This window comes from Micromonospora sp. MH99, assembly GCF_021442385.1.
In the GTDB taxonomy this organism is placed as follows: Bacteria; Actinomycetota; Actinomycetes; order Mycobacteriales; family Micromonosporaceae; genus Micromonospora.
On the sequence record NZ_MUZA01000050.1, the window covers coordinates 1 to 49,495 of the forward strand.

The window sequence follows — 49,495 nt, forward strand, 5'->3', positions numbered from 1 at the left end:
GCCGGCGCTGCCGGGGTCTCGGCCGGCGCTGCCGGTGGGGCTTCGGCCGGCGCGGCGGCGACCGTCGTCGTGGCGGGCTCGGGCTCGCGCCCAACGGTGCGTACGCGGGCGCCGGCATGGGAGGCCGGAGCGGCGGTGCCGCCGGGAGCGCCGACGGCCCTGGCCCGGGAAGCGGTGGGAGTGTGGTGGCTCACTGTCTCGTCGGGGCCGGCCGCCTCCGGGTGCGGCGCGGACAGGGCGCGGGACTCGGCAGGCGTCACAGTCGGCGGAGTCTACCCGAGCGGCGAAAAGGCACTAAAGCCCCGGTGACGTCCATTGTGGTGGGTGCGGGACCGGCCAGCGGCGGCGTCGCGTCGGACATCTCGTACTATGGCGCTTTCCCACAACGACGGCGAGGCGATCGGGGGCGGATCAGGTGACTCCGGGCCGCCGGCACGGCAGGGCGCTCAGCGTCCTGCTGACCGCGCTGTTGACCGCCACCGCGTGCGGTCCCGTCGCGGAGCGCACGCCCCGCGACCTGCGGGTGGGGTACGACAGCCTCGACGGCACGCTTGCCGTGTGGCCGCCCCGCGGCGACCTGGCCGGTGACGCGGCGGCGACGGCGGCGGTCACCAGGGCCGTCCGCGACTGGCGCTCACCGGCCGACGACCGGGCGCACCTGCCCTCGTCCGGCATCCTCTTCTCGGGCCGGGTCGACGGGGCGCCGGTGGCCCTGGTCGCGGCCGACGTGCCCGGCGAGAGCGCGTCCTGGCTGCTGCAACTCGCCGGCGACGGTGGCCGGTACGCGATCGCCCGCGCCACCGAGTACACCGACCCCGGCTACCTGGTCTACTCCGACGTGCTGCCGGTGCAGACGGCCGGTGGTCGGCGCTATCTGGTCTCCGCCCGCGTGCAGCAACTGCTCGGCCCGCAGGGCCGGGCGCTGACCGTCGCCGACGGCCTCAGCGCCCCGGTGGACGTGCCGGCCTGCACGGCGGTGGGCGTGACGGCGACCCTGCGGGCCACCGAGTCGCTGCCCCGTGGGCGGGCCGCCGACCGGCTGCTGGACCTGGGCACCGGCACGACCGACCCGCGCTATCCGCTGGTCCGTGACGAGTCCGGCGCGGGCCGGCGGGCGCTCACCGGCCTGGACACCTGCGTGCTGGCCGGCGAGCGGGGTCCGTTCGGCAGCATCCCGCGCCGGATCGGCGACCGGGACGCGCCGAAGTCGGTGCCGACGTCCTGGCCGATGGCGAAGCTCTCGGTCCGCTCACTCGGCGAGGTGGCTCTGGGCGGTGGCGAGCCGGCCGAGTTGCAGCAGCTCAGCTGGGACACCGACGCCGGCATGATGACCGCTGTCGTCTACCGGCCGGCGGACGGGAGCGCGCCGGTGGTCTCGCCGGCCGACCGGGCCACGCCGTTGCAGACGTACCAGCTGCCGGTGCCCGGCCAGCCCCTGGTGGTGCTCAGCTGGCGGGCCACCCGGGACAGCTCCCTCTCGGTGCCGCCGGGCACCCCGCTGCTGGTGGAGCGTCCCGGCCTGGTGGTCGTCCCCGAGCCGGACAGCACCCAGACCTACAGCCTGGCCAACACCGACAAGACCCACTACCGCTCGGTAAGCCCCCGCCCGCGCTAACCCCCACACCCCCCACCCGGTCGATCATGAACTGGTGGTGGGCGTTGAATACTTATTCGCCCCTTTTGCGAGGGACCACAACTCCATGATCGACCGGGCAGGGGTATGGCGGGGAACGCCGGCGGCGGGCGCCCCGTAGGGGTGCCCGCCGCCGGGTCGAGCTGGACAGTCGAGCTAGTTCTGGGCTGCCGTGTCGCTGGGGGTCAGCCGGTCCGGGCTGGCGTCCAGGCCGGAGATCCAGCCGGTGACGTTCCGGGCGACGTCCTGGGCGGTCAGGCCGAGGTCGGCGAGGATCTGCGCACGGGTGCCGTGCGGGTGCCAGTCGGCCGGTACGCCCAGGTCCTTGAGCGGCACCCGGACGTCGGCGTCGCGCATGGCCTGGCCGAGGGCGTCGCCGACACCGCCGACGCGGACGCCGTCCTCGACGCTGACCACGAGGCGGTGCCGGGCGGCCAGCTCGACCAGCTCGGCCGGCACCGGGCGGACCCAGCGGGGGTCGACGACGGTGACCCCGTAGCCGTGCTCGGCGACCCGGGCCGCGACCTCCATGCCCAGCTGACCGAAGGAGCCGACGGCGACGAGCAGCACGTCGGTACGCGCCGACTCGGCCAGCACGTCGACCGGGCCGACCCGGCGCACGGCCGGCAGGTCGGCGGCGACAGTGCCGGTGGGGAACCGCACGACTGTCGGGCCGTCGTCGACGGCCAGCGCCTCGCGCAGCTCCTCCCGCAGCGTGGCGGCGTCCCGGGGAGCGGCGATCCGCAGGCCGGGCACCACGCCGAAGACCGACATGTCCCAGATGCCGTAGTGGCTGGGGCCGTCCGGGCCGGTGATGCCCGCGCGGTCCAGCACGAAGGTCACCGGCAGCTTGTGCATCGCCACGTCCAGCAGGACCTGGTCGAAGGCGCGGTTGAGGAAGGTGGCGTAGACCGCGACCACCGGGTGCAGCCCACCCAGCGCCAGACCGGCCGCCGAGGTGGCGGCGTGCTGCTCGGCGATGCCCACGTCGTACACCCGCTCGGGGTACTTGCGGGCCAGCTTGGCGATGCCGGTCGGCTCGGCCATGGCGGCGGTGATGCCCACCACGTCCGGGCGCTCGTCGGCGATGGCCAGCAGCTCGTCGGCGAAGACGTGGGTCCACTTCACCGAGGGGGCGGCCAGCAGCGTGCCGGTCTCCACGTCGAAGGCGCTGCTCGGGCCGTGCAGGCAGTCGGCCTCGTCCTCCTCGGCGGGGCGGTAGCCGTAGCCCTTGCGGGTGACCGCGTGCACGATCACCGGGCCGCCGAAGTTCTTCGCCGCGCGCAGCGCCGACTCGACGGCCGCCACGTCGTGCCCGTCCACCGGGCCGACGTACTTGATGCCGAGGTCCTCGAACATGGCCTGCGGGGCGACCGCGTCCTTGATGCCCTTCTTGACCGCGTGCAGCACCTCGTACATCGGCTTGCCGACCAGCGGGGTGGAGCCCAGGGCGTCCTTGACCGTGTCGAGGACCTTCTCGTAGCCGGGGTTGAGCCGCAACGAGGAGAGGTGGTCGGCCAGGCCGCCGATGGTCGGCGAGTAGGACCGCCCGTTGTCGTTGACCACGATGACCAGGGAGTTGCCGGCGGTGGCGATGTTGTTCAGCGCCTCCCAGCACATGCCGCCGGTCAGCGCGCCGTCACCGACCACTGCCACGACGCTGCGCGCCTCACCCCGCAGGGCGTACGCCTTGGCCAGGCCGTCGGCGTAGGAGAGCGCGGTGGAGGCGTGCGAGTTCTCGATGAGGTCGTGCTCGCTCTCGGCCTGGCTGGGGTAGCCGGAGAGGCCACCGCGCTGGCGGAGCTTGTCGAAGCCGGCCTGGCGCCCGGTGATGATCTTGTGAACGTACGCCTGGTGGCCGGTGTCGAACAGGAGCCGGTCCCGGGGGGAGTCGAAGACGCGGTGCATGGCCAGCGTCAGCTCGACCACACCGAGGTTGGGCCCGACGTGCCCGCCGGTGCGGGAGACCTTGGCGATCAGGAAGTCGCGGATCTCCGCGGCGAGCACATCCAGCTCCTCGCCCGACATCCGCTTGACGTCCTGCGGACCGCGGACCGTCCCCAGCAACCGGCCGTGGTTGGCCGTGTCCTCTTCAACACTCATGACCGGAGAGTCTATCGGCCGTCCGACACTCCGCAGCCTGGCCCGAGCCGTACGCACCGCGGTGGGCCGCTGAGCGCCTGGTCAGGGCCGGTCCACATCAGGAGCGTCGACCGGCAGCAGGAGGCCCACCAGCTCGACGTGCTGGGTCATCGGGAACAGGTCGAAGCCGCGCAGCGCGGCCAGCCGCCAGCCCAGCTCGGCGAAGGTGCGCACGTCCCGGGCGAAGGCGGCCGGGTCGCACGCCACGTACGCGACGGCCCGCGGACCGGCGGCGACGATGTCGCGCACCACCGGGGCGCCCGCGCCGGAGCGCGGCGGGTCGAGCACCACCACGTCGACCGGGCCGGTGATCCGTCGGCGGGCCAGCGCGGTCTCCACCCGGGCGGCGACCACCTCGACCCGGGGCAGGTCGGCCAGGTTCACCCGGGCCGCGTCCACCCCGGTCGGGCTCGACTCGACAAGGGTGACCCGCGCGTCGCCGACCCGGCCGGCGAGGGCCGCCGCGAACAGCCCGGCCCCGCCGTAGAGGTCCCAGGCCACCTCGCCCGGACGCGGGTCGAGCAGCTCCAGCACGGCAGTGGACAGGGTGTCCGCCGCGGCCGGGTGCACCTGCCAGAAGGCGGACGCGGGCAGCGCCCAGTCCCGCCCGGCGGCCACCTCGCGGACCTCGGTCGGCCCGCTCACCGGCGTGGCCACCCCGTCGCGGACCTCGGCGACGCTCACGTCCCCGCCGGTGCTGGCGACGGTCTCCACCGCCTCGGCCGCCGGCCAGCGCGTGCCGGTCGGGGTGAGCACGGGCAGCTGCTGGATTGCCGGGTGGGCGATCCGGCAGCGATCGATCGGCACGACCTCGTGCGAGCGGTGCTTGAGCAGGCCGGCGCGGTCCGCGGCGTCGACCGCGTAGCGGACCCGCGATCGCCAGCCCAGCGACCCGCCCGGCAGCGCCTCGACCTGGACGCCCAGCCGGTCCAGCTCGGCGTCGGCGAGCCCGCCGAGGCGGACCAGCTGCTCGCGCACGACCGCGGTCTTCCAGGCCAGCTGCGCGTCCGGGGCGACGTGTTGCAGATCGCAGCCGCCGCAGGCGCCCGGCCTCGCGTACGGGCAGGGCGGCTCCACCCGGTCCGGTGAGGGGTCCAGCACGGTCACCGCGTCGGCCCGGACGAACCCCCGGTGCACCTCGGTGACCTCGGCGATCACCCGCTCACCGGGCAGCGCGTGCCGGACGAACACCACCTGCCCGTCCACCCGGGCCACGCAGTGCCCGCCGGGGGCTACCGCGTCGACTGTCAGCTCGACCCGCTCCGCCTCCGCCAGGCCCCGTTCGGTAGCGGCCGTCACGGATGGCGTGGTCCGCTCAGTCACGGCCGTTCCCGACCGTCTCGCTGTCCACCGGGCCGGACTCGTCCGGCGGCGGCGCGGTGACCGCTGGTGGCACGGTGCCCCGCGGCCCGCGCGCGGGCGTACGGGAGAGCGTGGCGTCCAACCGGTCCAGGTTCTTGCTGGCGGTCGAGGCGAGCTGCCACGGGACGCTGACCACCATCACCCCCGGTTCGAAGAGCAGTCGACCCTTGAGGCGCAGCGCGCTCTGGTTGTGCAACAGGTTCTCCCACCAGCGCCCCACCACGTACTCGGGGATGAAGACGGTGACGACGTCGCGCGGTGACGAACGACGGGTCGAGGCGACGAAGTCCAGGATCGGCCGGGTGATCTCCCGGTACGGTGAGTCGACAACTGTGAGCGGGATCGCCATCTCCCGCCGCTCCCAGTCGGCCTGCAGGTCGCGGGTGTCCTTCTCGTCCACGTTGACGGTCACCGCGGTCAGCGTGTCCGGCCGGGTGGCCCGGGCGTACGCGATGGCCCGCAGCGTCGGCTGGTGCAGCTTGCTGACCAGCACGATCGCGTGGTTCCGGGCAGGCAGCACGGCCCGGCCCTCGTCCGGCGGGGTCAGCTCGGTGGCGACCCGGTCGTAGTGCCGGCGGATGGCCAGCATCAGCGCGTAGATCACCGCCATCGCCGCGATCGCGATCCAGGCGCCGAGCAGGAACTTGGTGATCAGGACGATCACCAGCACCGTGCCGGTCAGACCCATGCCGAAGGTGTTGATGGCCCGGGAGCGGTGCATCCGCTTGCGCGCCTCCGGGTCCCGCTCGGTGCGCAGGCGCCGGTTCCAGTGTCGGATCATGCCGGCCTGGGAGACGGTGAACGAGACGAAGACGCCGACGATGTAGAGCTGGATGAGGCGGGTCACCTCGGCCTGGAACCCGACGATCAGCACGATCGCGAAGAGGGCGAGCGAGGTGATGCCGTTGGAGAAGGCCAACCGGTCGCCCCGGGTGTGGAACTGGCGGGGCAGGTAGCGGTCCTGGGCGAGGATCGAGCCGAGCACCGGGAAACCGTTGAACGCGGTGTTCGCGGCCAGGAAGAGGATGAGCGCGGTCATCCCGGCCACCACGTAGAGCAGGAACGAGCCGGAGCCGAAGACCGTCTCGCCGAGCTGGGTGGTCACCGTCTTCTGCACGTACCCGTCGGGGCCCGAGACGATCTGCAGGGCCGGGTCCTCGACGAACTGCAGGTGGGTCAGCCGGGCCAGCCAGATGATCCCGACGAGCAGGCTCACCGCGATCGCGCCCAGCAGCAGCAGCGTGGTGGCGGCGTTGCGGCTCTTGGGCGCCTTGAACGCGGGCACGCCGTTGGAGATCGCCTCCACGCCGGTGAGCGCGGCGGCGCCCGAGCTGAACGTCCGCAGCAGCAGGAAGACCAGCGCGAACCCGGTCACACTGTGCTCGGCCTGGATGACCAGGTCGGCGCTGGGCGCACGGAGGTCGTCACCCAGGACGAAGACGCGGAACAGGCCGGTGAGCAGCATTCCGCCCATCACGATCACGAAGCCGTACGTGGGGATGGCGAACGCGGTGCCCGACTCGCGCAGTCCGCGCAGGTTGACGGCGGTCAGCAGGACCACCGCGAGCACCGCGATCATGACCTTGTGGGTGGCCACGAAGGGCACCACCGAGCCGAGGTTCGCCACGCCGGAGGAGACCGACACGGCCACGGTGAGCACGTAGTCGACAAGCAGGGCGCTGGCCACGCCGACCCCGAACTTCGGTCCGAGGTTGACCGTGGCCACCTCGTAGTCGCCGCCGCCGGAGGGGTAGGCGTGCACGTTCTGCCGGTAGCTGGCCACCACCGTGAGCATCACCACGACCACCGCGAGGGCGATCCACGGGGAGAACAGGAACGCCGACGCCCCGGCGATGGACAGGGTCAGCAGGATCTCGTCAGGCGCGTACGCAACGCTGGACAGCGCGTCGGAGGCGAACACGGGCAGCGCGATGCGCTTCGGCAGGAGGGTGTGCTGCAGTCGGTCGGACCGGAACGGTCGACCGAGGAGCAGTCGCTTCAACAGCGAGGTGGGTCTGGCCACGAACGCCAAGGGTACGACCACCACGGTCCGAACGCGGGGGTGGGCGATCACGGGGGGCAGACAGGACGCGGTACGGTCGGTCCCGCTGTCGAGAAGGACGTGGCAGGCTCGGACTCGGAGCCACCGGCGGCGAAAGGGCCAGCGGCAGCGGTACGCACCTTGGGAGGGACAGCGTGCACGTCGTGATCATGGGATGTGGCCGGGTCGGGTCGACCCTCGCCCACAGCCTGGAGTCCCGGGGACACTCGGTGGCGGTGATCGACCAGGACGCCGACGCCTTCCGCCGGCTCGGCCCCGACTTCGCCGGAATCACGGTGACCGGGGCGGGCTTCGACGGCGAGGTGCTGCGCCAGGCCGGCATCGAGCGCGCGGACGCCTTCGCGGCCGTCTCCAGCGGCGACAACTCCAACATCATCTCGGCGCGGTTGGCCCGGGAGACGTTCGGCGTGTCCCGGGTCGCGGCCCGGATCTACGACCAGCGCCGGGCCCAGGTCTACGAGCGGCTGGGCATTCCCACCGTGGCGACGGTGCGCTGGACGGCCGACCGGATGCTGCGGCACCTCGTGCCCGAGGGCAACGTGGAGATCTTCCGCGACCCGACGAGCACCGTGTCGATCGTCGAGGTCCCGGTGCACAAGGAGTGGATCGGCCGACCGGTGCGCGCCCTGGAGGAGGCATCCGGCGCGCGGGTGGCCTACCTGATCCGCTTCGGCATCGGCACGCTGCCCACCGCGTCCACAGTCGTCCAGGAGGGCGACCAGGTGTTCATGCTGGTCAGCGACGACATCGTGGCGACTGTCACGTCGGTGGCGGCGACCCCGCCGGAAGGGGGGCACTGAGCCATGCGGATTGCCATCGCGGGCGCCGGCAACGTGGGTCGCTCGATCGCTCAGGAGCTGATCGAGAACGGCCACCAGGTGATGCTCATCGAACGGCAGCCGAAGATGCTCCGGCCGGACCGGGTTCCGGCCGCCGAGTGGGTGCTCGCCGACGCGTGCGAGGTGGCCAGCCTGGAGGAGGCCAACGTCGCCGGCTGCGACGTGGTGGTCGCGGCGACCGGCGACGACAAGACCAACCTGGTGCTGTCGCTGCTGGCCAAGACCGAGTTCGCGGTGCCCCGGGTGGTGGCCCGGGTCAACCGGGCGGAGAACGAGTGGCTCTTCACCGAGCAGTGGGGCGTCGACGTCGCGGTGAGCAAGCCGCGGGTGATGGCCGCCCTGGTCGAGGAGGCAGTCACCGTCGGCGACCTGGTCCGGTTGATGACCTTCCGGCAGGGCGAGGCCAACCTCGTCGAGATCACCCTCCCGCCGACCGCGCCCTACGTCGGTCAGCCCCTGCACGCGGTGCCGCTGCCCCGCGACTCCGCCCTGGTGGCGATCCTGCGCGGCAAGCGGGTCCTGGTGCCCAGCCCGGACGACCCCATCGAGGCCGGCGACGAGCTGATCTTCGTCTGCACCGCCGAGGTGGAGGACGACGTCCGCGCGGTCATCCTCGGTCCGGACAGCGTCGAGCGGACCCGCGGCTCCCACTGAGCCGCGGGGCGCGGGCGGCGCTGTCGCTCAGGCGCCCGGCAGCGGGGTGGGTTGCGGCTCCCGGGTGACCCGGCGCACCGTCCAGACGGTGATGAGCAGCAGCAGCGCGTACGGCGGGTAGCCCAGCGCCAGCCGGGCCACGCCTAGCGCCGTGTCCTGGTGGGCCAGGTAGAGCCCGGCCTGCACGCCCACCTTGGCGAGCCACACCACGCCCCAGAGCACGGTCAGCCGGGTGAAGACGCGCACCAGCTTCGGGTCGGCCCGCCACTCGGAGCGGCCCTTGGCGACCAGCACCGACCAGATCCACCCGACGAGGGGCTGGCGGATGGCCGCCGAGATCAGCAGGGCGATGCCGTAGCCGATGCCGTAGAGGATGCCGGGAAGGTAGAAATCCCGCTCGTCGCCGGTGCGCCAGGCGATGGCGGCGCCGATACCGACCCCGAACAGCCCGTTGACCGCGTGCCGGATCGGCCGGCGCTGAGCCAGCCGCAACCCGGCGATCAGCAGCGCGACGGCCACCGAGGCGATCACGGCGGGCCGCAGGTCGCCGATGATGTTGGCGAGCACGAAGACGACCACCGGGATGCTGGACTCGACAAGCCCCCGCCAGCCGCCGAGCTGGTCGGCCATCTGCTCGGCGATCGTGGGCAGCGGCTCGTCGTCCTGCGGAGGATCGGTCTCCGGCTGTGCTGCCCGGTGCTGTCCCGTCGTCATGCCCGGCCTTCCGTCCGCGGTGCCGTCACTTCGGCGAGTCCAGCTCGTAGTACGGGTTGTAGATGACCTTGCGGTCGTCGCGCATCGCCACCCGGCCGCGCGCGGTCAGGTGCCGCCCCGGCTCGATCCCGGAGATGTGCCGCCGCCCCAGCCAGACCAGGGTGACGACGTCGCTGCCGTCGTACAGGTCGGCCTCGAGGGTGGGCAGGTTGGTGCGCGGCGTGTAGACCACTGTGCGCAGCCGACCGGCCACCGAGACCACCTGGCCCCGGGAGCACTGCTGGGCCAGGACACCGCCGCACTCGGCGCTCTCCTGCCGCAGCTCCTGCGCGTCGATCTCGGCCTCGCTGGCGGTGAACCGTTGCAGGATGCGCCGCAGCGACACCCGGCCCTCGTCGGTCGTCATGACCTCCGCGTCACCCTCTCCACGCTCACCGGCTCAGGCCGGCACCGGCCCAGTTCCGGCGACGCCGGAACCGTCCCGCCAGCGTACGCCGACGGGGCCGGTTCCGGCGGGCCGGTGCGCGCCCGGTCAGACCTGGCGGGGCTCGGCGGCGGCGGAGGTGTCCCCGCCCTCGGCGTCGGCCTGGTCGGCGATCTCGCGGGGCAGGCGCAGCGGCAGCGGCTCACGGACCGGCTTTGCCTCCTGCCCACGGTCGACCACCAGGCCGTCCAGGCACTCGGCGAGCGGCCCGGCGCTGGCCGGGTCGGTGGCCACCGGGCCCTGGAAGACGCCCCGGACCATCCAGCGCGGCCCGTCGACGCCGACGAACCGCAGGTTCGTCGGGCCGTCCGGGGTGCGCACCTGGGCGTGCAGCTCCGGGCCGTACTCGCCCTCGACCTCCTGGGCGGCGGCGCCGTCGCGCAGCAGCGACTGCCGGATCTCCTCGCGCACCTCGTCCCAGATCCCCTCGGACCGGGGGGCGGCGAAGACGCCGAGCTGCAGCGCGTTGTCCCCGTGCACCAGCACGACCTGCTGGATCACGCCCTGCGGGTCGGCCTGCACCCGCACCTCCACCTCGGCCACCGCCGGGATGTGCAGGCTGCCGAGGTCGAGGCGCTGCACCTCGTCGTCGACCTCGGAGATGTCGTACGGCCCGCGCACGAGCGCCGGCGCGGACGCCCCGGTGCCCTCGTCGAGGACCTCGGTGGTCCGCTCGTCGCGGGTGTGCCGCCCGGCATCGGCCCGCTTTCGGGAGAAGATCACTGCGCCCACCCTCCGCTGTTCACAATCACCCTGCCACCTCTTCCGTCTGCCCGTGGCCCGGCTCGGCCCGCCGCTGGTCGGCCCACTCCTGGCCGGCCGGTGACGGCACCAGCTGAGCGTGCCCGCCGGTCGAGCCGTGCCCGCCGGACCCGCGCGAGGACCCGGGCAGCTCGGCCACCGGCTCGAACCGCGCCCGGGCGACCCGCTGGATCACGAGCTGGGCGATCCGGTCGCCACGGGAGATCTTCGCGGGCGTGTCCCGATCATGATTGATCAGGTTGACCATGATCTCACCCCGGTAGCCGGCGTCGACCGTACCGGGCGCGTTGAGCACCGTCACGCCGAGCCTGGCCGCCAGGCCGGACCGCGGATGGACCAGGCCCACGTACCCGTCCGGCAGGGCGACGGCCACGCCGGTGGGCACCAGGGCCCGACCGCCGGGCGGCAGCTCCACGTCCGCGGCGGCCACCAGGTCGGCCCCGGCGTCGCCGGGATGGGCGTACGTGGGCAGCGGCAGCTCGGCATCGAGCAGCCGTACGGGCACGGGTACGACGTCGGTCACGGGTCCCCTCTTCGTCCGGTTGTCTCCGGTGACCCTGCCATCCTGCCGGTTGGCCGGCCCGCCGTGCGCCGTACCCTCGCAGGAGTGAGCATGTCGCCCTCTCCGTCCGCCGATCGGCCGCCGGCGCCGGCCCGTCCGGCGTACGCCGAACGGCTGGACCTGCCCTGGTGGCTGTGGTTGACCGGGCTGGTGGCCGCCGCGCTGCTGGCCGTCGAGATCTGGATGGGCGCCGGCGGCGTCCGCGCCTGGCTGCCGTTCGCCGTGCTGTTGCCGCTCACCGCCGCCGGGCTGTGGTGGGTGGGCCGGATCCGCGTCGCGGTCGTCGACGCCGAGCTGCGGGTGGACGACGCCCGCCTGCCGGTGCGCTTCGTGGCCGACGTGATCCCGTTGGACGTCGCCGGTCGCCGTGAGGTGCTCGGTGTGGGCGCGGACCCTCTCGCCTTCGTGGTGCAGCGGCCCTGGATCGGCGGCGCCGTGCAGGTGGTGCTCGACGACCCGGCCGACCCGACCCCCTTCTGGGTGGTGAGCACGAGGCGTCCGGTCGAGCTGGCCGAGGCGGTGCTGGCCGCGCGGGACGCCGGCCGGCCCGTCGACCGTACGGCCGGCGAGCCGGGCTGACCGACGCCGGCGACCCCGCTCAGGTGCCCGTCGGCGGGCCGGGCAGGGCCGGCGGCGGCGCCGGCCGGGCGATGCCGCGGCGGCGCAGGTCCACCTGGAGCTGGTCGGCCATCTGCCGGGTGGCCCGGCGGTTGAGGAAGCTGGCCACCGCCGCGCCGGTCAGGAACGGCCCGAGGGTGGTGAGGTTGCGCCCGAAGCGGCGCAGCAGCATGTCGCGCATCTCCTTGCGGGCTGCGGTGCCGAGCACCGCGCCCACCCCCACGCCGGGCACCATCGGGTTGACGCCGCGCTGGGTGGCCCAGGAGTGCACCAGGGCGACCGCTCGTTGGCTGCCGGCGCCCGGCAGCGACACGCCGTGGAGCTCGTGCAGCTCACCGATCAGTTTCAGCTCCACCGCCACGACGGCGACGGTCTCGGCGGCGAGCAGCACGGGCGCGGAGAGCAGCGTGGGTGCGACGGTCCATTCGACGGCGGCGACTCCCCCGCCGGCCGCGCCGATCCCGGCCGTGGCGCGGGAGGCGTTGCGGATCAGTCGCTCGGCCAGGGCGGCGTCGTCCAGGCCGGGAAAGTGTCGACGCAGGGTGGCCAGGTCCCGCACCGGTACGTGCGGGGCGATCTCGGCCACCGTGTCGGTCATCCAGCGCACGGCGGCGCGGGGCTTGAACAGGTCGGAAATGCCTCGGCTGCGGGCCTGCCCCACCATCCGGGTGAGCAGTTGCCGCCGCCGGGCCGGCTCGATGTCGTCCGCGGTCAACGCCGCGACGGTGGCGCCGAGATCGTCCGCGCCGTCGCCGGTGGTGTCGCCTCGATCGCTCATGGGTCGGACCTCCCGGTGGTGTGGCTACCCGCTACGAGTCAAGCAGGTACCCACCGGCGTTGCATGCCTACACCGGTAGCGGCGGCCCCGATCAGGAGGCCGCCGCCGGTGTCGTGAGTGTCAGACGCACTCTCGGCAGATCAGCTCGCCGTTGCGCTCGACCGCCAGCTGGCTGCGATGGTGAACCAGGAAGCAGCGGGCGCACCGGAACTCGTCCTGCTGCATCGGTAGCACCTTGACAGTGAGCTCCTCGTCGGCCAGGTCGGCACCGGGCAGCTCGAAGCTCTCGGCGACCTCGGCCTCGTCGACGTCCACCGCGCCCGACTGTGAGTCGACGCGCCGGGCCTTGAGCTCTTCCAGGCTGTCCTCGCCGAGGTCGACCTCGTCGCGACGCGGAGCGTCGTAGTCGGTGGCCATCGGATGTCACTCTCCCATATCGATGTTGTCGCTTCCGGTTGTAACGCCGGACGACGCTGTTTCGGTTCCGCTGGCCGGCAACCACTTGTGTCGGGCACCCGACCCGGGGGACCGTACGGGTCGGGACCGCTGGGGCCACTCCCCTGCGAGCGCGGAACCTTACCCCCCCTTGGGCGAGGCATGTATACCGCCCTTGTGGCTGAGATGTACGCCCCCGCACGCCAAGTTGTTCCCAATGTGATTCAGGCGACACGAAGATAGGGGTAGTAGTACCCGGTTCACGGTCGCCGCGCCGGCATGTCGGACTGTTTCCACGCGACGGCCGGACAACCGTTAACCTCAGCGGCGTATTCGACGGCCGGCGGTCAGTGCGATCGTTGGCGGCCGCCGCCACCCACCTGAGGTCTCGGGAGCGCCCAGATGAGTTTTGCGCGAGTGCGGGCACTCGTCGTCGTCGGCCTGCTGGGGGTCCTGGCCCTGGCGTTCGTGATCACCGCGATCGTCCGCGACAGCCAGGGCGAGGCCGGCGCGGCGGGCGGCTGCCCGGACGGTTGGCCGTTGGCCGACGTCACGCTGCACGAGCCCAAGGATGTCAAGATCAACGTCCTGAACGCGACAATCGAGCCGGGCCGGGCCGGCGCCGTCGCGGACGACTTCCGCAACCGCAAGTTCCAGGTCAAGAAGGTCGGCAACGCGCCCAAGGGCATCGACGACGTCGCCGTGCTGAAGTTCGGACCCAAGGGTGTCAGCTCCGCCCACCTGCTCAAGGCGTACTTCCTCAACAACGCCGAGCCGGTCTACGACGAGAAGCGCACGGACGACGTGGTCGACGTGGTGTTGGGCAACGGCTTCCAGCAGCTCGCCACCACCACCGAGGTCAACCAGTCCCTCGGCGACCTGGGCCCGCCTGTCGCGCCGGCCGGTTCCTGCCCGTCCCCCGCCGCCAAGAAGTGACGGCGTAACCGGGACGCCCGCGCCGGGCGTCCCGGTCCACGACGGCGGCGCGGTCAGGGGCCGCCGGACGCGTCCAGGGCGGCCAGCCGGTCGTGCAGCTCGGCGAACAGGGCGGGCGGGGCCGCGATCACCAGATCCGGGCCGGGCGAGCTACCCGCCAGGCCGGAGACCCGCACGCCCGCCTCGGCGGCCACCAGCCCGCCGGCGGCCAGGTCCCAGGCGGCCAGGCCCTTCTCGAAGTACGCGTCCAGCCGCCCCTCGGCCACCAGGCAGAGGTCCAGGGCGGCCGCTCCGAGGCGGCGGATGTCCCGCACCGACGCGATCAGCCCGGCCACCACCGACGCCTGGTGCGCCCGCCGACCGGCGTCGTAGCCGAAGCCGGTGCCGACCAGCGCCTGCCCCAGGTCCGTCTCCCCGGAGCAGCGCAGCCGGACGCCGTCGCGCCAGGCGCCGCCGCCCGCGGTGGCGGTCCACTCCTCGCCGGTGTTCACGTTGCGCACCACGCCGGCGACCACCACCCCGTCCACCTCGGCCGCCAGCGACACCGCGCTGTACGGCAACCCGTAGAGGTAGTTCACGGTGCCGTCGATCGGGTCGACGATCCACCGCACGCCGTCCGGCTCCGCCGGACCGGTGGCCTGCGTGCCGTACTCCTCGCCCAGGACCGCGTCCCCCGGCCGCAACGCGCGCAGCGCGTCGAGGACCTGCCGCTCGACGGCGCGGTCCGCCGCCGTGACCACGTCGGTGACCGTGCTCTTGGTCGCCGCCACGGACACGCCCTCGGCCCGCATCCGGTACGCGGTGGCCGCGGCGTCCCGAGCCACCTCGATCGCGATCGCCAACAGTTCCCGCGGTGGCGGCGCCGAACGGTCCATTCCAGGGTCCCCTTCCCGTACGACCGGGGCGTTCCGGGCCGTGCGCGAGTATCATCCTTACAAAGTCCACATCTGCGCCGAATCGGCGGTCCCGCCGACGTTACGCCGTGCGGCGCAGGATGATCGCCGCAGACGGCGTTACAATTCACCCCTGCCCACGCGCCACGGACCGCCGACCACCGGCCGGCCCGGGACACGGGGGTCCCTCAACCACATCGCCCGGCCCGGTTGCCCCACGCTGTGCCGGACGATCCGGCCGTGCCCGCTCTTCGCCTCCGGAAGGTCATTCGTGACAGAACCCCGCCAGCCCGGCGCCGACGTTCGCTCGCTCACCGACACCCTGATCGCCCACGCGCAGAGCGCCGGTGGTCAGCTCACGTCGGCTCAGCTCGCGCGCACCGTCGAGACCGCCGAGGTGACTCCGGCCCAGGCCAAGAAGATCCTGCGGGCGCTCTCCGAGGCGGGAGTGACCGTCGTGGTGGACGGCTCGGCGAGCACCCGCCGCCGGGTCGCCGCGGCCCGCTCGACGACCCCCGCGTCCCGGGCCACCACCGCCAAGACCACCAAGAAGGCCGCCGCGCCCGCCCCGAAGCAGGCGCCCGCCTCCGACGAGGCGCCGTCGACGCCGGCGCCGCGCAAGGTGGCCGCTCGCAAGGCCGCCGGCAGCACCGCCGAGGTCGCCGCCGCAGCGGCCACCCCGGCGAAGGCGACCAAGTCGACCCGCGCCACCAAGGCGACGGTCGCCGCGGCGGCCGGAGCCAAGCCGGTCAAGGCCGGCGGCAAGGCCAAGGGCGAGGGCGCCGAGGGTGAGATCGACCCCGAGGAGCTCGCCGCCGCCATCGAGGACGTGGTGGTGGAGGAGCCGGCCGAGCTGGCCCAGGCCGCCGAGACCGACGCCGCCGCGTCGGCCACCGACAACGACTTCGAGTGGGACGACGAGGAGTCCGAGGCGCTCAAGCAGGCCCGGCGTGACGCCGAGCTGACCGCCTCCGCCGACTCCGTCCGGGCGTACCTGAAGCAGATCGGCAAGGTCCCGCTGCTCAACGCCGAGCAGGAGGTGGAGCTGGCCAAGCGGATCGAGGCCGGGCTCTACGCCGCCGAGCAGCTGCGCGCGGCCGACGAGGGCGAGGAGAAGCTCGCCCGGGAGATGGTCCGCGACCTGGGCTGGATCTCCCGCGACGGCGAGCGCGCCAAGAACCACCTCCTCGAGGCGAACCTCCGTCTGGTCGTCTCCCTGGCCAAGCGGTACACGGGGCGCGGTATGGCCTTCCTGGACCTCATCCAGGAGGGCAACCTCGGCCTCATCCGTGCGGTGGAGAAGTTCGACTACACCAAGGGCTACAAGTTCTCCACGTACGCCACCTGGTGGATCCGGCAGGCGATCACGCGCGCCATGGCCGACCAGGCCCGCACCATCCGTATCCCGGTGCACATGGTCGAGGTCATCAACAAGCTCGGCCGCATACAGCGCGAGCTGCTCCAGGACCTGGGCCGTGAGCCCACGCCGGAGGAGCTGGCCAAGGAGATGGACATCACACCGGAGAAGGTGCTGGAGATCCAGCAGTACGCCCGGGAGCCCATCTCGCTGGACCAGACCATCGGTGACGAGGGCGACAGCCAGCTCGGTGACTTCATCGAGGATTCCGAGGCTGTGGTCGCCGTCGACGCGGTCTCGTTCTCGCTCCTGCAGGACCAGCTCCAGCAGGTGCTGCAGACGCTGTCCGAGCGTGAGGCGGGTGTGGTCCGGCTGCGTTTCGGCCTGACCGACGGTCAGCCGCGGACGCTGGACGAGATCGGTCAGGTCTACGGGGTGACCCGGGAGCGGATCCGGCAGATCGAGTCCAAGACGATGTCCAAGCTGCGTCACCCGTCCCGGTCGCAGGTCCTGCGGGATTACCTGGACTGAGCCGGTTTCGTCAACCGGACGTGTCGTTTTGATCACCTGGTGTGCAACACCAGATGGTGATCGTCCGGATGCACGAATGTGATCGTTGACGTGGCACCCTGGGTTCACGGCACACTGTCCCTGCCATGTGTGACCTCGGTCCCCCGCGGGCACACAGGGAAGGCAGTGCCCGGCACGGGTGTTGCACGATAGGTGAGCAACGACCGAAGAGATTGTTCATCGGTGACGACCAGAGGAGGAAGGCGATGAACTCGACCCTCACGCCGCCGCCCGAGACGGTGGTTCCCCCAGCCGCCGATGAACGGTGCGACCGCTGCAATGCTGCCGGGAAGCTCCGGATCACTCTGGCGGGTGGGAGCGAACTGGTGTTCTGCGGGCACCACGCGAACAAGTACGCGGAGGATCTCGTGAAGATCACCGAGCGGTTCGCGACGGAGCCCGACTTCAGCTGGCGTGGCGCCGACCTGATGGCGAACTAAGTACTAAGTCCGCAAACCGACATAGCCGACCGGAGGCACCCCACGGGGCGCCTCCGGTCGGCTTTTCGGTATCTACCCACCGACCCCGCACGGCCCCCGCACCCTGCGCCCGGCGCACGGGGTGCACGCGGGCTAGAGGGTCTGGACGGTGGCAATGCGTTCCTCGAGCTGCTCGATGGTGGCCTGGGCGCTCGGCGGGCCGCCGCAGAGCCGGCGCAACTCGGCATGGATCTTGCCGTGGGGTTGGCCGGTGCGATGGTGCCGGGCGGCCACCAGAGCGTTCAGTTGGCGCCGGAGCGCCACGCGGCGTTGGGCGGCACTCATGGGTACCGGCGGCGCCGCGGAGGGCGCAGCGGCCGGCTGAGCGGCCCCGTCGGCCGTACGACGGCGCTGGGCGGCGAGCTGTGCGGCCTGCCGTTTGGTGAGCAGCAGGGAGACCTGGTCGGCGGTGAGCAGGCCGGGCAGGCCGAGGTACTCCTCCTCCTCGGGGGTGCCGGCCTGGGCGGCGGTCCCGAACGACGCGCCGTCGAAGATCACCTGATCCAGTTCGGCGGTGGCCGAGAGCGCGGCGAACCGCTTCTCCAACTCCCCGCTGGCCTGGTCGTCGCGCTGCGCGCGTTCCAGCAGCTCGTCGTCGAAGCCGTCGGAGTCCTTGGGTTTGCCGAGGACGTGGTCCCGCTCGTTCTCCATCTCGCTGGCCAGCCCGAGCAGGTGCGGCACGCTGGGCAGGAAGACCGACGCGGTCTCGCCGGGGCGGCGGGCCCGCACGAACCGGCCGATCGCCTGGGCGAAGTAGAGCGGGGTGCTGGCGCTGGTGGCGTAGACACCGACCGCCAGTCGGGGGATGTCGACCCCCTCGGACACCATCCGCACCGCGACCAGCCACCGCTGGTCGGACGCCGCGAACGTCGCGATCCGCGCGGACGCGCCCTGGTCGTCGGAGAGCACCACTGCGGCCTTCTCGCCGGTCACCTGCTCGATGAGCTTGGCGTACGAGCGGGCGGTCTGCTGGTCGGTGGCGATGATCAGACCGCCGGCGTCGGGCATGCCGGCGTTGCGCAGCACGGTGAGTCGGGCGTCGGCGGCCCGCAGCACCTGCGGCATCCAGTCCCCCGCCGGGTCCAGGGCGGTACGCCACGCCTGCGCCACCAGATCCTGGGTCATCGGCTCGCCGAGGCGGGCCGCCAACTCGTCCCCCGCGTTGGTGCGCCAGCGGGTCTCCCCGGAGTACGCGAGGAAGAGCACCGGCCGGACGACCCCGTCGCGCAGCGCGTCCGCGTAGCCGTAGACCGAGTCGGCGTGGGAGCGCAGCAGCCCGTCACCGCCCCGCTCGTACGTGACGAACGGGATCGGGTTGTCGTCGGAGCGGAACGGCGTACCGGTGAGCATCAACCGGCGTACGGCGGGCTCGAAGGCGTTCTTGACGCCGTCGCCCCAGGAACGGGAGTCGCCAGCGTGGTGGATCTCGTCGAGGATGACCAGGGTGCGACGGGTCATGGTGCGCCGCCGGTGCACCTGCGGGGCCATTCCCACCTGGGCGTAGGTGACCACCGCACCGTGGAAGTCGGCCGCCGAGTGCACGTCGGCGTTGCGGAACGCGGCGTCGAGCTGAATGCCCACCCGGGCCGCGGCCTCGGCCCACTGGTTCTTCAGGTGCTCGGTGGGCGCGACCACAGTGACCGCCTCGACGGTGCCGTCGCCGAGCAGTTCGGCGGCGATCCGCAGGGCGAAGGTGGTCTTGCCGGCGCCCGGCGTGGCGACCGCGGTGAAGTCCTCGGTACGGCGGCGCAGGTACTCCACCAGGGCCTTGCGCTGCCAGGCACGTAGGGCCGGGAACGTCTCGAGCACCGGTGTCCGGGCTGCCACGCGAAAGCTCCTCTCCGACCGCACGAGGGCGGACACCGGGCGAGGGCCACGAGTACCGCCGCCCATGAAAACGCCTCCGCGCAGAAGCTGCCGCGAAGGCCGACTCAGCATAACCAGCGCGGGCCCGCCGGCCCAGGCGACGCCACGCTGGTCACATCCGACGAACGTTCACCACTCCCGGTCCGTGCGGGGATCGGCACCGTCGGCGCGCGGCGGGCGCAGCGTGGCCACCGGCGCGGACCAGCGTCGACGCAGCGCGATCAGGCGCAGCCCGACCACCAGGACGGCGGCGGCGGTGAGCGGCGCGGGCCCGGTCTGGCCGCTGACGTACAGCAGCACCACCAGGACCGAACCGGCAAGTGCGGCCAGCGCGTAGATCTCCCGGCGCAGCACGACCGGGATCTCGGCGGTCAGCAGGTCCCGGCCGAGCCCTCCGCCGATCGCGGTGAGCATGCCGATCAGGCACGCGCCGACCGCCGGAACCCGGGCGTCGAGCGCCTTGAGCGTGCCGGTGACGGTGAACAGACCGAGGCCCGCCGCGTCGAGCACCAGCACCGTGGTGCGCAGTCGGGCGAGCTGCGGGTGCAGCCAGAAGACGGCGAGCGCGGTGATCGCCGCGGTGGCGGCGTACCGCCAGTCGGCGAAAGCGAGCGGCGGCACCTCGTCGATGACCAGGTCGCGCAGGATCCCGCCGCCGAGCGCGGCCACGAAGCCGACGAACGCGACCCCGAACAGGTCGAGTCGTTTGGCCACCGCCGCCGAGGCACCGGAGGCGGCGAAGACGGCCACCCCGGTCAGGTCGGCGAGGAGCAGGGCGGTGGAGGTGGTCACCGCCGCAGGCTACGTCGCCGGCCGGAGCGCCGGCCCCGCTTCACTCGCGGTACGAGTCGTAGATCTCCTTGCACTTGGGGCAGACCGGCGAGCCCGGCTTGGCCGCCTTGGTGACCGGGAAGGTCTCCCCGCAGAGCGCGACGACGAAGGTGCCCATGACGGCACTCTCGGCGATCTTCTCCTTGCGGACGTAATGGAACATCTCGGGACCGGTGTCGGCGTCCTTCAGCTCCGGACGCTCGAGAACCTCTGTGCTCACGTCTGCACCTCCGACCGTCAAGTTTGGCAGGTCATCACGGCCGGGTCCACTTGAGCCCGGCCGGGGTCCGACCCCGTACCGTGCCGGTGTGACTGACTTTCGCATCAGCTACGGCACCGAGGTCGCCGAAGCCCTGCGCGACGGCCGACCCGTCGTCGCCCTGGAGAGCACCATCGTCTCGCACGGCCTGCCCCGTCCGCAGAACCTGCGGGTGGCCCGGGAGATCGAGCAGGCGGTCCGGGACGCCGGAGCGGTGCCGGCGACCATCGGCATGATCGGTGGCGAGCTGGTGGTCGGGCTGGACGACGCGCAGCTGACCCGGCTGGCCACCGTCGATGGAGTGACGAAACTCTCCGTCCGCGACCTGGCTGTCGCGGCGGCGACCGGCGCGGACGGCGCCACCACCGTGGCGGCGACCAGCGCGGTGGCGGCCGCCGCCGGAATCGGGGTGTTCGCGACCGGTGGCCTGGGCGGGGTGCACCGGGAGGCCGCGCACACCTTCGACGAGTCGGCGGACCTGGTCACCCTGGCCCAGACCCCGATCACGGTGGTCTGCGCCGGGGTCAAGTCGATCCTCGACGTGGGCGCGACGCTGGAGCGCCTGGAGACCCTCGGGGTGGCCGTCATCGGCTACCGCACCCGCCGGTTCCCCGGCTTCTACCTAACCGACGCGGGCTTCGACCTGGACTGGTCGGTGGACTCGCCGGAGCAGGTCGCCGCCGTGCTGGCCGCCCGGGACGGGCACGCCGTGCACCTCGGGGGCATGCTCGTCGCCAACCCGCTGCCGGTCGACGAGCAGCTCGACCCAGAGCTGCACGACCGGACCCTCGCCGAGGGCCTGGCCCTGCTGGAGCGGGACGGGATCACCGGCAAGGCCGTCACGCCGTACCTGTTGACGCACTTCCACTCGGCCACCGAGGGCGCGAGCCTGGCGGTGAACGTCCGGATCATCCTGCGCAACGCCGACCTGGCCGCGCGCATCGCGGTCGCCGCGGTCGCCCGCACCTCCGCCGTACCGGCATGACCCCTCCGGCCCGCGTGGTCGTCGTCGGGGACGTGATCACCGACGTGGTGGCGGTGCTGTCCGGGCCGCTGGCGGCCGGTTCGGACACCGGGGCCGAGATCAGTTTCGGCGGCGGCGGGCAGGCGGCCAACACCGCCGCCTGGCTCGCCGCGCAGGGGGTGGCCGTCACGCTCGTCGGCGCCGTCGGTGACGACGACGCCGGGCGCGACCGGATCGCCGAGCTGGATCGCGCGGGCGTGGACTGCGCGGTCGAGCGGGTGGTAGACGCCCCGACCGGCACGGTGATCGTGCTGGCGACCGACGGCGAGCGGACCATGGTCACGTCGCGGGGCGCGAACCTCGCGTTGAGCGCCGAGCACGTGGAGAAGGCCCTCGCGGCGGTGCCCGACGCGGGGCATCTGCATTTGTCCGCGTACACCCTGTTGGACGCCGGGTCGCGCGGCGCGGGGTTGCGGGCGCTGGCCGCCGCCCGCGAGCTCGGGCTCACCACCAGCGTCGACGCGGCGTCCGCGGCGCCGCTGCGGCGCGCGGGCGCGCGGACGTTCCTGGGTTGGGTACGCGATGTCGACCTGCTGCTGGTCAACGCGGACGAGGCCACGGTGCTGGCCGGCGGGCTGGACCCGGCGGCACAGGGGCGGGCGCTGTCGGCGACGGCTCGGCGGGTGGTGGTCAAGCGTGGTGCGGCGGGAGCGGTCTGGGTCGATCGCACGACGCCGGTCTGCACGGCTGCGGCCCGTCGGGTGGCGGTGGTGGACGTCACGGGAGCGGGCGACGCCTTCGCGGCCGGTCTGCTCACCGCGTGGCTCGCCGGCGCCAGCCCGACCGCGGCACTGAGCCGCGCCACCGACCTCGGCGCGCTGGCCGTCTCCACAGCCGGAGCACGGCCACAGCCGTAGGGGCCGGAGCACGACCGCAGGCACACACCCGCGGCCGTCACGGTCGAGCCCTGGCCCGCTGGGCGGGTCAGGGCTCGACGTCGATGACCTTGTGCGGGCGCTCCTCGGCCGTGAGACTCATCGGCGGCGCCTCGTCCTGCCGCCGGGGATGGAACCGATTGGCCAGCCGGTGCTCCTCCTTGGGTGGCCGGTCGTTGGCCAGCAGCACGGCCAGCCACGGGATGAGCACCATGCCGAGGGCGCACAGCGGCAGCCAGACCCAGAGCAGTGGGGCGTTCGCGCCGACCAGGATCGCGCCGGCGACGATGCAGGCCACCCGGATGCCCATCATGAGGACATAGCGGCGCTGACGGCTGGTGAGCTGATCATTCTGGCTGCGCGAGGCATCGGTGATCAGAATCGGCTGGTACGCCTGACGCTTCACCATGAACCTCCTCGAGGGGATTACGCCTCATCCTGTCACCACGAAGGCGTGATCAGCGAAAATTGACCAGGCCCATCCGTGTTACGCGCGTGGTACGCTGCGCGCTGTGGGCAGCAGGTTCAGCTTCACCGACGAGGCGTTGGCCAACCTGAGGGTCTACGACGTCACACCCGGGGAAGTCTGGGAGGCGCTGCACAGCGCCCGGCGGGTCATCCGCCACCTGGGCGACGACGTGATGGTGGTCTACGCCGCCGCCCGCCGGGGTCGCCGACTGGCCGTGCTGCTCGCCGAGGCCGATGGCACCGACAACGACTGGGACATCCTCTCCGCCCGCGAGCTGAGCGACGTCGAGTCCAAGCGCTACGACGAGGCCGTGCGGAGAGATCGCCGATGAGGGGGGCCGTGACGATGCACCGTAACGACGCGACCAAGCAGTTCCACAGCGGCGACGACCGGATCGCCGAGTTGATCGACCAGAGTCCGGCGGTGGACCTGCCCACCCCCGACACCGACGTGCCGATGGTGAGTCGATCGGTCCGGCTGCCGCTGGACACCTACGAGCGGGTCCGCGCCGCCGCCGACGCCCGGGGCATCGGGGTCACCACGCTGATGCGGCAGTGGATCGAGGCCGGCCTGGCCGACCTGGACGACTCCGCGACCGTCTCCCTCGCCGACGTCCGGCGGGCCCTGGCGTCGCTCGCCCACCCGACCGCCGCCTGAGCGTCAGCCCTGGGCAGCCTTCGCCGCCGCCTTCATCTGCTGCTTGTACTCCCGCACCCGGCGCAGCGAATCGGCGTCGGTGACGTCGGCCACCGACCGGTACGCGCCGGGATCGCCGTACCCGCCGGCAGCCTCCCGCCAGTCCTGCGGGGTCACCCCGAACCGCTTGCCGAGCAGGGCCACGAAGATCTGCGCCTTCTGCTTGCCGAAGCCGGGCAGCCCGGCCACCCGCCGCAGCAGCTCCGGCCCGTCGGCGACGTCGGCCCACAGCAGCGCGGCGTCGCCGTCGTAGCGCTCCACGAGCGCCTGGCAGACCTCCTGCACCCGGGCGGCCATCGCCTTCGGGAACCGGTGCAGCGCGGGCGGGGTGGCGAAGAGCTCGACCAGGGGCTGCGGGTCGTAGCCGGCCAGCGCCGCCGCGTCCAGGTCGCGGCCGAGCCGCTGCGACAGGACGTACGGCGAGGAGAACGCCTTCTCCATCGGCACCTGCTGGTCCAGGGTCATGCCGATGAGCAGGGCCAGCGGACTGCGCTCCAGCAGCCGGTTGGCCTCCGGGTCGATGGGCAGCACGAGCGTCATACCTGCCATCTTGCCTGGCGCGCGGAACCGGGCGGTCGCCGACGCTCCGGCAGTCGTCCGGCGGGTGCTGCCGACGCGGGACGGGGCGACCGGCAGGATGAGAGCGTGGACCAACACGACATGCTGCTCTCCCCCGCCGGCGTCGACGCGCTGCGGACCGCGCTGACCCGAACGGGGTTCACCAGCCACGGCATCGCCGAGCGACTGGGCGCACAGGCCACGGCTGCGGTCTCCCGCAACGACTACCGGGCCGCGCTGCGCGCCACCGAGGACGGCGACCCGCTCGGCACCCTGATCCGGGTGTTCATCTGCGACCAGACCGAGCCGGAGAGCGCGGTGGCCACCGCCCTGGCACCGCTCAGCCTCGCGGAGGCGATCGCGGGTGGGCTGGTCGAGCGGTACGGCGACGGCCTGCGTGCCGGCGTCGACCTGGAGCCGTACGGCGACGACTGGTGGGTGCTCGCCGACGTGCCGGCCAGCGCCCGACCGGGTCGCCCGCTGCACGCCGAGCACGTGCTGGGCATCGGCGGCGCCACCCAGACCCTGATCGGCGCGACCGTACGCCGGCAGGTGGGCAGCGCGCTGGACCTGGGCACCGGCTCCGGCGTCCAGGCCCTGCACCTGGCCACCCACGCCGACACGGTGACCGCCACGGACCTCTCCGAGCGGGCTCTGCGCTTCGCCGCGACCACCGCCGCCCTCAACGGCCAGGACTGGGAGCTGCTGCGGGGCGACCTGGTCGCACCGGTGGCCGGCCGCCGCTTCGACCTGGTGGTGAGCAACCCACCGTTCGTGGTCGGCCCCGGCACCACCACGCACGTCTACCGCGACTCGGGGCGGGTGGGTGACGCGATCGCCGCCGAGCTGGCCGCCGCCGCCCCCGGCCTGCTCACCGAGGGCGGCACCATGCAGTACCTGGCGAACTGGGTGCACGTCGCCGGCGAGGAGTGGGACGAGCGGGTGGCCGGCTGGTTCGCCGGCACCGGCCTGGACGCCTGGGTGATCCAGCGCGAGGTGGCCGACCCGATGGCGTACGTCGACCTGTGGCTCACCGACGTCGGCGAGGGCGCCGACCCGCAGCGGGCGGCCGTCTGGCTGGACTGGTTCGACGCGCACAAGATCGAGGCGATCGGCTTCGGCATCGTGTCGCTGCGCCAGGGCGGGCACGCCGACCCGGTGGTCCGCGTGGAGGACCTGCGTCAGCGGGTGCAGCCACCGCTGGGCGACCAGATCGGCGGCTGGTTCGACCGCCAGGACTTCCTGCGGGTACGCGGCACCGAGGCGCTGCTCGCCGAGCGCTACCGGGCCACCGACGGCCTTCAGCTGCGCCAGGAGGCCACCATGGGCGACGAGGGCTGGGCGGTGGACCGGCAGGTGCTCGCGATGCCGAACGGCCTGCGCTGGACCGAGGAGATCGACCCGCTGGTGCTGGCCCTTGTCGGTGGGGCAGACGGCCGGCTGCCGCTGCGCGACCAGCTCGCCCTGCTCGCGGCGGCCCACGACGTCGAACCCGCGGAGATGGCCGAGGCCGCCGGTCCGATCGTCGCGCACCTGGTGGAGCGCGGCTTCATCGAGCCGGTGACCGGGTGATGCGGACGATGTGCGCGGTGGCGCGCTGATGCGGGCGGTGGTGCAGACCGTCGGGCGGGCCAGCGTGACCGTCGATGGCGAGGTGGTCGGCGCGATCGGGAACGGCCTGCTGGTGCTGCTCGGGGTGACGCACACCGACACGGCGGAGACCGCTCAGACGATGGCCCGCAAGGTCCACGAGCTACGCATCCTGGACGGTGAACGGTCCGCCGCCGACACCGACGCGCCGATCCTGCTGGTCAGCCAGTTCACCCTCTACGGCGACGCCCGCAAGGGCCGCCGTCCAAGCTGGACGGCGGCGGCCCCCGCCGAGGTGGCCGAACCCCTGGTGACAGCTGTGGTCGACGCCCTGCGCCAACGAGGAGCCACTGTCGAGACGGGCCGCTTCCGCGCCCACATGCTGGTGGAGAGCCTCAACATCGGCCCCCAGACCCTCCTTTTGGACCTCTGACCCCGCCCCTGCCGGGGTCAGGAGAAGAGGCCTCGGCGGGACAGGGACTGGCGGAGCCAGGTGTCCAGTTCGACGGTCCAGTCGGTGTCGTCGGCGGTGGCGTGCTCGACAGTGAACCGGCCGAAGGCGTCCCGACCCTCGGTGAAGACGCCGCCGCGCTTGTCGACCTCCAGCACCACCTGCATCTGCCGCGCGTCGGCGATGAAGGTGACCTCCAACTGGTTGATCGAGCGGGCGTACTGCGGTGCCGGGTTGAACTCGATCTCCTGGTAGAACGGCAACGTCTGCCGTACGCCGTAGAGGTGCCCACGCTCCACGTCCGCGCGCGCGAACCGGAAGCCGAGGCGCAGCAACGCCTCCAGCAGCCGCTCCTGCGCGGGCAGCGGGTGCACCGACACGGCGTCCAGGTCGCTCGTGTCGACGGCGCGGGCGACCTCCAGCTCGGTCCGCAGGCCCATCGTCATGCCGTGCAGGTGCTGCCCGTACAGCTCGGTGACGGGTGTCTCCCAGGGCACGTCGAACCGGAACGGGAGGTCGTGGCGCTGCCCCGGCTCCAGCCGGAACGCGCCGGTGACCCGCTGGCGGTGGAACTCCTGGGTGGTGTCGTAGTCGTTGTCGCCGCTCTCCACCTCGACCCGGGTGACGAGGCCGAGCGTGACGTGGTCGATGTCGACCTGGTGGTCGCCGCCGAGCACGTGGACGTGGCCCTCCAGGTGCCCGCCGGGGCGGCAGTCCGGGCCGGCGAGCACCGTCTCGACCGAGGGGCCGCCGACCCCCATCGCCTTCATGAGCCGCCTGAAGACCACACCGTCCTCCATCGTCGGACCACGCCGACCCGGGGCGGCCGACCGTCCGCAACGTAGCCGGGCCGGGCCCGCAACCGCCGGGATGACACACCGCGGCAACGATCCGGCCGGATTCCTGTCGGGTGCCCGATCGCCTCACTCCCGTTTTACGCCCCGCCCGCCAAGCTGTGTCTCACACCGGCACCACTGGGCCGGAGACACGGCACAGACGTGGAAACGGGGAGAGACAGAGATGGTCCTGCAGATGACGGAACACCGGACGCGCCCGGCAGCCACCAGCACCGAGACCAACGGGTCCGCCGAGGCCCTCACCGACCTGGACGCCACCGACGAGCGCGGCATCTCCACCGACCTGGTCCGGGCGTACCTGAACGGGATCGGCCGGACGAAGCTGCTGACCGCGGCGCAGGAGGTCGACCTGGCCCGGCGGATCGAGGCCGGCCTGTTCGCCGACGAGAAGCTCGCCACCTGCACCCCGGTCTCCGAGGAGCTGCGGGCCGACCTGGAGCTGATCGTCGCCGAGGGCCGCGCCGCCAAGGACCACCTGCTGGAGGCGAACCTGCGGCTGGTGGTCAGCATCGCCAAGCGCTACACCGGACGCGGGATGGCCTTCCTCGACCTGATCCAGGAGGGCAACCTCGGCCTCATCCGGGCGGTGGAGAAGTTCGACTACGCCAAGGGTTACAAGTTCTCCACGTACGCCACCTGGTGGATCCGGCAGGCGATCACCCGTGCCATGGCCGACCAGGCCCGCACCATCCGCATCCCCGTGCACATGGTCGAGCAGGTCAACCGGATGGTCCGGGCTCGCCGGGAGTTGGCGGTGACGCTGGGTCGCGAGCCAGGAGTCGCCGAGGTCGCCCGGGCCCTGGACATCCCCGAGTTCCAGGTCATCGAGCTGATCTCGTACGACCGCGAGCCGGTCAGCCTGGACCAGACCGTCGGCGACGACGGCGAGAGCGCGCTCGGTGACTTCGTGGCCTCGGTGGACCCGCGCACCGACCCGGGCGAGGGCGCCGCGCAGGGCGAACTGCGCAACGAGGTGAGCATCGTGCTGGCCACGCTGTCGCAGCGGGAGCAGGCGGTCATCCGGCTCCGGTTCGGGCTGGACGACGGCCGGCAGCGCACCCTGGACGAGGTCGGCCGCGAGTTCGGTCTGTCCCGTGAGCGCATCCGGCAGATCGAGAAGGTGACGTTGCTGAAGCTGCGCGCTCCGGAGCGGGCGCAGCGCCTGGAGGCGTACGCCTGCTGACGCACCGGATGGGAAGGCAGGGCCCCGGCGGTTCGCCGGGGCCCTGCCCGCTGTCGAGGTGCTTGACTGTGGCGCCGACCGACTCCGCGACGAGCGAGGAGAGTGCCATGAACTGGACGTTGGAAGTGGTGATCGTGCCGGTCTCCGACCTGGACCGGGCGAAGACGTTCTACGCCGACCAGCTCGGCTTCGCCGTCGACCACGACACCGTGATCAGTGACGACGCCCGCATCGTGCAGTTGACCCCGCCCGGCTCCGGCTGCTCGATCGTGATCGGCAAGGGCGTGGTCCCGGAGATGCCGCCGGGTTCGCTGAGGGGCCTGCAACTGGTGGTGCCCGACCTGAAGCGGGCCCACGCGGAGCTGGTCGCCCGTGGCGTGGAGGTCAGTGACATCCAGGTGATGGGCCAGAACCCGCGGCCGGTGCCGGACCCGCTGGACAACGTCGGCTTCGTCTTCTTCACCGACCCGGACGGCAACGCCTGGGCCGTCCAGCAGATCTCCAGCCGCGCCTGAGCTGTCGCGCTCAGAGACGCCGGGGGCCGGTGTCCGGACGGGCGGCCACGCCGCCCACCCGCACCTGGGCGTGCAGGACCGAGATGCCGTCCGGGCGGGCGAGCACCGGGTTGAGGGTCACCGAGCGCACCCGGGGCTGCTCGTCGGCCAGCTGACCGACCCGCAGCAGCAGGTCGGCCAGGGCCGCCCGGTCCACCGGCGCCGCGCCCCGGTGCCCCCGCAACAGCGGAGCCGCCCGAGGTTCGTCGACCAGCTCGGCGGCGTCGGTGTTTGTCAGCGGCACCGCCCGCCAGGCCCGATCGCCCAGCAGCTCGGTGGCGACCCCGCCGAGGCCGAAGCCGACCACCGGCCCGAACGCCGGATCTTCCACCAACTCCACCACGCAGGCCACACCGGGCGGGACCATCGGCTGCACCAGCACGTCCGCGCCGAAGCCGGCGGCCATGTCGGCGTACGCGCGGCGGACGCTCGCCTCGTCGGGCAGATCGAGGCGGACGGCGCCCAGGTCGAGCCGGTGCCGCAGCCCCGCGGCGGCGGCCTTGAGCGCCACCGGGAAACCCACCCGCGTCGCCGCGTTGACAGCCGCGTCGACCGAGGCCACGGGCACCGACGCGACGGTCTCGATGCCGTACGCGGCCAGCAGCGCCTCGACGTCGGTGCCGTCGGCGCGCAGCGCGGCCGCCGCGGCGTCCCGGTCGATCCCGGGCAGCTCGGGCACGACCCCGGGCGGGCGACGCAGCCACTCGGCGTACCGGTGCACCCGGGCGAGAGCCCGGACGGCCTCCTCCACGCCGCCGAACGCGGGCACCCCGGCGGGCAACCGACCGACCAGGAACGTCGCCACGGTCGGCTTGCCCAGGGCGAGGGCGGCCGGCAACGCGGCGGTGACATCGGCGTCCACCTCGGTGCGCTGGCCGGGCAGCGGCGGGGCGAAGACCACGACGAGTGCGTCCACCCGGTTGTCGGCGGCCGTCTCGGCGAGGGCGGCGGCGAACTCGTCGGCGCCGGCGCTCGGCGCGACGTCCCGCGGGTAGCCGTCGGCGACGGTCAGGCCCTGCCCGACGCAGGCCGTGGCAGCCAGGCCGGTCAACGCCGACGAGTTGCCGACCACGCCGACCCGGCCGCCGGCCGGCAGCGGCTGGTTGGCCAGCAACACCCCCATGTCGAGCAGCTCCGGCACGGTGTCCACCCGGATCACCCCCGACTGGGCGAAGAGCGCGGCCACCGCCACCTCGTCCGGGCCGGCCGAGTCGCCCACCCCAGGCGGGCGGGCCGGTGAGGCGAGCGCCACCACCGGTTTCGCCCGGCCGATCCGCCGGGCCAGCCGGGCGAACTTGCGCGGGTTCCCGAACGTCTCCAGGTACAACATGATCACGTCGGTGCCCGGGTCGTCCTGCCAGTACTGCAGCAGGTCGTTGCCCGACACGTCGGCCCGGTTGCCGGCCGACACGAAGCTGGACAGCCCGAGGCCACGCCGGTCCGCCTCGGCGAGCAGCGCCACCCCGAACGCGCCGGACTGGCTGAAGATGCCCACCCGACCGGCCGGCGGCAGCGCCGGGGCGAGGGTGGCGTTGAGGCGTACCGCCGGGTCGGTGTTGGCCACGCCGAGGCAGTTCGGGCCGACCACGCGCATCCCCGCGGCGTGCGCCGCGCGGACCAGCGCACGCTGCGTGACCGCGCCCTCCGGGCCGGCCTCGGCGAAGCCGGCCGAGATCACGACCAGGCCGTGCACCCCGGCGGCGGCCGCGTCGGCGACCACCGCGGTCGCCGCCTCCGGCGGGACCGCCACCACCGCCAGATCCACCGCCACCCCGGCGTCGACCGCCGAGGGGTACGCGGGCAGGCCCGCCACCGTCGACGCGCTCGGGTGCACCGGCACCACCGCACCGGTGAACCCGCCGTCCCGCAGATGCCCGAGCACTGCCGCGCCGACGCCCTGGCCGGTGGCGCTCGCGCCGTAGACGGCGATGCCTCGCGGGGCGAGCAGCCGGGCAATCGAGCGGGCCTCGGTGCGGTGCTCCCGGCCGCGCTGCACCTCCAGGGTCGCCTCCGTCGGAGCGATCGGGAAGCTCAGATGCACCACGCCGTCGGCGTACGCGCGCTGGACCTGGTAGCCGAAGTCGGAGAAGACCCGCAGCATCGTCCCGTTGGCCGGCAGCACCTCGGCGACGAAACTCATGATGCCGTTGCGCCGCGCGGCGTCCGCCAGGTGCTCCATCAGCACCGAGCCGATGCCCCGGCCCTGGAAGGCGTCCTCGACCACGAAGGCGACCTCCGCCTCCGGCGCCTGCGGACCGAGCCGCTCGTACCTGCCGACGGCGACGAGCCGGTCCCCGGCCAGCACCACGAACGCCTCCCGGTCGCGGTGGTCGACAGTGACGAACCGGACCAGATCCCGCTCCGGGATGCGCGGGTACGGCGAGAAGTAGCGCAGGTAGCGGGTGCGCTCGGAGAACCGGCTGTGCATCGCCACGACGGCCGGCGCGTCGTCCGGGCTGATCGGTCGCAACTGGACGGTGCTGCCGTCACTGAGCAGCACGTCCACCGGCTGGTCCACGGTCGTCACAGAAAACGGCCCGGCTCAGTCCCGCGGGTCGTACGGGTCGAGCCCGAGCAGCGGGAAGACGGTCTTACGGGTCGCCGCGATCGCCCGGTCCACCGCGTTCGGCTCGCCCGTCGGCTGCCACGGCTCGTACGACGGGTCCGCGTCGTCGGTCATCCGCAGCGGAATCTCCCGACCCGGCCGACGGGCCGCGGCCAGCTCACGCCAGCCCGGCGGGGTGAGCGTCGCCGGGTCGATCGGAGCGCCGGTCGCCACCGCCAACAGGTGGGTCCAGGCTCGGGGCACGACCTCGACCAGCGCGTACCCGCCGCCGCCGGTGGCCACCCAGCGGCCCTCGCACAGCTCGTCGGCGAGCGCCCGCAACGCCAGGTAGGTGGCGCGCTGCCCGTCCACCGTCAGGTGCAGGTCGGCCAGCGGATCCAGCCGGTGCCCGTCCGCGCCGCACTGACTCACCAGCACCTGCGGCCGGAACGCGCGCAGCACCGACGGCACGATCGCGTGGAACGCCCGCTGCCAGCCGGTGTCGTCGACGCCCGGCGGCAGCGGCATGTTCACCGCGGTGCCCTGCGCGCCCGGCCCGCCGGTCTCGTCCGGAAAACCGGTGCCCGGAAAGAGCGCGAGCGGTGTCTCGTGCAGGCTGACCGTGAGCACCCTCGGGTCGTCCCAGAAGATGTCCTGCACCCCGTCACCGTGGTGCACGTCCACATCCACGTACGCGATCCGCTCGGCGCCCAGATCGAGCAGTCGGGCGATGGCCACCGCGGGGTCGTTGTAGACACAGAAGCCGGACGCGCGGGCGGGCATCGCGTGGTGCAGGCCACCTGCCACGTTCACCGCTCGACGCGCGTCACCGCGCCAGACCGCCTCGGCCGCGGCCAGCGTCGCCCCGGCGATCAGCGCGCTGGACTCGTGCATCCCCTCGAAGACCGGGTTGTCGGAGGTGCCCAGCCCGTACCCGGCGAAGAGTGGATCACGTGGCGCGGCACGCACGGCGGCCAGGTAGGCGGGGTCGTGCACGCGGGTGAGGGCCGCGTCGTCGGCGGGCTCCGGCTTGACGACGCGCACCCCCTGACGCTCCAGAACGCCCAGCTCCCGGGCGAGCGCGACGGTCAGCTCCACCCTCACCGGGTCGAGCGGATGGTCGCCCATGTCATAGGCGAGCAGCGAGGGGTCCCACACCACTACCGTGTCGTCGGACATGAGCCCATCGTCGCACGAGGACCGTCGTCGGCCCACCGCACGCGCTGGTCAGCGGCCGGGTGTCGGCCCGGACGCGACCGGCCGGGCCGGGTCGGCCACCCAGTTGCTCCACGAACCCACGTAGAGCGCGGCGTCCGTGCGGCCGGCCAGGTGCAGCGCGAGGACCGCCTGCGCGGCGGTCACCCCGGAGCCGCAGTACGCCCCGACCGTCCGCGCCCCGGTCGCGCCGACCGCGGCGAACCGCTCGCGCAGCACGTCGGCGGCCGGAAAACGCCCGTCGGCGCCCACGTACTCGCCGGCGGGCAGGTTGGCAGCACCGGGCACGTGACCGGCGACCGGATCGATCGGCTCGACCTCGCCCGCGTAGCGGGGTGCCGCGCGCACGTCGAGCAGCACTGCGTCGTCGGCGGAAGCCAGCGCGGCGGCCTGCCCGGCGTCCAGCACCGGAAGGTCACCGGGGCGCACCTCGACGTCGCCGTCGGCCGGGGCGGGCGCGGTGGTCGAGACCTGTCGTCCGGCGGCCACCCAGGCCGGGAAGCCCCCGTGCAGCAGTCGCACCGGCCGGTGCCCGGCCCAGCGCAAGGTCCACCAGGCCCGCGCGGCGGCCAGGCCGTCGCCGCCGTCGTACACCACAACGGGGTGACCGGCGCGGACGCCGGCGGCCCGCAGCGCGGCCTGTAGCGCGCCCGGGTTGGGCAGCGGGTGCCGGCCGCCGGCCCCGGGCGGCCCGCACAACGCGGTGTCCAGGTCGACGAAGACCGCGCCGGGCAGGTGGCCGGCCAGGTAGTCGTCGCGACCGGGCGGGCCGGTGAGCCGCCAGCGGACGTCGAGGAGGGTGGGCGGGTCGGCGTCGTCGAGCTCGGCGGCGAGCCGGTCCACCTCGACGAGCAGTTCCTCGGTACCGGACATGCCGACCATCCAACACCATCCGGGTCACCACCACGCGATTCGGCAGCGGTCGCTCGCCGCGCGGCAGGGTAGCATCGTGCATCGGAGGGCCGCATACCTTATGAAGTCTCACGATCTGGTCGACACGACCGAGATGTACCTGCGCACCATCCTCGAGCTGGAGGAGGAGGGGGTGCCGCCCCTGCGTGCCCGGATCGCCGAGCGCCTCAAGCAGAGCGGACCCACCGTCAGCCAGACCGTGGCCCGGATGGAGCGCGACGGCCTGCTCACCGTCGAGGGCGACCGGCACCTGACGCTCACCCCGCTCGGCCGGGGCAGCGCCGTCTCCGTGATGCGCAAGCACCGCCTCGCCGAACTGCTGTTGGTCAACGTCATCGGGATGCCCTACGAGGAGGCCCACGAGGAGGCCTGCCGTTGGGAGCACGTGATGAGCGACGCCGTCGAGAAGCGGGTGTACGACCTGCTCAACCGGCCGACCCGCTCGCCGTACGGCAACCCGATTCCGGGCCTGGAGGAGCTGGGTTCCCCCGAGGCTCCGGCCAGCGAGCCGGGCGAGGGTGAGCGCAACCTGGCCTTCCCCGGGCTGTCCGGGCCGGTCGTGGTCCGCCGGATCTGCGAGAGCGTGCAGACCGACTCCGACGTGCTGCGCCAGTTGCACGCCGCTGGCGTCGACCCCGGCGCCACGGTGACCGTGGCTCAGGAGCGCGACGGGGTGTCGATCGACCGCTCCGGTGACCGGGTGCGGCTGCCTCGCGAGGTCGCCTCCCGGGTGTTCGTCGCCGCCAACTGACCGGCCGCCCACCTGGGCGTCACAACGCCCGGGTGTCCACCTTCTTCGCCAGCCCGACCAGGTCCCCGGCCAGCTTGTCGACGGCCGCGCGGTCGGCGGCACGGGCGCCGGTCCAGGTCAGCGTGGCGAGGCGACCGTCGGCGGCCAGCCAGCCGACCTCGGCGACCGGGCCGTGCCCGCCGGCCGCGGCGGTGGTACGCCGGTACGCCTGCTGACCCAGTCCGGTGACCTTCGCCGCCTTGTCGGGCACCACGTCCGTGCCGAAGGTGGTCTTGTCGATGGTGGTCTCGGACACACTGAGCATCAGCTCGGGCAGCGCCGCGCGCTCGGCCCGGACCACGCAGGTGTGCGTGTCACCCCGCTCGCTGGCCGCCGCCACGTCGAAGCGCACCTTGACGAGCTGCTCGATCACCGCGAAGTCCAGCAGCCGGCAGGCGCCCCCCGAGGAGGCCGCCGACACGTCCAGGGCGACCGGCGCCTGCGGCGGCACCGCCACCGGCTCGGCCTCGGCGGCACAGCCGCTCACCAGCAGGCCCGCCAGCCCGGCGACCACGATCCGCCCGCGCACGCTCCACCCTCTCGCCGACCGACGGCGGAAGGGGCCCCGCCGGATGTCCGTCGGACACCGTACGGGGTGTCCGGGTCGGGCGGAAGTCCTCATTCCGAGGGTGGATCGTCCACGTACGGGCAGTGGCGGCAGCCCCGGCCGCAGCACGTGCCGCGGCGGGCGAGGAAGCCGGCGCTGAGCACGAACAACCCCGTCGCCGGGTCGAGGTAACCGGCTTCCCCGGCGGCCAGCGCGGCGGCGTGCGCGGCGAGGATCCGGGCCCGCCCGGGGTGCCCGGGCGGCAGCCGGGACGGGTGCGGCTCGGTGAGCGGTCGATCCGCCAGGGGTCGTCGCTCACCGGTCACCAGCAGCGGTCCTTCCGGGTCACCCGCAGCAGTCTAGAGGCGCCCCGACGACGGCGACTCAACCGTGCCGGGCCAGGGCGGCGGTCAGCTCGTCGGAGTCCGCGCCGGCGGCCAGCAGCAGCCGCAGCAGCACCCGTGCCTTGTACGGGTCGAGCAAACCGCCGTTACGCAGTCCCCGCCGTTGCAGGTCGGTCTCCGAGCCGACCGCCCCGTACGTGTGGCGCAGCACCGAGCCGGCGCCGCTGCGGCTGGTGAGCACCACCGGGATCCGGTTGGCGAGATCGCCGAGCACCGGGACCAGCGTCGCGGGCACGTGCCCGACCCCGAACCCCGCGACCACCAGGCCGTGGTGGGTGTCCGCGAGGCCGTGCAGGAGCGCGCCGTCGTCGTCCAGGGTGACCACGTACAGCGCCACCCGGGTCGCGTCGAGCCGGTCCGGGTCGACGGGCGGCAACGGCTCGTGGCGCACCGGGCGGGTCAGCACCCGCACCTCCCCCTCGATGACCTGGCCCAGCGGGCCGGTGTTGGGCGAGGCGAACGTGGCGGTGCTGGTGCTGTGCGTCTTGCGCAGCCACCTCGCGGCGTGCACCTCGTCGTTGACGGCGACCAGCACGCCCAGGTCTCGGGTGTCCGGCGCGGCGACCACCCGCAGCGCCGCGAGCAGGTTCGCCGGCCCGTCCGCGCCGGCCAGGGTGGGGTTGCGCATCGCGCCGGTGAAGACCAGCGGGGCGGCGTGCGGCCAGATGAGGTCGGCCAGGAACGCCGTCTCCTCCAGGGTGTCGGTGCCCTGGGTGACCACGACACCTGTCGCGCCAGCGGACACCGCCCGGGACGCCTCGTCGACCACGGCGAGCAGTTGCCGCGCGGTGAGGTGTGCGCTCGGCACCGCGTGGGTGTCCCGCACGTCCACGGGCACGCCCAGATCCGCCAGCCCCGGGACGGCGGCGGTGAGGTCCGCGCCGGTGAGCCGGGTGACCACGCCGGAACGGCCGGCGTCCACCCCGCCCATCGCGATGGTCCCGCCGAGGGTGATGAGCGCGATGGACACGGTCGAGCCTCCATTCGCCGTCCGGCCGCCGGACGGCCCGACGACCGTACCCAGGTCGTTTGTCCGACCGGCAGTACCCCGGCCCGCGCTGCGCGGCGACGGCCGGGGCAGCGGAAATGCGGTGTCGGACGGCTCGCGCCGTGGATAGAGTCCGCGGGCCGCCGGCCGGCGGCGCTTAACCCGCACGGACAGGCGGCGACGGTGAGTCAGCAGGTGCAGCAGTCCCCGGCGGTCGAGGCGGGGGCGGTCCCGTCGCTGTGGCGCAGCCGGAACTTCCTGCTGCTCTGGGGCGGCCAGACGGTAAGTGAGCTGGGCACCCGCATCGCCAACGTGGCGGTGCCGCTGCTCGCCGCGGACACCCTGCACGCCAGCGTGTTCCAGGTCTCCCTGCTGACCGTCCTGGCCTGGCTGCCGTACCTGCTGTTCTCGCTGCCGGCGGGCATCGTCGCCGACCGGCTCGACCAGCGGCGGCTGATGATCGCGTGCGACCTGGGTCGGGCCGCGCTCCTGCTGTCCCTGCCGGTGGCCGCCCTGGTCGGCCACCTCACCCTGCCCTTCCTGTACGCGGTGGTCGGGCTCGGTGGCGTGCTCACCGTGCTGTTCACCGTGGCGTACAAGACCCTGCTGCCCCGGCTGGTGCCGGCGGACCTGCTGGTGGACGGCAACGCCAAGCTGACCATCAGCCAGGACGCCGCCGAACTGGTCGGTCCGACGGTCAGCGGCGCGTTGATCGGGCTGGTCGGCGCCGCCCGCACCTTCCTGGCCAACGGGTTCGCCTTCCTGGTCAGCGCGCTGACGCTGATCCTGATCCGGGAGGCGCCGGTACGCCGCGAGCCGGCTCCCCGCGTACCCCTGCGGGTGGAGTTGACCGACGGGCTCGGCTTCATCCGGCGGCAGCCGATCCTGGTCAGCATCCTGGCCTGCACGACGTGGTCGAACTTCTGGGTGATGGCGTCCGCCTCGATCGAGGTGACCTTCCTGGTGCGGGAGCTGCACGCCGCGCCGGTGCAGGTGGGTCTGGTCTTCTCGGTCAGCGCCGTCGGCGGGCTGGTGGTGGGGGTGCTGGCCGCCCGGCTGTCGGCCTGGCTCGGCTCGGCCCGGGTGATCTGGCTGGCGATGACCGTCCCGGGCCCGCTCTATCTGCTGATGCCGTTGGCCCGACCCGGCTGGGGGCTGCTGCTCTACGGCGTCGGGCTGGCCGCGTTCTCGGCCAACGCGGTGCTGTTCAACGTCGCGGCGATGTCGTACCGACAGCGCATCACCCCGCCGGCGATCCTCGGCCGGGTCAACGCCACGTTCCTCTGGATCTGCTTCGGGGTGATCCCGCTCGGCGCGCTGACCGGCGGGGCGCTCGGCACCACGCTGGGGCTGCGCGGCGCGCTCTGGGTGTGCGTGCTCGGCACCTGGGCGGCGTGCCTGTTCGTGGTCTGCTCGCCGCTGCGACGGATGCGGGACACGCCGCCGGACGTCGGCGTCTGAGAGGGTGGGTCATGCCCACCTTCGCCGCGCCCGACGGCACCACGCTCGCGTACCGGAGTCTCGGCGGGGGCGATCCGCTGATCTGCCTGCCCGGCGGGCCGATGCGCGACTCGGCGTACCTCGGTGACCTGGGTGGCCTGTCCTCGCATCGGAGCCTGGTTCGGCTGGACCTGCGCGGCACCGGCCGGTCGGCGGTGCCGTCGGACGCCTCCTCGTACCGGTGCGACCGCCTGGTCGCGGACGTCGAGGCGCTGCGCGTGCACCTCGGGCTCGACCGGCTGGACCTGCTCGGGCACTCCGCCGGCGCCAACCTGGCGTTGCGGTACGCGACCTGGCATCCCGACCGGGTCGGCCGGCTGGCGCTGATCACGCCGAGCACCCGGGCCGTCGGGCTCGAGGCGACCGCCGCGCTGCGCCAGGAGGTCACCCGGGCCCGCTCCGGTGAGCGGTGGTACCCGGAGGCCGCCGCAGCGCTGGAGTCCATGGTGACCGGACGGGCCACCGGCGACGCCTGGCAGGCGATCGCGCCGTTCTTCTACGGCCGGTGGGACACGGCGGCCCGCGCGCACCAGGCGGTCGAGGCCGCCCAGCGCAACCAGGAGGCCGCCCGGATGTTCGGCGCCGACGGCGCTTTCGACCCGCCGGTCACCCGCGCCGCGCTCGCCGCCCATCCACGCCCGGTGCTGCTGCTCGCCGGTGAGCTGGATCTCGGTGCCCCGCCGGGTCTGGTTGCCCAGCTCGCGGAGCTGATGCCCCGCGCCGAGCTGGTCGTACAGCCGGGCGCGGGGCACTACCCGTGGCTGGACGACGCCGACCAGTTCACCGTCACGGTCTCGGCGTTCCTGCGCTGATGCGGTGGCTTGAGTCTCCAGCGGGGGGAGACCGCAGGGTGGGGACATGAGCGGTGACGAGCGGTACACGATCGGCGACCTGGCCCGACGCACCGGGCTGGGCGTCAAGACCATCCGGTACTACGCCGACAGCGGGATCGTGCCGCCGACCGACCGGAGCCCGGCCGGCTACCGCCAGTTCGGCCCGGACGCCGTGGCGCGACTCGAACTGGTCCGGACGTTGCGCGACCTGGGCGTGGACCTGGCCTCCATCCGTCGGGTCGTGGACCGCGAGGTGCCCCTGCACGAGGTGGCCGCCGCGCACGCCGAGGCGCTGGCGGTGCAGGTCCGGGTGCTGCGGCTGCGCCAGGCCGTCCTGACCGTCGCGGCGAGGCGCGAGGCGGGTCCGTCCGAGGTTGACGATCTGCACCGGTTGGCCCGGCTCACCGCCCACGAACGGCGGCAACTGGTGGACGACTTCCTGGACAGCGTCTTCACCGGCGACCCGGCGCCGTACCCGGGTGTGCTCGTCTCGATGACACCCGAGCTGCCCGACGACCCGACCACCGAGCAGGTGCGGGCGTGGGTGGAGTTGGCCGACCTGTGCCGGGACCCGACCTTTCGGGCGAGCATGCGGCGGCTCGTTCGCCAGCACGCCGCCGACCACGACGTGCCCGGGCTGCCCCGCCCGGACGCCGTCGCCGTGGTCCGGGACGGGGTGGTGGCCGCCCTGGCCGCCGGCCTCGATCCGGCCGGCCCCGAGGCCGAGCCGGTGGTCGCGGCGGTCACCAGCCGGTACGCCCGTCTGCACGGCCTCCCCGACGACGCCGACCTGCGCCAGCGGTTGCTCGACCGGCTGGTTCTGGCCAACGACCCGCGCCGGGATCGTTACCTCGACCTGCTGTCGGTGATCAACGGCTGGTCGGGTGGCGGCGCGGTCACGCCGGCCGTGGACTGGTTCATCCGCGCCCTGCGCGCCCCGATACCCGCACCGGCCGCATGAGCCAGGGTGTCACCCGAACCACGTGATCGCCTGGCCGTGCCCCCGGGTCCAGGCCAGCGGTCGCCCGTCCAGCGCGAGGACGTTGTGCAGCGCCGCGTCCGGCGAGTCGGGCAGCCCGTCGTAGGGCAGCACCTCCGGGGCCTCGTTGGCGATCCAGTGTCCCGGCAGCTCCCGCACGAGCCGGACGAACGCCTCCCGACGGGCGACGGGCACCTGGTAGAGCACCGAGGTGTGAAAGACGACAAGCGTCGCGTCGGTCGGCGCCCGCGCCGCCAGCGCCGGCAGGTCGTCCACCAGGTCGCCGCGGATCAGCAGCGGCGGCTCAGCCGCAGCGACCGCAGCCGCGGCGCGCAGCCGGGCCCGCCGGTGCCCGTGCTCCGGCCAGATCAGGGCGTCCAACCAGGACACGTCGTCGGGGTCGGTCACGTCGAGCGGGTTCAGGTCCAGGCCGGCCCGCCACACCACCTGGGGTACGCGTGTCGGCGGTTCGAAGCCGCTGGCCGCGCACTCCAGGACCGGCTCGCCGGACCCGATCCGGTGCTCGCCGTACCGGTAGGCGTACCGGTCGGGGTAGAGGCAGAGACCGGCGGACGCCCCGACCTCCAGCAGGGCGAGGGGCTGCGGCAGCGCGGTGAGCACCGGCAGCAGGACCGCACACCTGCCGGCCTCGTTGGTCTGGGTGGCCCGGGTCCGCATCTCCGCCTCGACGGCCGGCCAGTGCGCCACCGTGAAGTCGTGGAACGCGGCCGGGTCGTCGACCGGGCCGCCCAACCAACGGACCACGCCGAACAGCAGATTCGGCTGACGCTTGGCCGGCGGGAGCGTGTCGAGGAGGGCGAGCAGGTCGCCGTCGTGGGCGACGACGTCGGACAGTCGCTCGTACGTCGGCGACACCCCGTGTGCCTCGCGGCGCGCGAACTCGACGTACGCCTCTGCGGTTGTCATGCCCTCATCGTCGCAGCCCAATCCTCGGTGGGTCAGCCCCGTGCTCGTGCGCTGACCCACCGGCCTTCTCGATCCCGGCACCGCTCAGGGCAGCTGGCCCGGTCGGTCGACGATGGCGACGCGCAGTAGCGCGGCAGTGTTGTACAGGGACTCCTTGCCGTTACGCACCAACGAGTTGCGGGTGCCGAGGTAGACGTGGGAGTCCCGATCGAAGATGAGGTCCAGGTTTCCACCGATCACCCCGGGCATCCGAATCGCCACCCCATGGCGCCCGGCAGCGTCCACCACGTCACCCGAGATGACTACCGCTCCGGGTTGCCGTGCCAGCAGTTCGAACAGCGCCGCGAGCGCTCGGGGTGGCACGTATCCATCGAGCATCGACCACGCGGTGGTGTACGCCATGCTCTCGCCCCCGTATACGGCCTCCTCGTCGGCGCCTTCGGGTAGATGCAGGTCGACCGGGTGCGCCCGAAGGTAGCGCAGCAGCTCGTCCGGATCGGTGGGCAGATCGCCGTGGTACGCGGGCGGCTGGAACGCGTCGAGTTTCTTCTCGGGATCGGCGGGATCATCGATGCGGAGCACCCTGAGCTCGCTCCACCCGTTCGGGTCGCTCTCCGGTCGATAGCGCACCTGCGTGTACGCGACTCCACCTGCCGACTGCCACAGTTGGTTCCGGATGGTCCGGTACGGGCCACTGGCCGGCATGTCCCGGATCGTCGCCACGGTTTCCGTGAAGACGTACTGGTCGGGGCGGGCGGTGAGCTCCGGCTGCTGCCGGGCGGCGTCGGCCGCCAGGTGGAAGACCTCCGACGCGCTGGCCGTGGGCGGCGACTGATCGCCGAGCCTCATGGTCTGGACCGCCAGCGCACCGGCGGTCAGCGTCACCGCCAGCCCGACCGCTCCGGCGAGACGCCAACCGCGCGGGAACCGGGTACGGCGTCCGGCCGGACGGCCCGCCGACGCCAACTCGGCCCGTCGGGCGACGTGCGCGCTCAGGTCCCTGAGAAGCTGCTCCTCGAAACCCCGCGGCGACCGTTCAGTCGTGTTCATCGTCAGCTTCATCTCATCTCAGGCGAGGGTGGTGACCGGGCGGGCGAGCAGGGCGCGGACGAGCCGGCGGGCACGGTGCAGGCGGACCCGGGCGGCGACCGGTGACATCCCGAGCACTGTCGCCGCCTCCGCGACGGTGAGCCCGTCCACGGCGACGAGTTCGACAAGCGTCCGGGTGTCCTCGGGCAGCTCGCTCAGCGCGCGATGGGTGCGGCGGGCCACCGACTCGGCGTCGATCCGCTCCTCGATGCGGGCGATGTCATCGGGGCCGAGGTCCCGTCGTCCGGCCAGTCGACCGGTCACCCGCAGTCGTTGGGCCGCCCGACGCCGCTCGTCGCCGATGACGTTGCGGGCCACCCCGTACAGCCAGCCGATCTGGCTACCCCGGTCCGGCCGGTAGCCGGCCGCCGACTCGATCACCGCCAGGAACACGTCGGCGGTCAGGTCGGCGGCGAGATGGGGGTCGTCGACCCGCCGCGCCACGAACCGGCCCACCGCCTCCAGGTGCCGCCGGTAGAAGACCTCGAAGGCCACCGGATCGGTTCCAATTCCGGAGATGTCGTCATCGGCTCGGCTCGGCTCATTCACAGGCCGTCCTCTCTCGCGCGTTCACACCTCTTCTTCGTTCGTCGGAGCATGGGTGTTACCGAACTCCGATCAGAGCGAGTCGTTCACAGCTCGTCAGCATCAGGTGATCGAGCCGGCTTTCTGCGGTTGGAGATCTCCTCCAGGTGCTGGAGCTGGTGCTGCCGGACCATCTCGTCCCAGACCTCCTGGTCGTAGTCCGGGTTCGGCGGGATCCACTTGTGCGAATTGTCGCTGTAGTGGAACCTCTCATCGCCCCGCCGGATCAGACTCACCGAACCCAGCCCAAGAAGCGGCGGTGCAGCAGCCCGGCAGGCACCCAGGTCAGATCCTCGGCTGCCCAGACCAGGCAGGACCCCATGTAGAGGGCCAACGACACGGGTGCGCCCTCGAACTCGGCACGTAGTTCGGTGCGCCGGGTCCGGCAGGGCCAAGGCGCCGCGCAGCCGCCGCAGGTCCACACCGGAAGAACCCGGCCGTGGGCGGTCACGACAGACCATCCAGGAAGCGCCGGATGGCCGACCGGGCATGCCAGCGGACCGCCCATTCCGCCTGATAGCAGGGGTACGGGGACAGCCGCGCCCACCACCAGCGACAGCAGGCGCAGAGCCCCTCAACGCCGGGCAGGTGCACCGACAAGACTCGTCCGACCTGATCCTCGGTCACTCCTACTCCTCCCCTGGCCAGTGGCCTCGGCGGATCGGGATGCGGTGCTGGGCTCGGCACGGCAGGTCGGCCCCGCATCGGCAGATCCGCCGCCACCGCTGCCACGACCAGACCGGCCGATGCCGCCGCGCCAAGGTCAGCGCCACCGCCAGCAGGTAGTCGTCGTACGGCACGCGCTTCGGCACCCGACCTCCCGGCGGTCCAACCGGACTCTCATTTGCTCGCTCATTTTGCGCGCGCATTTTTGTATGGTCAATGACCACCGGTCATAGTGCTTGGGCGTGTCCGATGATCCTGGACGGCAGTGTCGACGGCACAATGGCCGCCATGGAGAGTCCGACCTTCGTTCGCTTCCAGCTCGGTGCGCAGCTCCGTCAGGTCCGCGAAGAGGCCAGCGTCACGGCCGAGCAAGCCGCCGCCGTCATCGAGGTCTCGGCAAGCACGCTCCGGCGCATCGAGGCCGGACGCGTTGGAATCAAGGCACCAGCGCTCAACGCCCTGCTCGATCGGTACGGCGTCACCGACGCCGAACTCCGCGAAACGCTCCTGTCGATGGCGAAGACCGGCAAGCAGCGCGGCTGGTGGGCGAAGTACGGCGACCTACCGTCGTCGTACCGCCAGTACATCGGCTTGGAGTCCGCAGCCGAGGAGGTACAGAACTTCGAAACGCTGGTGGTCCCGGGACTGCTCCAGACAGAGGACTACGCCCGAGCGATGACCAGCGAGGACGCCTTCGAGCCGTCGCCAGAGGCCGTGGAGCGACGGGTCGCGGTACGGATGCAGCGCCAAGAGCTGATCGCATCCGGCAAGCTACGGCTCGTCGCGGTGCTCGACGAGGCGGTCCTTCACCGCCAGATCGGCGGAGCGGCGATCATGGCCGATCAGCTCACCGCCCTGCTTGATGCCAGCAAGCGCTGGAACGTCACCGTCCAGGTGATCCCGTTCCGCGAGGGCGCGTACGCCTCGATGCTGACGAGCTTCCACATCCTCAACTTCGCGGACGGACCCGGCGTGGTCTACATCGAGGGCCTCACGGGCGACCTCTACGCGGAAGGCGAAGACGTGAGGCGTTGTACGGTGGTGTTCAACAGTCTGCGCGCCGCAGCCATGTCACCGACTGACTCGGCCACCATGATCGAGGAGATCCGGAGCGCCAGGCGCAAGGCGTAGGAGACGTGCAGTGGACTCGCAGTGGCGCAAGAGCACCCGCAGCGGCAGCAACGGTGCCTGCGTCGAGGCCAGGTACGTCGATCAAACCGTCGAGGTCCGCGACAGCAAGGATCCAGCAGGTCCAAGATTGCACTTCGACGGGACAGCCTGGCTGGGTTTGCTCGCTGAGCTGAAGAGCCGAACGACTAGCTCGATTGCCTGAGTATCGAAGGTCAACAACCCAGGCCGATTGGGCCCCGCACCAACTGGATGCATTCGCTCTGACATCGTCTGGGCAGACTTTCTTTGCGGTGACAAGCGGCACGGGGCCCTGACCTGCTTAGGCAGGCCAGGGCCCCGTCAACTAGTCCTTGTCCTTGGGCGGATTCGGGTCGTTCCCGTAACTGTCACGTGCGCGAATCTGCCCGAGGCGATTGTGCAGGTAAAACTCCGTCTCGCTCGCCCGGGCTGCCGTCCGGCCCTGCCGTTCCGCCTCGGCTTGAGTACCGTGCACCGAGGATGCCCTCTCGTTGCCCTCCCGCCGCACGGCCCATCCGTCGTCGTGTGGGACGACGTGTACGGGCTTGCCTGGTTTCGCCATCTCTTCCCCGCCCTTCTCGATGAATTTGCGGAATCGGCCGGGAAGAGCGAAGATCCGTCCTGCAGCAATCAGGTCGGGCTCTCCCGGCTCACGAGCCCCAGGCGCGCCAACGCCCGGGGCTCGTTGCTTATCTCAGCTGCAGCCGCTGGTGGAGCCGCAGCCCTCGCAGACGTAGCAGCTACCGGCGGGGCGCATCTTCGTACCGCAGGTGAAGCAGAGCGGCGCGTCCGCGGCCTTGCCGATCACGGCCTCCAGCAGTTCGGTGCTGGAACCCACGCTCGGCGCCGGCTTGGCGGCGGCCACGTCGGCCATCTCCTGGGCCGGCTGGGCGACGGCCTCCGGCTTGGCCGGGGCCTCGACCGGCGCGGATGACGCCATCGCGGTGAGCTCCGCTCCGGTGACCCCGGCGGCTTCCGCGTCGGCTTCGGCCCGCAGCTGGGCGGCCCGCTCGCTGGCGGTGAAGATGCCCAGCTCGGCGCGGCGCTCGTAGGGCAGGAAGTCCAGTGCCAGGCGACGGAAGATGTAGTCCATCACCGAGGCCGCCATGCGCACGTCCGGGTCGTCGGTCATGCCGGCCGGCTCGAAGCGCATGTTGGTGAACTTGCTGACGAACGTCTCCAGCGGCACGCCGTACTGCAGGCCGATGCTGATGGCCACCGAGAAGGCGTCCATCACGCCGGCCAGGGTCGAGCCCTGCTTGGACATCTTGAGGAAGACCTCGCCGAGGCCGTCGTCCGGGTAGGACGACGCGGTGAGGTAACCCTCGGCGCCACCGACGGAGAAGCTGACCGTCTCGGAGGGGCGCTTCTTCGGGAGGCGCTTGCGCACCGGCCGGTACTCGATGACCTTCTCCACTGCGGCCGGCGCGGCGGCAGCGGTCTCGACGGCGGCCGGCGTGGTGGCCTTGTTGGACTTGGCCACCGAGAGCGGCTGGCCGACCTTGCAGTTGTCCCGGTAGATCGCCAGCGCCTTGAGGCCGAGCTTCCAGCCCTCGAAGTAGATCTTCTCGACGTCCTCGACGGTGGCCGCCTCCGGCATGTTGACCGTCTTGGAGATGGCGCCGGAGACGAACGGCTGGATCGCCGCCATCATCCGCACGTGGCCCATCGGGGCGATCGACCGCTCCCCCATCGCGCAGTCGAAGACCGGGTAGTGCTCCGGCTTGAGGCCGGGGGCGTCCACCACGTGGCCGTTGTCGGCGATGTGCTCGACGATCGCCTCGACCTGCTCCTCGGGGTAGCCGAGGCTGCGCAGGGCGCGCGGAACCGTCTGGTTGACGATCTGCATCGAACCGCCGCCGACCAGCTTCTTGAACTTGACCAGCGCCAGGTCCGGCTCCACGCCGGTCGTGTCGCAGTCCATCATGAAGCCGATGGTGCCGGTCGGTGCGAGAACGCTGGCCTGCGCGTTACGCCAGCCGTTCTTGTCACCGATCTTGTTGCCCTGGGTCCACTGCTTGGTCGCCTCGCGGACGATCGCGGTGGCCACCGGGCTGGTCGGCTTGATCTCGTCGTTGGCCGCGGCGTGCTTGCGCATGACCCGCTTGTGCGGCTCGGCGTTACGGGCGTAGCCGTCGTACGGGCCGACGACGCCGGCCAGCTCGGCCGAGCGGCGGTAGGCGGTGCCGGTCATCAGCGAGGTGATCGCCGCGGCGACCGAACGGCCCTGGTCCGAGTCGTACGGCAGGCCGGTGGCCATCAGCAGGGCGCCGAGGTTGGCGTAGCCGATGCCGAGCTGCCGGTAGGCGCGGGACGTCTCGCCGATCTTCTCGGTCGGGAAGTCCGCGAAGCAGATCGAGATGTCCATCGCGGTGATGACGAACTCGACGGACTTGACGAACTTCTCCACCTCGAAGCCACCGTCTGCGCGGAGGAACTTCATGAGGTTGAGCGAGGCGAGGTTGCACGAGGAGTTGTCCAGGTGCAGGTACTCCGAGCACGGGTTCGACGCGGTGATCCGCCCGGTCTCCGGGCAGGTGTGCCAGTCGTTGATCGTGTCGTCGTACTGCAGGCCCGGGTCGGCGCACTCCCAGGCGGCCTGGGCGATGGAACGGAAGAGGTTCTTGGCGTCGACCGTCTCGATCGTCGCGCCGTCCAGCCGGCCACGCAGGTCGAAGCCCTTGCCGTTCTCCACCGCCGACATGAACTCGTCCGAGACACGGACGGAGTTGTTGGCGTTCTGGTACTGGACGCTGACGATGTCGGAGCCACCGAGGTCCATGTCGAACCCGGCGTCGCGCAGCGCGCGGATCTTGTCCTCCTCGCGCGCCTTGGTGACCACGAACTCCTGGATGTCCGGGTGGTCGACGTCGAGGATGACCATCTTGGCCGCCCGGCGGGTAGCGCCGCCGGACTTGATGGTGCCGGCCGAGGCGTCCGCGCCGCGCATGAAGCTGACCGGGCCGGAGGCGTTGCCGCCGGAGGAGAGCAGCTCGCGGGACGAGCGGATCCGCGACAGGTTGACGCCGGAGCCGGAGCCGCCCTTGAAGATCAGCCCCTCCTCCTTGTACCAGTCGAGGATGGAGTCCATCGAGTCGTCGACGGCCAGGATGAAGCAGGCGCTGACCTGCTGCGGCGACAGCGTGCCGACGTTGAACCAGACCGGCGAGTTGAAGCTGAACACCTGGTTCAGCAGCATCCAGGTCAGCTCGTGGGCGAAGACCTCCGCGTCGGCCGGGCTGGCGAAGTAGCCGTACTCCTCGCCGGCGGTGCGGTAGGTGGTGACCACCCGGTCGATCAGCTGCTTGAGCGACCACTCCCGCTCCGGGGTCCCCACCGCGCCCCGGAAGTACTTGGTGGTGACGATGTTCGCCGCGTTGACGCTCCACGACTCCGGGAACTCAACCCCGCGCTGCTCGAAGTTGATCGAGCCGTCCCGCCAGTTCGTCATCACGACGTCGCGGCGCTCCCAGGACACCTCGTCGTATGGGTGGACCCCCTCCGTCGTCCACACCCGCTCGATTTTCAGCCCCGCGCCTGCCTTGTTCCGTGAACGGCTCGTTGTCACGCCGTCGCCCCCCTCGTCTGCGCGGTCACCCACCGCGCGTCCTGATCTCTCGAAAAACAGTGAAGTCAACTGGTACGGCCGGCGGCCTCGACCGCGTCGGCCCGGCCCTGCTCCCGGGCTCGCGCCACGGCCCGCAACGTCTCGATCTCGCGCTCGAAGTCGGCGAGCGAGTCGAAGGAGCGGTAGACGCTGGCGAACCGCAGGTAGGCGATCTCGTCCAGGTCGCGCAGCGGGCCCAGGATCGCCAGGCCCACCTCGTGACTGGGGATCTCGGCGGCCCCCTTGGCCCGGACGGTCTCCTCCACGCGCTGTGCGAGCAGCGCGAGTGAGTCGTCGTCCACCGGCCGGCCCTGGCACGCCTTGCGCACCCCGCCGATGATCTTCGTGCGACTGAACGGCTCGGTCACCCCGCTGCGCTTGACGACCGCGAGGACCGCCTCCTCGACGGTGGTGAACCGCTTGCCGCACTCCGGACAGGAGCGCCGCCGCCGGATGAGCTGGCCGTCGTCGGCCTCCCGCGAGTCGACCACCCGGGAGTCGGCGTGCCGGCAGTACGGACACCGCATCGCCCAACCTCCAAAATCGTGATCAACCGCGGACGCACCGGGCACTCCCGGACACGGTCCGCCACGACGGCACCACCTCGGGTGACGCTCGTCGTGATCAACATTACGGGAGTGCGGTCGGTAGTCGAACCCAACCTGTAGGCAACTTACGCCCGTGTCACTACTACATCTAGGGGTTGACCGTATGTCGCTGGCGAACCCCGGTCAAGTTGGCCGGCGTGTCCGGCGCGTCACGGACCATCCGGTCATCCGCACACCGCGCGCCACCGCAGAACCAACGCCGAGAGCCCGCCCCGGTTACCGGCCGCACGGCCGGAACGCCCCGGAAAACAGCCACCGATCGAACATCCGTGCTATCCGACGTACCATTTATCAGAACATCCGTACGACCGGGGCGGTTTTTCACCCCGACACGCCGGTGAGAGGTCGTACAGATGTTTGAAAATGACCGATCTCACCTATACGGTCAGGAACAACCGGGCGCGATGGATCTTCACCGCACCCGGCGACGCACCAACCGAGCACCATCCGTGGCACCACCGCACGCACCACGAGCCGACGAGGCACCCAGCGCCGACCAGGGAGGACGGACGTGACCGAGGACCGGGCCAGCCGGCCGAAGAGCCCGCAGCAGATCACCGAGGCGGGCCCGCCGGCCACCCGACGCCGCAGCGCCGCGCGCAGCCGGACGGGTCAGCCCGCCGTGCGCCCGGTCACCCCGGTGGTCAGCGCCTTCCCCGACCCGGCGACGGTCGACCTGACCGCCCGCCAGCGCCGCATCCTGGAGTTCATCCGCACCTGGGTCGAGCGGCACGGCTACCCGCCGAGCGTCCGGGAGATCGGCGAGGCGGTCGGTCTGGTGTCACCGTCGAGCGTCGCCTACCAGCTCAAGGAGCTGGAGAAGAAGGGGTTCCTGCGCCGCGACCCCAACCGCCCCCGGGCGGTGGACGTCCGCGCCCCCAGCGAGGCCATCGACGACGAGTTGTCCCGCGCCCAACGACCCACCCCGGCGTACGTGCCGATGCTCGGTCGCATCGCCGCCGGTGGGCCGATCCTCGCCGAGCAGGCCGTGGAGGACATCTTCCCCCTGCCCCGCGAGCTGGTCGGTGAGGGCGAGGTGTTCATGCTCCAGGTCAAGGGCGACTCGATGCTCGACGCGGCGATCTGCGACGGCGACTGGGTGGTCGTCCGGCAGCAGCCGACGGCCGACTCCGGCGAGATCGTGGCCGCCATGCTCGACGGCGAGGCGACCGTCAAGACCTACCGGCGACGCGACGGGCACGTCTGGCTGATGCCGCAGAACCCGGCCTTCGACCCGATCCCCGGCGACGACGCCACCATCATGGGCCGCGTCGTGGCGGTGCTCCGCCGAATCTGACCGGTCGGCGCGCGGGTGGGTGGCCCTTCGCGCTCACCCGCGCCGCCGGACCGATGTCGCCGACCGGGTCAGTAGCGGTCGCCCCGAGGGCCACGACCGCCCCCGGGATACTGCCCGTACGGGTCGCCGGGCGCGTCGCCGTCCCGCCGACGGCCGGGCCGCTGGCCCCGGTAGTCCGGCTCCTGTCCACCGCGCCGTGGCGGCTCCGCCCGACCGCCACCGGGCTGACCACCACCGCCGCCGTACACCCCGCCGCCCGCGCCTCCCGGTCGGCCACCGGCACCGCCGGGCCGGGCTCCGGGGCCGCCGCCGGCACGGCCGCCGCCGTAGACACCGCCCCCGACCGGAGCACCGCCACCAC

Annotated in this window: 51 protein-coding genes and 2 pseudogenes; 23 read left to right on the forward strand and 30 right to left on the reverse strand. The window is 72.5% G+C overall.

The window, feature by feature from the left end; all coding sequences use genetic code 11:
* Positions 1 to 260 (reverse strand): annotated as a pseudogene (locus B0E54_RS22825) (hypothetical protein); the annotation flags it as partial.
* 155 nt (positions 261 to 415) lie between these two features.
* Between B0E54_RS22825 and B0E54_RS22830 the strand changes: the two are divergent.
* Positions 416 to 1,615: a hypothetical protein gene (locus B0E54_RS22830; RefSeq protein WP_374109304.1), complete on the forward strand. Its 1,200-nt coding sequence runs from the start codon at positions 416 to 418 to the stop codon at positions 1,613 to 1,615.
* A 174-nt stretch (positions 1,616 to 1,789) separates the two neighbouring features.
* Here the strand turns inward: B0E54_RS22830 and dxs are convergent, their stop codons facing one another.
* From dxs to B0E54_RS22845, 3 genes are all read right to left on the reverse strand, one after another.
* Complete coding sequence (dxs, locus tag B0E54_RS22835; RefSeq protein WP_234587931.1) at positions 1,790 to 3,736, reverse strand: 1-deoxy-D-xylulose-5-phosphate synthase; 1,947 nt, start codon at positions 3,734 to 3,736, stop codon at positions 1,790 to 1,792.
* 81 nt (positions 3,737 to 3,817) lie between these two features.
* The gene (locus B0E54_RS22840; protein WP_374109305.1) at positions 3,818 to 5,098 is read right to left on the reverse strand and encodes a class I SAM-dependent RNA methyltransferase; all 1,281 of its coding nucleotides are present in this window, start codon (positions 5,096 to 5,098) and stop codon (positions 3,818 to 3,820) included.
* Positions 5,091 to 7,160, reverse strand: coding sequence for an APC family permease (locus tag B0E54_RS22845; protein ID WP_234587932.1), 2,070 nt, complete (start codon positions 7,158 to 7,160; stop codon positions 5,091 to 5,093). Before B0E54_RS22845 ends, B0E54_RS22840 begins: the two co-directional genes overlap by 8 nt.
* 173 nt (positions 7,161 to 7,333) lie before the next feature.
* On the opposite strand from B0E54_RS22845, the gene B0E54_RS22850 reads away from it, so the two are divergent.
* Both B0E54_RS22850 and B0E54_RS22855 read left to right on the forward strand, forming a co-directional pair.
* The gene (locus tag B0E54_RS22850) at positions 7,334 to 7,999 is read left to right on the forward strand and encodes a TrkA family potassium uptake protein (RefSeq protein WP_234587934.1); all 666 of its coding nucleotides are present in this window, start codon (positions 7,334 to 7,336) and stop codon (positions 7,997 to 7,999) included.
* 3 nt (positions 8,000 to 8,002) lie between these two features.
* Positions 8,003 to 8,692 (forward strand): TrkA family potassium uptake protein, encoded by a 690-nt coding sequence (locus B0E54_RS22855; RefSeq protein ID WP_234587936.1) that lies wholly within the window; start codon positions 8,003 to 8,005, stop codon positions 8,690 to 8,692.
* Positions 8,693 to 8,719: 27 nt separating this feature from the next.
* Here B0E54_RS22855 and B0E54_RS22860 read toward each other — a convergent pair whose 3' ends face one another.
* The 4 genes from B0E54_RS22860 to dut all read right to left on the reverse strand — a co-directional run bounded on the left by B0E54_RS22860 (position 8,720) and on the right by dut (position 11,175).
* Positions 8,720 to 9,406, reverse strand: coding sequence for a DUF3159 domain-containing protein (locus tag B0E54_RS22860; RefSeq protein WP_234587938.1), 687 nt, complete (start codon positions 9,404 to 9,406; stop codon positions 8,720 to 8,722).
* 25 nt (positions 9,407 to 9,431) lie between these two features.
* Complete coding sequence (locus B0E54_RS22865; RefSeq protein WP_234587941.1) at positions 9,432 to 9,812, reverse strand: OB-fold nucleic acid binding domain-containing protein; 381 nt, start codon at positions 9,810 to 9,812, stop codon at positions 9,432 to 9,434.
* A 126-nt stretch (positions 9,813 to 9,938) separates the two neighbouring features.
* The gene (locus tag B0E54_RS22870; protein ID WP_234587943.1) at positions 9,939 to 10,613 is read right to left on the reverse strand and encodes a DUF3710 domain-containing protein; all 675 of its coding nucleotides are present in this window, start codon (positions 10,611 to 10,613) and stop codon (positions 9,939 to 9,941) included.
* A 25-nt stretch (positions 10,614 to 10,638) separates the two neighbouring features.
* Positions 10,639 to 11,175: a dUTP diphosphatase gene (gene dut, locus B0E54_RS22875; RefSeq protein WP_234587945.1), complete on the reverse strand. Its 537-nt coding sequence runs from the start codon at positions 11,173 to 11,175 to the stop codon at positions 10,639 to 10,641.
* Positions 11,176 to 11,259: 84 nt separating this feature from the next.
* Between dut and B0E54_RS22880 the strand changes: the two genes are divergently transcribed.
* The gene (locus B0E54_RS22880) at positions 11,260 to 11,793 is read left to right on the forward strand and encodes a DUF3093 domain-containing protein (RefSeq protein WP_374109306.1); all 534 of its coding nucleotides are present in this window, start codon (positions 11,260 to 11,262) and stop codon (positions 11,791 to 11,793) included.
* A 19-nt stretch (positions 11,794 to 11,812) separates the two neighbouring features.
* Here the strand turns inward: B0E54_RS22880 and B0E54_RS22885 are convergent, their stop codons facing one another.
* Positions 11,813 to 12,610: a hypothetical protein gene (locus tag B0E54_RS22885; RefSeq protein WP_234587949.1), complete on the reverse strand. Its 798-nt coding sequence runs from the start codon at positions 12,608 to 12,610 to the stop codon at positions 11,813 to 11,815.
* A 120-nt stretch (positions 12,611 to 12,730) separates the two neighbouring features.
* Positions 12,731 to 13,027: a DUF4193 domain-containing protein gene (locus tag B0E54_RS22890; protein ID WP_007075406.1), complete on the reverse strand. Its 297-nt coding sequence runs from the start codon at positions 13,025 to 13,027 to the stop codon at positions 12,731 to 12,733.
* 435 nt (positions 13,028 to 13,462) lie between these two features.
* On the opposite strand from B0E54_RS22890, the gene B0E54_RS22895 reads away from it, so the two are divergent.
* A complete protein-coding gene (locus B0E54_RS22895) occupies positions 13,463 to 13,981 on the forward strand; it encodes a LytR C-terminal domain-containing protein (RefSeq protein ID WP_234587991.1) in 519 nt (172 codons plus the stop codon).
* Between the two features lie 53 nt (positions 13,982 to 14,034).
* Here B0E54_RS22895 and B0E54_RS22900 read toward each other — a convergent pair whose 3' ends face one another.
* A complete protein-coding gene (locus B0E54_RS22900) occupies positions 14,035 to 14,856 on the reverse strand; it encodes an inositol monophosphatase family protein (RefSeq protein WP_234587951.1) in 822 nt (273 codons plus the stop codon).
* Between the two features lie 289 nt (positions 14,857 to 15,145).
* Between B0E54_RS22900 and B0E54_RS22905 the strand changes: the two genes are divergently transcribed.
* Positions 15,146 to 16,762: an RNA polymerase sigma factor gene (locus B0E54_RS22905; RefSeq protein ID WP_234587952.1), complete on the forward strand. Its 1,617-nt coding sequence runs from the start codon at positions 15,146 to 15,148 to the stop codon at positions 16,760 to 16,762.
* A gap of 245 nt (positions 16,763 to 17,007) precedes the next feature.
* A complete protein-coding gene (locus B0E54_RS22910; RefSeq protein ID WP_234587953.1) occupies positions 17,008 to 17,241 on the forward strand; it encodes a hypothetical protein in 234 nt (77 codons plus the stop codon).
* Positions 17,242 to 17,373: 132 nt separating this feature from the next.
* Here B0E54_RS22910 and B0E54_RS22915 read toward each other — a convergent pair whose 3' ends face one another.
* The 3 genes from B0E54_RS22915 to B0E54_RS22925 all read right to left on the reverse strand — a co-directional run bounded on the left by B0E54_RS22915 (position 17,374) and on the right by B0E54_RS22925 (position 20,197).
* Positions 17,374 to 19,107 carry a DEAD/DEAH box helicase gene (locus tag B0E54_RS22915; protein WP_234587954.1) on the reverse strand — a complete coding sequence of 578 codons (1,734 nt, stop codon included), beginning with the start codon at positions 19,105 to 19,107 and terminating at the stop codon, positions 17,374 to 17,376.
* A 168-nt stretch (positions 19,108 to 19,275) separates the two neighbouring features.
* On the reverse strand, positions 19,276 to 19,938 hold the full coding sequence (locus tag B0E54_RS22920; protein ID WP_234587955.1) for a trimeric intracellular cation channel family protein: 663 nt from the start codon (positions 19,936 to 19,938) through the stop codon (positions 19,276 to 19,278).
* Between the two features lie 40 nt (positions 19,939 to 19,978).
* Positions 19,979 to 20,197, reverse strand: coding sequence for a DUF3039 domain-containing protein (locus B0E54_RS22925; RefSeq protein WP_007456912.1), 219 nt, complete (start codon positions 20,195 to 20,197; stop codon positions 19,979 to 19,981).
* Between the two features lie 88 nt (positions 20,198 to 20,285).
* On the opposite strand from B0E54_RS22925, the gene B0E54_RS22930 reads away from it, so the two are divergent.
* Complete coding sequence (locus B0E54_RS22930) at positions 20,286 to 21,221, forward strand: pseudouridine-5'-phosphate glycosidase (RefSeq protein WP_234587956.1); 936 nt, start codon at positions 20,286 to 20,288, stop codon at positions 21,219 to 21,221.
* Positions 21,218 to 22,117, forward strand: coding sequence for a carbohydrate kinase family protein (locus B0E54_RS22935; RefSeq protein ID WP_234587957.1), 900 nt, complete (start codon positions 21,218 to 21,220; stop codon positions 22,115 to 22,117). The genes B0E54_RS22930 and B0E54_RS22935 overlap by 4 nt, the downstream gene beginning before the upstream one ends.
* Positions 22,118 to 22,184: 67 nt before the next feature.
* Here the strand turns inward: B0E54_RS22935 and B0E54_RS22940 are convergent, their stop codons facing one another.
* A complete protein-coding gene (locus tag B0E54_RS22940; RefSeq protein WP_234587958.1) occupies positions 22,185 to 22,544 on the reverse strand; it encodes a DUF3099 domain-containing protein in 360 nt (119 codons plus the stop codon).
* Positions 22,545 to 22,647: 103 nt separating this feature from the next.
* On the opposite strand from B0E54_RS22940, the gene B0E54_RS22945 reads away from it, so the two are divergent.
* Positions 22,648 to 22,935 (forward strand): hypothetical protein, encoded by a 288-nt coding sequence (locus tag B0E54_RS22945; protein ID WP_124771959.1) that lies wholly within the window; start codon positions 22,648 to 22,650, stop codon positions 22,933 to 22,935.
* Between the two features lie 14 nt (positions 22,936 to 22,949).
* Complete coding sequence (locus B0E54_RS22950) at positions 22,950 to 23,261, forward strand: BrnA antitoxin family protein (RefSeq protein ID WP_234587992.1); 312 nt, start codon at positions 22,950 to 22,952, stop codon at positions 23,259 to 23,261.
* Between the two features lie 3 nt (positions 23,262 to 23,264).
* Here B0E54_RS22950 and B0E54_RS22955 read toward each other — a convergent pair whose 3' ends face one another.
* Positions 23,265 to 23,849, reverse strand: a complete 585-nt coding sequence (locus tag B0E54_RS22955; protein WP_234587993.1) for an HhH-GPD-type base excision DNA repair protein — start codon at positions 23,847 to 23,849, stop codon at positions 23,265 to 23,267.
* 96 nt (positions 23,850 to 23,945) lie between these two features.
* On the opposite strand from B0E54_RS22955, the gene B0E54_RS22960 reads away from it, so the two are divergent.
* Together B0E54_RS22960 and dtd are read left to right on the forward strand one after the other, a co-directional pair.
* Complete coding sequence (locus tag B0E54_RS22960; RefSeq protein WP_234587959.1) at positions 23,946 to 25,430, forward strand: methyltransferase; 1,485 nt, start codon at positions 23,946 to 23,948, stop codon at positions 25,428 to 25,430.
* Between the two features lie 28 nt (positions 25,431 to 25,458).
* Positions 25,459 to 25,881, forward strand: coding sequence for a D-aminoacyl-tRNA deacylase (gene dtd, locus B0E54_RS22965; RefSeq protein ID WP_234587960.1), 423 nt, complete (start codon positions 25,459 to 25,461; stop codon positions 25,879 to 25,881).
* 17 nt (positions 25,882 to 25,898) lie between these two features.
* Here dtd and B0E54_RS22970 read toward each other — a convergent pair whose 3' ends face one another.
* Positions 25,899 to 26,687, reverse strand: a complete 789-nt coding sequence (locus tag B0E54_RS22970) for a sporulation protein (RefSeq protein WP_234587994.1) — start codon at positions 26,685 to 26,687, stop codon at positions 25,899 to 25,901.
* 232 nt (positions 26,688 to 26,919) lie between these two features.
* Here B0E54_RS22970 and sigB point away from each other — a divergent pair, with 232 nt between their 5' ends.
* Together sigB and B0E54_RS22980 are read left to right on the forward strand one after the other, a co-directional pair.
* Positions 26,920 to 27,939 carry an RNA polymerase sigma factor SigB gene (gene sigB, locus B0E54_RS22975; RefSeq protein WP_305076144.1) on the forward strand — a complete coding sequence of 340 codons (1,020 nt, stop codon included), beginning with the start codon at positions 26,920 to 26,922 and terminating at the stop codon, positions 27,937 to 27,939.
* A 107-nt stretch (positions 27,940 to 28,046) separates the two neighbouring features.
* Positions 28,047 to 28,454: a VOC family protein gene (locus tag B0E54_RS22980; protein WP_234587963.1), complete on the forward strand. Its 408-nt coding sequence runs from the start codon at positions 28,047 to 28,049 to the stop codon at positions 28,452 to 28,454.
* A 10-nt stretch (positions 28,455 to 28,464) separates the two neighbouring features.
* On the opposite strand, the gene B0E54_RS22985 is transcribed toward B0E54_RS22980, so the two are convergent.
* The 3 genes from B0E54_RS22985 to B0E54_RS22995 are packed head-to-tail and all read right to left on the reverse strand — an operon-like array spanning position 28,465 to position 33,126.
* Positions 28,465 to 31,020 (reverse strand): bifunctional GNAT family N-acetyltransferase/acetate--CoA ligase family protein, encoded by a 2,556-nt coding sequence (locus B0E54_RS22985; protein WP_234587964.1) that lies wholly within the window; start codon positions 31,018 to 31,020, stop codon positions 28,465 to 28,467.
* Between the two features lie 15 nt (positions 31,021 to 31,035).
* Positions 31,036 to 32,217, reverse strand: a complete 1,182-nt coding sequence (locus B0E54_RS22990) for an acetoin utilization protein AcuC (RefSeq protein ID WP_234587965.1) — start codon at positions 32,215 to 32,217, stop codon at positions 31,036 to 31,038.
* 48 nt (positions 32,218 to 32,265) lie between these two features.
* A complete protein-coding gene (locus tag B0E54_RS22995) occupies positions 32,266 to 33,126 on the reverse strand; it encodes a sulfurtransferase (RefSeq protein ID WP_234587966.1) in 861 nt (286 codons plus the stop codon).
* Positions 33,127 to 33,226: 100 nt separating this feature from the next.
* Here B0E54_RS22995 and B0E54_RS23000 point away from each other — a divergent pair, with 100 nt between their 5' ends.
* Positions 33,227 to 33,916 (forward strand): metal-dependent transcriptional regulator, encoded by a 690-nt coding sequence (locus tag B0E54_RS23000; protein ID WP_234587967.1) that lies wholly within the window; start codon positions 33,227 to 33,229, stop codon positions 33,914 to 33,916.
* Between the two features lie 19 nt (positions 33,917 to 33,935).
* On the opposite strand, the gene B0E54_RS23005 is transcribed toward B0E54_RS23000, so the two are convergent.
* From B0E54_RS23005 to B0E54_RS23015, 3 genes are all read right to left on the reverse strand, one after another.
* Positions 33,936 to 34,484: a hypothetical protein gene (locus B0E54_RS23005; RefSeq protein ID WP_234587968.1), complete on the reverse strand. Its 549-nt coding sequence runs from the start codon at positions 34,482 to 34,484 to the stop codon at positions 33,936 to 33,938.
* Positions 34,485 to 34,573: 89 nt separating this feature from the next.
* Positions 34,574 to 34,828, reverse strand: coding sequence for a DUF5522 domain-containing protein (locus B0E54_RS23010; RefSeq protein WP_234587969.1), 255 nt, complete (start codon positions 34,826 to 34,828; stop codon positions 34,574 to 34,576).
* Positions 34,829 to 34,886: 58 nt separating this feature from the next.
* A complete protein-coding gene (locus tag B0E54_RS23015; protein ID WP_234587970.1) occupies positions 34,887 to 35,876 on the reverse strand; it encodes an asparaginase in 990 nt (329 codons plus the stop codon).
* 201 nt (positions 35,877 to 36,077) lie between these two features.
* Here B0E54_RS23015 and B0E54_RS23020 point away from each other — a divergent pair, with 201 nt between their 5' ends.
* Genes B0E54_RS23020 through B0E54_RS23030 form a run of 3 tightly spaced genes read left to right on the forward strand, consistent with a single transcriptional unit; the run spans position 36,078 to position 39,188 of the window.
* On the forward strand, positions 36,078 to 37,355 hold the full coding sequence (locus B0E54_RS23020) for an MFS transporter (protein WP_234587972.1): 1,278 nt from the start codon (positions 36,078 to 36,080) through the stop codon (positions 37,353 to 37,355).
* Between the two features lie 11 nt (positions 37,356 to 37,366).
* A complete protein-coding gene (locus tag B0E54_RS23025; protein WP_234587974.1) occupies positions 37,367 to 38,206 on the forward strand; it encodes an alpha/beta fold hydrolase in 840 nt (279 codons plus the stop codon).
* A 46-nt stretch (positions 38,207 to 38,252) separates the two neighbouring features.
* A complete protein-coding gene (locus B0E54_RS23030) occupies positions 38,253 to 39,188 on the forward strand; it encodes a MerR family transcriptional regulator (protein WP_234587976.1) in 936 nt (311 codons plus the stop codon).
* Between the two features lie 9 nt (positions 39,189 to 39,197).
* Here B0E54_RS23030 and B0E54_RS23035 read toward each other — a convergent pair whose 3' ends face one another.
* The 4 genes from B0E54_RS23035 to B0E54_RS23050 form a co-directional block, all read right to left on the reverse strand.
* Positions 39,198 to 40,133: a DUF2332 domain-containing protein gene (locus B0E54_RS23035; RefSeq protein WP_234587978.1), complete on the reverse strand. Its 936-nt coding sequence runs from the start codon at positions 40,131 to 40,133 to the stop codon at positions 39,198 to 39,200.
* Between the two features lie 84 nt (positions 40,134 to 40,217).
* Positions 40,218 to 41,183 carry a CU044_5270 family protein gene (locus B0E54_RS23040; protein WP_234587979.1) on the reverse strand — a complete coding sequence of 322 codons (966 nt, stop codon included), beginning with the start codon at positions 41,181 to 41,183 and terminating at the stop codon, positions 40,218 to 40,220.
* A gap of 18 nt (positions 41,184 to 41,201) precedes the next feature.
* Positions 41,202 to 41,771, reverse strand: a complete 570-nt coding sequence (locus B0E54_RS23045) for an RNA polymerase sigma factor (protein WP_234587980.1) — start codon at positions 41,769 to 41,771, stop codon at positions 41,202 to 41,204.
* An 83-nt stretch (positions 41,772 to 41,854) separates the two neighbouring features.
* A complete protein-coding gene (locus B0E54_RS23050; protein WP_234587981.1) occupies positions 41,855 to 42,043 on the reverse strand; it encodes a hypothetical protein in 189 nt (62 codons plus the stop codon).
* A 679-nt stretch (positions 42,044 to 42,722) separates the two neighbouring features.
* On the opposite strand from B0E54_RS23050, the gene B0E54_RS23055 reads away from it, so the two are divergent.
* Together B0E54_RS23055 and B0E54_RS23060 are read left to right on the forward strand one after the other, a co-directional pair.
* Positions 42,723 to 43,604 carry a helix-turn-helix transcriptional regulator gene (locus tag B0E54_RS23055; protein WP_234587982.1) on the forward strand — a complete coding sequence of 294 codons (882 nt, stop codon included), beginning with the start codon at positions 42,723 to 42,725 and terminating at the stop codon, positions 43,602 to 43,604.
* Positions 43,605 to 43,614: 10 nt separating this feature from the next.
* On the forward strand, positions 43,615 to 43,806 hold the full coding sequence (locus tag B0E54_RS23060) for a DUF397 domain-containing protein (protein ID WP_234587983.1): 192 nt from the start codon (positions 43,615 to 43,617) through the stop codon (positions 43,804 to 43,806).
* Positions 43,807 to 43,947: 141 nt separating this feature from the next.
* Here the strand turns inward: B0E54_RS23060 and B0E54_RS23065 are convergent, their stop codons facing one another.
* The 3 genes from B0E54_RS23065 to nrdR all read right to left on the reverse strand — a co-directional run bounded on the left by B0E54_RS23065 (position 43,948) and on the right by nrdR (position 47,756).
* Positions 43,948 to 44,184 (reverse strand): DUF2188 domain-containing protein, encoded by a 237-nt coding sequence (locus tag B0E54_RS23065; RefSeq protein WP_234587984.1) that lies wholly within the window; start codon positions 44,182 to 44,184, stop codon positions 43,948 to 43,950.
* 132 nt (positions 44,185 to 44,316) lie between these two features.
* Positions 44,317 to 47,223 carry a vitamin B12-dependent ribonucleotide reductase gene (locus B0E54_RS23070; protein WP_234587985.1) on the reverse strand — a complete coding sequence of 969 codons (2,907 nt, stop codon included), beginning with the start codon at positions 47,221 to 47,223 and terminating at the stop codon, positions 44,317 to 44,319.
* A gap of 32 nt (positions 47,224 to 47,255) precedes the next feature.
* The gene (gene nrdR, locus B0E54_RS23075) at positions 47,256 to 47,756 is read right to left on the reverse strand and encodes a transcriptional regulator NrdR (protein ID WP_234587987.1); all 501 of its coding nucleotides are present in this window, start codon (positions 47,754 to 47,756) and stop codon (positions 47,256 to 47,258) included.
* 592 nt (positions 47,757 to 48,348) lie between these two features.
* On the opposite strand from nrdR, the gene lexA reads away from it, so the two are divergent.
* Together lexA and B0E54_RS23085 are read left to right on the forward strand one after the other, a co-directional pair.
* A complete protein-coding gene (gene lexA, locus B0E54_RS23080) occupies positions 48,349 to 49,134 on the forward strand; it encodes a transcriptional repressor LexA (RefSeq protein ID WP_091400540.1) in 786 nt (261 codons plus the stop codon).
* Positions 49,135 to 49,187: 53 nt separating this feature from the next.
* Positions 49,188 to 49,495 (forward strand): annotated as a pseudogene (locus B0E54_RS23085) (hypothetical protein); the annotation flags it as partial.

Bases quoted from the DNA above. Each gene is read 5' to 3' on its own strand.
- dxs (WP_234587931.1), bottom strand. From the start codon at position 3,736: ATGAGTGTTGAAGAGGACACGGCCAACCACGGCCGGTTGCTGGGGACG.
- B0E54_RS22855 (WP_234587936.1), top strand. From the start codon at position 8,003: ATGCGGATTGCCATCGCGGGCGCCGGCAACGTGGGTCGCTCGATCGCT.
- B0E54_RS22860 (WP_234587938.1), bottom strand. From the start codon at position 9,406: ATGACGACGGGACAGCACCGGGCAGCACAGCCGGAGACCGATCCTCCG.
- B0E54_RS22865 (WP_234587941.1), bottom strand. From the start codon at position 9,812: ATGACGACCGACGAGGGCCGGGTGTCGCTGCGGCGCATCCTGCAACGG.
- B0E54_RS22885 (WP_234587949.1), bottom strand. From the start codon at position 12,610: ATGAGCGATCGAGGCGACACCACCGGCGACGGCGCGGACGATCTCGGC.
- B0E54_RS22890 (WP_007075406.1), bottom strand. From the start codon at position 13,027: ATGGCCACCGACTACGACGCTCCGCGTCGCGACGAGGTCGACCTCGGC.
- B0E54_RS22900 (WP_234587951.1), bottom strand. From the start codon at position 14,856: ATGGACCGTTCGGCGCCGCCACCGCGGGAACTGTTGGCGATCGCGATC.
- B0E54_RS22910 (WP_234587953.1), top strand. From the start codon at position 17,008: ATGAACTCGACCCTCACGCCGCCGCCCGAGACGGTGGTTCCCCCAGCC.
- B0E54_RS22935 (WP_234587957.1), top strand. From the start codon at position 21,218: ATGACCCCTCCGGCCCGCGTGGTCGTCGTCGGGGACGTGATCACCGAC.
- B0E54_RS22940 (WP_234587958.1), bottom strand. From the start codon at position 22,544: ATGGTGAAGCGTCAGGCGTACCAGCCGATTCTGATCACCGATGCCTCG.
- B0E54_RS22950 (WP_234587992.1), top strand. From the start codon at position 22,950: ATGCACCGTAACGACGCGACCAAGCAGTTCCACAGCGGCGACGACCGG.
- B0E54_RS22955 (WP_234587993.1), bottom strand. From the start codon at position 23,849: ATGGCAGGTATGACGCTCGTGCTGCCCATCGACCCGGAGGCCAACCGG.
- dtd (WP_234587960.1), top strand. From the start codon at position 25,459: ATGCGGGCGGTGGTGCAGACCGTCGGGCGGGCCAGCGTGACCGTCGAT.
- sigB (WP_305076144.1), top strand. From the start codon at position 26,920: ATGGTCCTGCAGATGACGGAACACCGGACGCGCCCGGCAGCCACCAGC.
- B0E54_RS22980 (WP_234587963.1), top strand. From the start codon at position 28,047: ATGAACTGGACGTTGGAAGTGGTGATCGTGCCGGTCTCCGACCTGGAC.
- B0E54_RS22990 (WP_234587965.1), bottom strand. From the start codon at position 32,217: ATGTCCGACGACACGGTAGTGGTGTGGGACCCCTCGCTGCTCGCCTAT.
- B0E54_RS22995 (WP_234587966.1), bottom strand. From the start codon at position 33,126: ATGTCCGGTACCGAGGAACTGCTCGTCGAGGTGGACCGGCTCGCCGCC.
- B0E54_RS23000 (WP_234587967.1), top strand. From the start codon at position 33,227: ATGAAGTCTCACGATCTGGTCGACACGACCGAGATGTACCTGCGCACC.
- B0E54_RS23025 (WP_234587974.1), top strand. From the start codon at position 37,367: ATGCCCACCTTCGCCGCGCCCGACGGCACCACGCTCGCGTACCGGAGT.
- B0E54_RS23030 (WP_234587976.1), top strand. From the start codon at position 38,253: ATGAGCGGTGACGAGCGGTACACGATCGGCGACCTGGCCCGACGCACC.
- B0E54_RS23035 (WP_234587978.1), bottom strand. From the start codon at position 40,133: ATGACAACCGCAGAGGCGTACGTCGAGTTCGCGCGCCGCGAGGCACAC.
- B0E54_RS23040 (WP_234587979.1), bottom strand. From the start codon at position 41,183: ATGAACACGACTGAACGGTCGCCGCGGGGTTTCGAGGAGCAGCTTCTC.
- B0E54_RS23055 (WP_234587982.1), top strand. From the start codon at position 42,723: ATGATCCTGGACGGCAGTGTCGACGGCACAATGGCCGCCATGGAGAGT.
- B0E54_RS23065 (WP_234587984.1), bottom strand. From the start codon at position 44,184: ATGGCGAAACCAGGCAAGCCCGTACACGTCGTCCCACACGACGACGGA.
- nrdR (WP_234587987.1), bottom strand. From the start codon at position 47,756: ATGCGGTGTCCGTACTGCCGGCACGCCGACTCCCGGGTGGTCGACTCG.